The organism is Streptomyces spiralis (assembly GCF_014654675.1).
GTDB lineage: Bacteria > Actinomycetota > Actinomycetes > Streptomycetales > Streptomycetaceae > Streptomyces > Streptomyces spiralis.
In genome coordinates this window covers 1-57,368 of the sequence record NZ_BNBC01000009.1, presented here as the reverse complement: position 1 = coordinate 57,368, position 57,368 = coordinate 1, and the positions used below count along the sequence as shown (strand labels likewise).

General features: G+C 71.8%; 47 protein-coding genes and 2 pseudogenes (1 of these 49 running past the window's edge). 29 read left to right on the top strand and 20 right to left on the bottom strand.

The window, feature by feature from the left end:
* Both IE318_RS12125 and hutI read left to right on the top strand, forming a co-directional pair.
* Nucleotides 1-582, top strand: partial view of a formimidoylglutamate deiminase gene (locus IE318_RS12125; protein ID WP_189899561.1) — the 3' end only. The gene continues 765 nt to the left of window position 1, outside the view; the window shows 582 of its 1,347 coding nt (coding positions 766-1,347); its start codon lies beyond the left edge, outside the window; the stop codon is at nt 580-582.
* A 26-nt stretch (nt 583-608) separates the two neighbouring features.
* A complete protein-coding gene (gene hutI, locus IE318_RS12120) occupies nt 609-1,790 on the top strand; it encodes an imidazolonepropionase (protein ID WP_189899557.1) in 1,182 nt (393 codons plus the stop codon).
* Here hutI and IE318_RS12115 read toward each other — a convergent pair.
* Nucleotides 1,781-3,484 (bottom strand): ricin-type beta-trefoil lectin domain protein, encoded by a 1,704-nt coding sequence (locus tag IE318_RS12115; protein WP_189899555.1) that lies wholly within the window; start codon nt 3,482-3,484, stop codon nt 1,781-1,783. The two genes, hutI and IE318_RS12115, sit on opposite strands and share 10 nt — an antisense overlap.
* A 193-nt stretch (nt 3,485-3,677) precedes the next feature.
* Entirely contained in the window at nt 3,678-4,616 is a 939-nt protein-coding gene (locus IE318_RS12110) for an RNA polymerase sigma factor SigF (protein WP_030164155.1), read from the bottom strand.
* A 239-nt stretch (nt 4,617-4,855) separates the two neighbouring features.
* Between IE318_RS12110 and IE318_RS12105 the strand changes: the two genes are divergently transcribed.
* Complete coding sequence (locus IE318_RS12105) at nt 4,856-5,233, top strand: STAS domain-containing protein (protein ID WP_030164158.1); 378 nt, start codon at nt 4,856-4,858, stop codon at nt 5,231-5,233.
* Between the two features lie 297 nt (nt 5,234-5,530).
* Complete coding sequence (locus IE318_RS12100) at nt 5,531-6,079, top strand: ATP-binding protein (protein ID WP_030164161.1); 549 nt, start codon at nt 5,531-5,533, stop codon at nt 6,077-6,079.
* A gap of 142 nt (nt 6,080-6,221) precedes the next feature.
* Here IE318_RS12100 and IE318_RS12095 read toward each other — a convergent pair whose 3' ends face one another.
* Nucleotides 6,222-7,718 (bottom strand): oligopeptide:H+ symporter, encoded by a 1,497-nt coding sequence (locus IE318_RS12095; protein WP_189899553.1) that lies wholly within the window; start codon nt 7,716-7,718, stop codon nt 6,222-6,224.
* A gap of 561 nt (nt 7,719-8,279) precedes the next feature.
* Here IE318_RS12095 and IE318_RS12090 point away from each other — a divergent pair.
* Together IE318_RS12090 and IE318_RS12085 are read left to right on the top strand one after the other, a co-directional pair.
* Entirely contained in the window at nt 8,280-8,957 is a 678-nt protein-coding gene (locus IE318_RS12090) for a response regulator transcription factor (protein ID WP_020940464.1), read from the top strand.
* A gap of 55 nt (nt 8,958-9,012) precedes the next feature.
* Complete coding sequence (locus IE318_RS12085) at nt 9,013-10,284, top strand: sensor histidine kinase (RefSeq protein WP_189899551.1); 1,272 nt, start codon at nt 9,013-9,015, stop codon at nt 10,282-10,284.
* Nucleotides 10,285-10,311: 27 nt separating this feature from the next.
* Here the strand turns inward: IE318_RS12085 and IE318_RS12080 are convergent, their stop codons facing one another.
* Entirely contained in the window at nt 10,312-10,866 is a 555-nt protein-coding gene (locus tag IE318_RS12080; RefSeq protein ID WP_189899763.1) for a GtrA family protein, read from the bottom strand.
* A 387-nt stretch (nt 10,867-11,253) separates the two neighbouring features.
* On the opposite strand from IE318_RS12080, the gene IE318_RS12075 reads away from it, so the two are divergent.
* From IE318_RS12075 to IE318_RS12065, 3 genes are read left to right on the top strand one after another with little or no spacing between them, the layout of a single operon-like run.
* Nucleotides 11,254-12,393, top strand: coding sequence for a 5-(carboxyamino)imidazole ribonucleotide synthase (locus IE318_RS12075; RefSeq protein WP_189899549.1), 1,140 nt, complete (start codon nt 11,254-11,256; stop codon nt 12,391-12,393).
* On the top strand, nt 12,390-12,917 hold the full coding sequence (gene purE / locus IE318_RS12070) for a 5-(carboxyamino)imidazole ribonucleotide mutase (RefSeq protein WP_078916899.1): 528 nt from the start codon (nt 12,390-12,392) through the stop codon (nt 12,915-12,917). The genes IE318_RS12075 and purE overlap by 4 nt, the downstream gene beginning before the upstream one ends.
* A gap of 5 nt (nt 12,918-12,922) precedes the next feature.
* Nucleotides 12,923-14,101 carry a dipeptidase gene (locus tag IE318_RS12065; RefSeq protein ID WP_189899546.1) on the top strand — a complete coding sequence of 393 codons (1,179 nt, stop codon included), beginning with the start codon at nt 12,923-12,925 and terminating at the stop codon, nt 14,099-14,101.
* Between the two features lie 144 nt (nt 14,102-14,245).
* Here IE318_RS12065 and IE318_RS12060 read toward each other — a convergent pair whose 3' ends face one another.
* Entirely contained in the window at nt 14,246-14,605 is a 360-nt protein-coding gene (locus IE318_RS12060) for a VOC family protein (protein ID WP_189899544.1), read from the bottom strand.
* A 115-nt stretch (nt 14,606-14,720) separates the two neighbouring features.
* Between IE318_RS12060 and IE318_RS12055 the strand changes: the two genes are divergently transcribed.
* On the top strand, nt 14,721-15,227 hold the full coding sequence (locus IE318_RS12055; RefSeq protein ID WP_189899542.1) for a CGNR zinc finger domain-containing protein: 507 nt from the start codon (nt 14,721-14,723) through the stop codon (nt 15,225-15,227).
* 178 nt (nt 15,228-15,405) lie between these two features.
* Here the strand turns inward: IE318_RS12055 and IE318_RS12050 are convergent, their stop codons facing one another.
* On the bottom strand, nt 15,406-16,749 hold the full coding sequence (locus IE318_RS12050; protein ID WP_189899540.1) for a UDP-glucose dehydrogenase family protein: 1,344 nt from the start codon (nt 16,747-16,749) through the stop codon (nt 15,406-15,408).
* 185 nt (nt 16,750-16,934) lie between these two features.
* Between IE318_RS12050 and IE318_RS12045 the strand changes: the two genes are divergently transcribed.
* Nucleotides 16,935-18,092 (top strand): acyl-CoA dehydrogenase, encoded by a 1,158-nt coding sequence (locus IE318_RS12045; protein WP_030164195.1) that lies wholly within the window; start codon nt 16,935-16,937, stop codon nt 18,090-18,092.
* A gap of 53 nt (nt 18,093-18,145) precedes the next feature.
* Here the strand turns inward: IE318_RS12045 and IE318_RS12040 are convergent.
* Nucleotides 18,146-18,311, bottom strand: a pseudogene (locus IE318_RS12040) (IS5/IS1182 family transposase); the annotation flags it as partial.
* A 39-nt stretch (nt 18,312-18,350) separates the two neighbouring features.
* Nucleotides 18,351-18,995: pseudogene (locus IE318_RS12035) on the bottom strand (SDR family NAD(P)-dependent oxidoreductase); the annotation flags it as partial.
* Nucleotides 18,996-19,157: 162 nt separating this feature from the next.
* Here IE318_RS12035 and IE318_RS12030 point away from each other — a divergent pair.
* Entirely contained in the window at nt 19,158-20,042 is an 885-nt protein-coding gene (locus tag IE318_RS12030) for a hypothetical protein (protein WP_189899538.1), read from the top strand.
* 155 nt (nt 20,043-20,197) lie between these two features.
* Nucleotides 20,198-20,560, top strand: coding sequence for a four-helix bundle copper-binding protein (locus IE318_RS12025; RefSeq protein WP_030164213.1), 363 nt, complete (start codon nt 20,198-20,200; stop codon nt 20,558-20,560).
* A gap of 102 nt (nt 20,561-20,662) precedes the next feature.
* Here IE318_RS12025 and IE318_RS12020 read toward each other — a convergent pair whose 3' ends face one another.
* Complete coding sequence (locus tag IE318_RS12020; RefSeq protein WP_189899535.1) at nt 20,663-21,988, bottom strand: LCP family protein; 1,326 nt, start codon at nt 21,986-21,988, stop codon at nt 20,663-20,665.
* 92 nt (nt 21,989-22,080) lie between these two features.
* On the opposite strand from IE318_RS12020, the gene IE318_RS12015 reads away from it, so the two are divergent.
* Nucleotides 22,081-22,665, top strand: coding sequence for an acyl-CoA thioesterase (locus tag IE318_RS12015; protein ID WP_189899533.1), 585 nt, complete (start codon nt 22,081-22,083; stop codon nt 22,663-22,665).
* A 13-nt stretch (nt 22,666-22,678) separates the two neighbouring features.
* Here the strand turns inward: IE318_RS12015 and IE318_RS12010 are convergent, their stop codons facing one another.
* Complete coding sequence (locus tag IE318_RS12010; RefSeq protein ID WP_189899531.1) at nt 22,679-24,190, bottom strand: LCP family protein; 1,512 nt, start codon at nt 24,188-24,190, stop codon at nt 22,679-22,681.
* 128 nt (nt 24,191-24,318) lie between these two features.
* Between IE318_RS12010 and IE318_RS12005 the strand changes: the two genes are divergently transcribed.
* Nucleotides 24,319-25,350, top strand: a complete 1,032-nt coding sequence (locus IE318_RS12005) for a glycosyltransferase family 2 protein (protein ID WP_189899529.1) — start codon at nt 24,319-24,321, stop codon at nt 25,348-25,350.
* A gap of 55 nt (nt 25,351-25,405) precedes the next feature.
* Here IE318_RS12005 and IE318_RS12000 read toward each other — a convergent pair whose 3' ends face one another.
* The 4 genes from IE318_RS12000 to IE318_RS11985 all read right to left on the bottom strand — a co-directional run bounded on the left by IE318_RS12000 (nt 25,406) and on the right by IE318_RS11985 (nt 31,559).
* A complete protein-coding gene (locus IE318_RS12000; protein WP_189899527.1) occupies nt 25,406-27,079 on the bottom strand; it encodes an LCP family protein in 1,674 nt (557 codons plus the stop codon).
* 90 nt (nt 27,080-27,169) lie between these two features.
* Nucleotides 27,170-28,960 (bottom strand): LCP family protein, encoded by a 1,791-nt coding sequence (locus IE318_RS11995; protein WP_189899524.1) that lies wholly within the window; start codon nt 28,958-28,960, stop codon nt 27,170-27,172.
* A 228-nt stretch (nt 28,961-29,188) separates the two neighbouring features.
* Nucleotides 29,189-30,460: an LCP family protein gene (locus tag IE318_RS11990; RefSeq protein ID WP_189899522.1), complete on the bottom strand. Its 1,272-nt coding sequence runs from the start codon at nt 30,458-30,460 to the stop codon at nt 29,189-29,191.
* 343 nt (nt 30,461-30,803) lie between these two features.
* Complete coding sequence (locus IE318_RS11985) at nt 30,804-31,559, bottom strand: TIGR03089 family protein (protein WP_189899520.1); 756 nt, start codon at nt 31,557-31,559, stop codon at nt 30,804-30,806.
* Nucleotides 31,560-31,690: 131 nt separating this feature from the next.
* Here IE318_RS11985 and IE318_RS11980 point away from each other — a divergent pair, with 131 nt between their 5' ends.
* The gene (locus IE318_RS11980; protein ID WP_189899761.1) at nt 31,691-33,202 is read left to right on the top strand and encodes a peptidoglycan recognition protein family protein; all 1,512 of its coding nucleotides are present in this window, start codon (nt 31,691-31,693) and stop codon (nt 33,200-33,202) included.
* A 106-nt stretch (nt 33,203-33,308) separates the two neighbouring features.
* The gene (manB, locus tag IE318_RS11975) at nt 33,309-34,391 is read left to right on the top strand and encodes a mannose-1-phosphate guanylyltransferase (RefSeq protein WP_030182467.1); all 1,083 of its coding nucleotides are present in this window, start codon (nt 33,309-33,311) and stop codon (nt 34,389-34,391) included.
* A 237-nt stretch (nt 34,392-34,628) separates the two neighbouring features.
* Here manB and IE318_RS11970 read toward each other — a convergent pair whose 3' ends face one another.
* The 4 genes from IE318_RS11970 to IE318_RS11955 all read right to left on the bottom strand — a co-directional run bounded on the left by IE318_RS11970 (nt 34,629) and on the right by IE318_RS11955 (nt 38,752).
* Nucleotides 34,629-35,657, bottom strand: a complete 1,029-nt coding sequence (locus IE318_RS11970; protein ID WP_189899518.1) for a DNA-3-methyladenine glycosylase family protein — start codon at nt 35,655-35,657, stop codon at nt 34,629-34,631.
* 125 nt (nt 35,658-35,782) lie between these two features.
* Nucleotides 35,783-37,090 carry a coenzyme F420-0:L-glutamate ligase gene (locus tag IE318_RS11965; RefSeq protein ID WP_189899517.1) on the bottom strand — a complete coding sequence of 436 codons (1,308 nt, stop codon included), beginning with the start codon at nt 37,088-37,090 and terminating at the stop codon, nt 35,783-35,785.
* Entirely contained in the window at nt 37,087-38,046 is a 960-nt protein-coding gene (gene cofD / locus IE318_RS11960; protein WP_189899514.1) for a 2-phospho-L-lactate transferase, read from the bottom strand. The genes IE318_RS11965 and cofD overlap by 4 nt, the downstream gene beginning before the upstream one ends.
* Before the next feature lie 187 nt (nt 38,047-38,233).
* Nucleotides 38,234-38,752, bottom strand: a complete 519-nt coding sequence (locus IE318_RS11955) for a cysteine dioxygenase (RefSeq protein WP_189899512.1) — start codon at nt 38,750-38,752, stop codon at nt 38,234-38,236.
* Nucleotides 38,753-39,435: 683 nt separating this feature from the next.
* Here IE318_RS11955 and IE318_RS11950 point away from each other — a divergent pair.
* From IE318_RS11950 to IE318_RS11940, 3 genes are all read left to right on the top strand, one after another.
* Nucleotides 39,436-39,699 (top strand): WhiB family transcriptional regulator, encoded by a 264-nt coding sequence (locus tag IE318_RS11950; RefSeq protein WP_003975777.1) that lies wholly within the window; start codon nt 39,436-39,438, stop codon nt 39,697-39,699.
* A gap of 229 nt (nt 39,700-39,928) precedes the next feature.
* Entirely contained in the window at nt 39,929-43,744 is a 3,816-nt protein-coding gene (locus IE318_RS11945) for a glycosyltransferase family 2 protein (protein ID WP_189899510.1), read from the top strand.
* Nucleotides 43,741-45,258, top strand: a complete 1,518-nt coding sequence (locus tag IE318_RS11940; RefSeq protein WP_189899507.1) for a DUF5719 family protein — start codon at nt 43,741-43,743, stop codon at nt 45,256-45,258. Before IE318_RS11945 ends, IE318_RS11940 begins: the two co-directional genes overlap by 4 nt.
* Before the next feature lie 73 nt (nt 45,259-45,331).
* Here IE318_RS11940 and IE318_RS11935 read toward each other — a convergent pair whose 3' ends face one another.
* A complete protein-coding gene (locus IE318_RS11935) occupies nt 45,332-45,781 on the bottom strand; it encodes a metallopeptidase family protein (RefSeq protein ID WP_078917500.1) in 450 nt (149 codons plus the stop codon).
* 386 nt (nt 45,782-46,167) lie between these two features.
* On the opposite strand from IE318_RS11935, the gene IE318_RS11930 reads away from it, so the two are divergent.
* The 8 genes from IE318_RS11930 (at nt 46,168) to IE318_RS11895 (ending at nt 54,695) form a co-directional block, all read left to right on the top strand.
* The gene (locus tag IE318_RS11930) at nt 46,168-46,593 is read left to right on the top strand and encodes a DUF3499 domain-containing protein (RefSeq protein ID WP_030182488.1); all 426 of its coding nucleotides are present in this window, start codon (nt 46,168-46,170) and stop codon (nt 46,591-46,593) included.
* 244 nt (nt 46,594-46,837) lie between these two features.
* Complete coding sequence (locus tag IE318_RS11925) at nt 46,838-48,202, top strand: phosphomannomutase/phosphoglucomutase (protein WP_189899505.1); 1,365 nt, start codon at nt 46,838-46,840, stop codon at nt 48,200-48,202.
* Nucleotides 48,203-48,334: 132 nt separating this feature from the next.
* Entirely contained in the window at nt 48,335-48,505 is a 171-nt protein-coding gene (locus IE318_RS11920) for a Trm112 family protein (protein ID WP_078917501.1), read from the top strand.
* A 186-nt stretch (nt 48,506-48,691) separates the two neighbouring features.
* Entirely contained in the window at nt 48,692-49,819 is a 1,128-nt protein-coding gene (locus IE318_RS11915; protein WP_189899503.1) for an SIS domain-containing protein, read from the top strand.
* A gap of 64 nt (nt 49,820-49,883) precedes the next feature.
* The gene (gene manA, locus IE318_RS11910; protein WP_189899501.1) at nt 49,884-51,035 is read left to right on the top strand and encodes a mannose-6-phosphate isomerase, class I; all 1,152 of its coding nucleotides are present in this window, start codon (nt 49,884-49,886) and stop codon (nt 51,033-51,035) included.
* Nucleotides 51,036-51,175: 140 nt separating this feature from the next.
* Entirely contained in the window at nt 51,176-52,159 is a 984-nt protein-coding gene (locus IE318_RS11905) for a cation diffusion facilitator family transporter (RefSeq protein WP_030182498.1), read from the top strand.
* Between the two features lie 326 nt (nt 52,160-52,485).
* Nucleotides 52,486-53,943 carry an adenosylhomocysteinase gene (ahcY, locus tag IE318_RS11900; protein ID WP_189899499.1) on the top strand — a complete coding sequence of 486 codons (1,458 nt, stop codon included), beginning with the start codon at nt 52,486-52,488 and terminating at the stop codon, nt 53,941-53,943.
* A 134-nt stretch (nt 53,944-54,077) separates the two neighbouring features.
* Entirely contained in the window at nt 54,078-54,695 is a 618-nt protein-coding gene (locus IE318_RS11895; RefSeq protein WP_189899496.1) for a hypothetical protein, read from the top strand.
* Between the two features lie 48 nt (nt 54,696-54,743).
* Here IE318_RS11895 and IE318_RS11890 read toward each other — a convergent pair whose 3' ends face one another.
* Nucleotides 54,744-55,706 carry an RDD family protein gene (locus IE318_RS11890; RefSeq protein WP_189899493.1) on the bottom strand — a complete coding sequence of 321 codons (963 nt, stop codon included), beginning with the start codon at nt 55,704-55,706 and terminating at the stop codon, nt 54,744-54,746.
* A 129-nt stretch (nt 55,707-55,835) separates the two neighbouring features.
* Here IE318_RS11890 and IE318_RS11885 point away from each other — a divergent pair, with 129 nt between their 5' ends.
* Nucleotides 55,836-56,843, top strand: coding sequence for a stage II sporulation protein M (locus IE318_RS11885; protein WP_030182505.1), 1,008 nt, complete (start codon nt 55,836-55,838; stop codon nt 56,841-56,843).
* Nucleotides 56,844-57,368 lie beyond the last annotated feature (525 nt).

Here is a 57,368-nt window from a genome sequence, read left to right as displayed (position 1 = left end):
CTGGCCGACCACGGCGTCCTCGGCCCGCGCACGACGGGCGTGCACAACACCCACCTCACCGAGGAGGACATCGCCCTGCTCGGCGGGTCCCGCACCGGCACCTGCATGTGCCCGACCACCGAACGGGACCTGGCCGACGGCATCGGCCCCGCCGTCGCCCTCCAGCGCGCCGGCTCCCCCCTCTCCCTCGGCTCCGACAGCCACGCCGTCATCGACCTGCTCGAAGAGGCCCGCGCGATGGAGCTGAACGAGCGGCTGCGCACCCGCACCCGCGGGCACTGGACCGCCGCGGCCCTGCTGCACGCCGCGTCCGAGGCCGGTCATGCCGCCCTGGGCTGGGAGGAGGCCGGCAACCTGCGGACGGGGGCGCTCGCCGACTTCACGACGATCGCCCTCGACACGGTCAGGACAGCGGGCCCGCAGCCGCGACTCGCCGCCGAGACGGCCGTATTCGCCGCCTCCGCGGCGGATGTGCGCCACACGGTCGTGGGCGGCCGTCATGTCGTGCGCGACGGTGTCCACGCCCTCGTACCCGATGTGCCGTCGGCGCTGGCAGGCGCCGTCCGAGCGCTGCGCGGCTGAATCCCCCCGTCATTCCTGAGGACACCATGAGCAGCACAGTCATCAGCAACATCGCCACGCTGGTCACCAACGACCCCTCCCTCGGTGACGGATCCCCACTCGGCCTGATCCGGGACGCGGCCGTCGTCATCGACGGCGACCGCGTCGCGTGGACCGGTGAATCAAGCAAAGCACCCGCCACTGACAATCGGGTCGACGCGGGCGGCCGGGCGGTGCTCCCCGGCTTCGTGGACTCCCACTCCCACTTGGTCTTCGCCGGTGACCGCACCGAGGAGTTCAACGCCCGCATGTCCGGCCGGGCCTACAGCGCGGGCGGCATCCGCACCACGGTCGCCGCCACCCGGGCCGCGTCGGACGCGGAACTGGAGGCCAACCTCACCCGTCACCTCGCCGAGGCACTGCGCCAGGGCACCACCACGTTCGAGACGAAGTCCGGCTACGGCCTGACCGTCGCCGACGAGGCCCGCGCCCTGCGCATCGCCGCCGCGCACACCGACGAGGTCACCTACCTCGGCGCCCACATCGTCTCCCCCGACTACGCCGAGGACCCGGCGGCGTACGTGGACCTGGTCACCGGCGAGATGCTGGACGCCTGCGCCCCGCACGCCCGCTGGATCGACGTCTTCTGCGAGAAGGGCGCCTTCGACGGCGACCAGGCCCGCGCGATCCTCACCGCGGGCAAGGCAAGGGGCCTGCACCCGCGCGTCCACGCCAACCAGCTCTCCTACGGCCCCGGCGTGCAGCTCGCCGTCGAGCTGGACGCGGCCAGCGCCGACCACTGCACCCACCTCACGGACGCGGACGTCGACGCCCTCGCCAACAGCCGTACCGTCGCCACCCTCCTGCCGGGCGCCGAGTTCTCCACCCGCGCCGAGTGGCCCGACGCCCGTCGCCTCCTCGACGCCGGCGCCACGGTCGCCCTGTCCACCGACTGCAACCCGGGCTCGTCCTTCACGTCCTCACTGCCGTTCTGCATCGCCCTCGCCGTACGGGACATGGGCATGACCCCGGACGAGGCGGTCTGGTCGGCCACCGCGGGCGGTGCCGCGGCCCTGCGCCGCACGGACATCGGACGCCTCGCGCCCGGCGCCCGCGCCGACCTGATGCTCCTGGACGCGCCCAGCCACGTCCACCTGGCCTACCGGCCGGGCGTACCGCTGGTGAGCGAGGTCTGGCGGCGCGGCGTGCGCGAGGTCGCTCACCGCTGACCCGCCCGCCACCGCTGCTCGGCCCCACCGCTCAGCGGGTCCAAAGACAGGTAGCCGCCGTTGTCGGTGAGGGCCGTCTCGATGGCGACGGCCGGGCGGATGACGCCGTCCGGGTCGACGGTGAACGTCAGGTTCCGGCCGTTTCTGCCGTCGACCGAGTCGCACGACCAGATGCCGACGCCCTTGTCCACGGAGCCCCGGCTGTCCAGGCAGAAGTCGGGGTCCGCGGCCGACTGCACGACACCGCGCCCGGGGTCCACCCGCCAGCGCTGGGTGTCCGCGGAGCCGCAGGGGGCGGTGACGACGTCCGTGCCGTTGTCGAAGTCCCCGGCCACGTCCAGACAGCGGCCCGAGGCGTCGTTCACCACCTGCGCGAACACCGCGCCCGGCGGATAGGTGGGGGACGGCCTGGGTGCCGGCTTCGGCGGCGGGGGATCGATGTGGGCGGTCCGTGTGGGGCGGGGGGACGGAGTGGGCGACGGCGGCCGTGAGGTCGCGGACGGAGAGGGCGTCGCGGGGCCGGTCGACACCGTCGCCGTCACCGTGACCTGGGCAGGCACCGAGGGAGTGGTCACCGCGCCCGCCGACCGCCGGTGCGGCTCCGTGTCTCCCGAGGAGAGGGCGAAGAGCAGCAGCGGGGTGAGCGCGACGCCGAGCGCCACCGAGGCCAGGACGTAGCGGCGGGACGGCGGCCAGGCGGTGGTCGGCGTGCCGTCGTCCGTGGCTGCCCCGGCCTCCCGGCCCGGTTCGGTGGGCCGCCGCGTGACGTAGGCCGTGCCGCCCCAGGGCAGCAGGCCCTCGGCGAGCGCGGTGCGCGGGTCGTCGCGCAGCGCGGACTGCTCCTCGAACGCGGCCGTGCAGTGCGCGCAGTGCGCCATATGGATGTGCAGATCGGCGCTGGAACGGGGGTTCTCCGGCCGTACGGACTCCTCGATCAGCCGCCGGAAGTCGCCGCAGTGCGGGTCGTCGGAGGCGGCGAGGCGGCTTCTCAGACAGGCCCGGGCCATGGCCTGGAGCGCCTGCGGGACGCCGTAGCGCACATCCTCGCGGGTGAGGCCGAGGAACCTGGCCGTCCGTTCATCGCTCTCCTGCTCCACGGTCCCGTACCAGAGCAGTCCCTGGGCCCGCAGCGGCAGCGACTGGAAGGCCGCGAGCAGCGGCGGTTCGGGGCCGTCGGCGCCGGCCGTGCTCAGGATCAGCAGCAGCCCCGCGTCCAGGCCGCCCGCGCGTTCGTCGCGCGCCCATGCGGCGGCCAGACGGGCGGTCAGCAGCAGGAGTTGCAGCCGCACGGGGACGCCCCGGTCCACACCGCGAGCACTCTCGCGCGCGGCATGGGTGAACGCCTGCGCGGCCAGCTGCCGCGCCGCCGCGTCACTGGTCGTGCACCGGCGGGCGTAGGCGAGCACGGCGGAGTGATGACGGCTCCGCAGCTCCCGCAGCGCCGGGTAGACCGTCGGCGTCTCGGCGCGCAGCAACCCGACCAGCCGCGCATCGGCCGCCCCCGCGTAGCCGCCGCCGGCCTCCCCGACCCAGCCGTCCTCGCCGGGCAAGTCCTCGTACGGGTCCGTGACTTCGGCCGACGTCCCTGCGCGTCGGCCCGTCGCGGGGCCGGCGGCCTCGCCGGACGCGCCCGTGTACGGGCCACCCGCGTCCCCGGTCTCGACGTCGTTGTCGGTACCGTCGGCCCGAGCCATCGCCTGCCTCCTCGCAGCCCGGCCGGGATCCCGGAGTCCTGACGTACCGGCCGGTTTGGAGGGCGACCCTAGTGGTGGAGGCGGGGCGGGGAAAGAGGTTTCCGCGGGTAACCGGGAGCCGCCGGTGCGGTGCCCGACGGGTCCCGCCCGGCGCCGTTCGCGGCACCGGGCGGAGAACCTCATGTCAGGCCGGTCACTCCTCGACCGTCAGCCCCTTGCGCAGCCGTACCAGCGTGCGCGACAGCAGCCGTGAGACGTGCATCTGCGAGATGCCGAGCTCGTCGCCGATCTCCGACTGGGTCATGCCCGCCACGAACCGCAGGGACAGGATCTTCCGGTCCCGGCAGGGCAGTTCGGCGATCAGCGGCTTCAACGACTCGACGTACTCGATGCCTTCGAGCCCGTGGTCCTCGTAGCCGATGCGGTCCGCGAGCGCGCCCTCGGAGTCGTCGTCCTCGGGCTGGGCGTCCAGCGACGAGGCGGTGTACGCGTTGGACGCCGCCATGCCCTCGACCACCTCGTCCCGGGACAGGCCGAGGTGTTCGGCCAGTTCCGTCACCGTCGGGGCGCGGTCCAGGCGCTGGGCCAGTTCGTCACCGGCCTTGGCCAGGTCCAGCCGCAGTTCCTGGAGCCGGCGCGGCACACGCACCGACCACGAGGTGTCGCGGAAGAAGCGCTTGATCTCGCCGATGATGGTAGGCATCGCGAAGGTCGGGAACTCGACACCCCGGGAGAGCTCGAAGCGGTCGATCGCCTTGATCAGGCCGATGGTGCCGACCTGGATGATGTCCTCCATCGGCTCGCTGCGGGAGCGGAAGCGGGAGGCGGCGAACTTGACCAGCGCGAGGTTGAGTTCGACGAGGGTGTTGCGGACGTACGAGTACTCGTGGGTGCCTTCCTCGAGGGATTCCAGCCGCTCGAAGAGGGTCTTGGAAAGCGCCCGGGCGTCGTCCGGGGCCACCTCGTCGTACGGGGGGATGTCCGGAAGCCCGTCCAGCGCGGTGGCCGGTTCGACCGGCTCGGCGCGTACGTCGTCCTGAAGCTCGATGGGATCCAGATGGTCCGGAGGGGGTGTCGACGTCGCCGTCCGGGTATGCGAGGCGTCGAGCCGGGGTGACATGATGTCCTCCATCGTTCTCGGCATATGGCTGCCGAAGCCAGTTCGTGCACTGCGGTGTGCGGCGCCTCCAAAGCCGGCCGTGTCGGGTGCGTGTCTCTAATAGCCCTACCCGCTTCACCACGGCCACCGCAAGTGCCTTGTGTGGCTATATGTCCGTTTCTGTGTAGTTGTTCGGGTGTCGGAGGGGTGAGGGAAGGCGTAGTGTTCGATGGCGTCAGTCAGCAGCCAAGACACCGGGAGAGAGAGACGGCATGGACCGCGGGACGGTCGGCAGCGCACAGTCGGGCCGGCTTCTGGTGGAGGTGCGGCAAGAGGGTTCCAGCGCCGTCGTGACACCGGCTGGTGAGCTGGACCATCACACGGCCGACCTGCTGCGCGAGCCGCTCGAGGAGTGCCTCGACAAGGGGCGCTCGCGCCTGGTGGTGGACTGTTCGCGCCTGGAGTTCTGCGACTCCACCGGGCTGAACGTGCTGCTGGGGGCGCGACTGAAGGCGGAGGCGGCCGGGGGAGGTGTGCACCTCGCCGGGATGCTGCCGGTGGTGGCGCGTGTGTTTGAGATCACAGGAGCGGACGCGGTCTTCAGCGTGCACGACACGCTCGAGGATGCTCTGGCCGACGAGACCGGCTGAGCCGGTCGCGGGCCGCCCGTCGGCCGCCGGCGCGTCGCTTCCGTGTGCTGTTCTGCGGAAACCTTCAGCCGGCCGACCGACGGGCCGATGGGCCCACCGGCCTGCGCCCGGAGGCACGCCGAGGGATACGTCGAGGGGCACGCCCCACGCGCCGGAAAACGGTGGTGTCCCATGGGATCGGTCGGGCAGGAGACATCCTGGAGCATCGGCAGGCGACGTACCGACGTGTATGTGTGCAGTGACTTTGTGTAGTGACGTGTGAAACGTGAACTGGTGAATCGGTGAGGTGAAGCGCTGATGAGCACCACCCGGCCTTACTCGCCGGGCGACCACGGCCCGGAGCCCAGCGGCGCTTCCGGGGCGTCCGAGGGGGGCGCGCCTGCGGACGGGACGTCCGCAGGGGGCGCGACGACCGTGCCCGCGGTCCCGTCGGGGGGTCGTCAGGTCCGCAGGCTGAGCTTCGACGGCGAGAGCGGCGTCGTGCCGCTCGCCCGCGACTTCGCCCGCCAGGCGCTGTACGCGTGGGGCTGGCTGCCCGCCGCGAGCGCCGACCAGCGGGCCGCCGCCGAGGATGTGCTCCTCGTCGTCTCCGAACTGGTCACCAACGCCTGTCTGCACGCCGAGGGCCCGGACCAGATGGAGATCGCCTGCGACAACAAGGTGATCCACATCGAGGTCTCCGACCGCGGCACCGGCCAGCCGGCCCCGCGCACCCCGCACCGCGCCGGCCGCCCCGGCGGTCACGGCATGTTCATCGTCCAGCGTCTGTGCCTCGACTGGGGCGTCGTACGCGTCCCCGGCGTCGCCGGCAAGAGGGTGTGGGCGGAGCTGGGGGCTCCCGCGTAGGTGGCTGTCTCAGGAGCCCGCCGCGTGGCGGCTCCCGCGAACGCCGGAGGGCCCTCGCATCCGTACGGGATGCGAGGGCCCTTCCAGTGCAACGGACGACCGGCGAAGCGACGAGCCGGAGACGCGCGTACGTCTGCGGACGTCAGCGCACGTCGCCCATGAGTTCCTTGACCTTCTTGCGGTACATCCACACCGCCACACCGGCCACGGCGGCGAGGGCCGCCTCCAGGGTCACGATGCCCGTCTTGTTCAGGTCGACGCCGGCGATGGAGAGCAGACCGGTCGTGGCGTCACCGGCGGTGACGGCCAGGAACCAGACACCCATCATCTGGGAGGCGTACTTCACGGGCGCCATCTTCGTGGTGACCGACAGGCCGACCGGGGAGAGCGTCAGCTCACCGACGGTCTGCACGAAGTAGATCGCCACCAGCCACAGCGCGGCCGCCTTGTGACCGCCGTCGGCGATCGCCAGCGGGGCCAGGAAGAGGAAGAAGGACGCGCCGATGAGCAGCAGGCCCATCGCGAACTTCACCGCGGTGCTGGGCTCCTTGCCGCGCCGGGCGAGCGCGACCCACAGCCAGGCGAAGACCGGCGCGAACGCCATGATCATGACCGGGTTGACCGACTGGTACCAGGAGACCGGGAAGCCCCAGCCGAGGACGCTGTTCTTGGCCGACTCCTCGGCGAACAGCGACACCGTGGAACCGCCCTGGTCGTAGATCATCCAGAACACGGCCGCGGCGACGAAGAACCAGATGTACGCGGTCATCTTCGACTGCTCGGTGCGGTCCAGGTCCTTGTCCCGCTTGATCCGGGCGATGACCAGGATCGGGATGAGCAGACCGGCGACGGTGATCGGGACCAGCAGCCAGTTCAGGGTGTAGACGCCGGAGAAGCCGACGATCGCGTAGAAGACGACCGCGACGGCCGCCCACAGGGCCGACTTGCGCAGCACGGCCGACTTCTCCTGCGCGGACAGCGGCGTCGGTACGACGTCGGAGCGCGCGTCCAGGTGGCGGGAGCCGAGCAGGAACTGGGCCAGGCCCAGCGCCATGCCGAGCGCGGCGAGCGCGAAGCCGATGTGCCAGTTGACGTTCTCACCGATCGTGCCGATGACCAGCGGCGCGGCGAAGGCACCCAGGTTGATGCCGATGTAGAAGATCGTGAAGCCGCCGTCCCGGCGCGGGTCGTCGGTGCCCTTGTACAGGTGGCCGACCATCGTGGAGATGTTGGCCTTCAGCAGGCCGGAGCCGATGGCGACGAGACCGAGACCGGCGAAGAAGCTGCCGGCCCACGGCAGGGCCAGCGTCAGGTGGCCCAGCATGATGACCGCGCCGGCGACGGCGACGGTCTTGCGGGGGCCGAGCACCCGGTCGGCGAACCAGCCGCCCGGCAGGGCGAGCAGGTACACGAGGGAGAGGTAGACCGAGTAGATCGCGGTCGCGGTGGCCGCACTCAGGTGCAGGCCGCCCGGAGCCACCAGGTACAGCGGGAGCAGAGCCCTCATGCCGTAGTAGGAGAAGCGCTCCCACATCTCGGTCATGAAGAGGGTGGCCAGGCCGCGGGGGTGGCCGAAGAAGGTCTTCTCGGAACCGGGGGTGCCCGGGCGGACCGAGTCCTTCGTCAGGCTGGACGCCATGGTCGTTCCTTGCTGGTCGGGACGCGCGGCGACGAGCCGCCGCGCGCCCGGTGGGGGGCGGCCGGCACCGGCAGGACGGTCGTCCACCCCACGCCCAGGGGGAGTCCGCCCCGGGTCTCGGAGCGACGGACGGCGGCCACCGGGATCCACGCCTCACGACGCGTCAAGCGTGCGATGAGGCCCGGCCCTAGGTCATTCCTTTCAAGGCCGGTCGGAGCCGGCCCGCACACAAAAGGGACCCTCAGCGTCGAATGAGCGCCAAAGGTCCGCTGCGTGCTACAGGCGTTCAGCTCACCATACGGCAGGACACCGCCCGGTATGGAAGGACTTGAGACGCGGATCACAGGCCCAAGGGGAACCGCGCCCACTCTTTCGAAGGTGTAAACGAGGGGCCTGTTCAAGGATCGCATCCCCCGGTCAATGGTCCGGACCGGGGGACGCGCGGGTCCGCGCCCACGCTAGGGGGCTCCGTGACCCCAGGGGCGAAAGGTAAGAGCGCCCGATGTCGATCACACCGCAGCACCAACCCAGCAGGCGGCACCGTCGGACTACCATCACCCCATGACCCGTGTACTGCTCGCCGAGGACGACGCGTCCATCTCGGAGCCGCTGGCCCGCGCACTGCGCCGGGAAGGTTACGAGGTCGAGGTGCGTGAGGACGGACCCACCGCACTCGACGCCGGAATGCAGGGCGGCGTCGACCTGGTCGTGCTGGACCTCGGTCTGCCCGGTATGGACGGCCTGGAGGTCGCCCGCCGGCTGCGCGCCGACGGTCACACCGTGCCCATCTTGATCCTCACGGCGCGCGCCGACGAGGTCGACACGGTCGTCGGCCTGGACGCGGGCGCCGACGACTACGTCACCAAGCCCTTCCGCCTCGCCGAACTGCTCGCCCGGGTCCGGGCCCTGCTCCGGCGCGGTGCCGCCGAGCCGCAGCAGCCGCCGGCCACGCACGGCGTGCGCATCGACGTCGAGTCCCACCGCGCCTGGATGGGCGACGAGGAGCTCCAGCTCACCGCCAAGGAGTTCGACCTGCTGAGGGTGCTCGTGCGGGACGCGGGCCGGGTCGTCACCCGCGACCAGCTGATGCGGGAGGTCTGGGACACCACCTGGTGGTCGTCGACCAAGACCCTCGACATGCACATCTCGTGGCTGCGCAAGAAGCTCGGCGACGACGCGGCGAACCCCCGGTACATCGCGACCGTGCGCGGCGTGGGCTTCCGCTTCGAGAAGAGCTGAGCGGCCGCCCCAGGGCTGCTCACGGATGCTTACGGGTAAGTACGGGTAAGAGGTCATGCGCCGTCGACTGATCCAGTCCACGCTCGCCGTGGTGCTCGTGGTGATCGCCGTCTTCGGCGTCTCCCTGGTGATCGTGGAGACCCGCACGATCAGCAACAGCGCCCAGGAGCGGGTCGACTCCGAGGCGCTCCGGCTGGCCAGCATCGTCGACAGCCGGCTGCTCGGCGACGAGACGGTCGACGCGCGGATCCTGCACGACCAGGTGGCGCCCGGCCAGTACGCGGTGATCGGCATTCCCGGCCGTCCGGCCATCGAGGTCGGCACCAAGCCGGACGGCGACGTGATCCACTCCACCGCCAAGGGCGAGCAGGGCGAGACCGTCCGGATGGAGGAGCCCCGCTCCTCCGTCACCCGCGAGGTCGGCCGTACGCTGCTGATCATCGGCCTGGTGGCGCTGCTGGCGGTGGTGGCGGCGGTGCTGCTCGCGATCCGTCAGGCCAACCGGCTCGCCTCCCCGCTGACCGACCTCGCCGAGACCGCGGAACGCCTCGGCTCGGGCGACCCGCGTCCCCGGCACAAGCGCTACGGCGTCCCGGAGCTGGACCGGGTGGCCGATGTGCTGGACTCCTCCGCCGAGCGGATCGCCCGGATGCTGACCGCCGAGCGGCGCCTGGCCGCCGACGCCTCCCACCAGCTGCGTACGCCGCTGACCGCGCTGTCGATGCGCCTGGAGGAGATCACCCTCACCGACGAGCTGGACACGGTGAAGGAGGAGGCGAACGTCGCGCTCACCCAGGTGGAGCGGCTGACGGACGTGGTGGAGCGCCTGCTGACCAACTCCCGCGACCCGCGCATCGGCTCCGCGGTCTCCTTCGACCTCGACGAGGTCCTCCAGCAGCAGATCGCCGAGTGGCGGCCCGCCTACCGCAGCGCCGGCCGCGCGATCGTCAGCTCCGGCAAGCGGCACCTGCAGGCCGTGGGCACACCGGGCGCGGTCGCCCAGGTGCTGGCCGCGCTGATCGAGAACTCGCTCATGCACGGCGGCGGCACGGTGGCGCTGCGCACCCGCGTGACCGGCAACCAGGCGGTCGTGGAGGTCACCGACGAGGGTCCGGGCGTCCCCGCCGACCTGGGCGCGCGGATCTTCGAGCGCACGATCAGCGGCCGCAACTCCACCGGCATCGGGCTGGCCGTCGCCCGCGACCTGGCCGAGGCCGACGGAGGCCGCCTGGAACTCCTCCAGGCCAAGCCGCCGGTCTTCGGACTGTTCCTGTCCCGCACACCCCCGCTGAAGAAACCGGCGGAGGCGGAGCCGACGGTGCGGTAGGCCGACGGTGCCGGAGGGGTCGGTCGGTCAGCGGGAGACCCTGGTCGGGCGTGGCCTCTTCGCCTGTGCCTCCGCGTGGAGGAACGACTCCGCGTCGGCCACGGCCTCCCGGGCGGGCAGGGCGCGGAAGACCCAGGTGCGGTAGGACCAGAAGCGGAACAGGGTCGCGATGCCGATGCCGAGGAACTTGAAGACGTTGCTCTGCAGCGGGCTGTCCCAGCCGAACCCGTAGGTCGCCAGGTACAGCACGCCGTTCTCGATCACCAGTCCGACCACGCTGAACAGCAGGAACAAGGTCAGTTCCTTGGTGCGGCCGCTCTTGTCGCGGTCCCGGTAGGTGAAGTACCGGAAGCCGACGTAGTTGAAGACGATCGAGACGACGGTCGCGATGACGCTCGCCCGCACCACCTGCAGATCGGTGACGTGCCGTACCAGGTTGAACACGAGCAGATTGACAAGGAGCCCCGCTCCGCCCACCGCACCGAACTTGACGGCCTCCCGCCAGAGCCGGCCGACGCGCCCCAGCAGCGCGTCCCGGGGCGTCGGGGGCGCCGTTCGGTGCCCCGAGGAACCACGTCCCATGGTCGTGCAGGCCCCCGTCCGGGTCGATTGCGTCAACCACGCCATGCTAACCAGCGGCTGGTGGCCGCGCCTGGGGACGGGCCATGAGCCGGGAAACGGGACGGAAAGAGCCCCGGAAGAGACAGGAAAGAGTGCGCGAAACGGTCGGTAAGAGACCACCGAAGCCCACCCGAAACGACCGACGGCACGAACGAGCGACGTACGGCACTCAGCGGGAGACCGGCGGGCACGCGGCGAGAGGCGGGCAGGGGACTGTCGGCTGGAGGCGGTGGGACTGGCGGCGGGAGACGGCCGGCTGACGGCCCGGGACGGTGAGCCGGCCGCCCGAGGTGGGTGGGGGCGTGGTGGCAAATTCGGTCATGGTGGCGCGGCCGATACTCTGGGGGCGTGACGTTCCCGGTAGTCGGCATGGTCGGCGGTGGCCAGCTCGCTCGTATGACACACGAGGCGGGCATCCCGCTGGGCATCAGGTTCAAGCTTCTCAGTGACACTCCTCAGGACTCCGCGGCGCAGGTCGTGAACGAAGTCGTCATCGGCGACTATCGCGACCTGGACACGCTGCGCGAGTTCGCGCGCGGATGCGACGTGATCACCTTCGATCACGAGCACGTGCCCACCGAGCACCTCAGGGCCCTGGAGGCGGACGGCATACCCGTGCGCCCCGGCCCCGACGCGCTGGTGCACGCCCAGGACAAGGGGGTGATGCGCGCCAGACTCGACGCGATCGGAGTGCCCTGCCCACGGCACCGCATCGTGACCGACCCGCAGGACGTCGTCCGCTTCGCGGCCGAGGGGGACGGCTTCCCGGTCGTCCTGAAGACCGTCCGCGGCGGCTACGACGGCAAGGGCGTGTGGGTCGTGGAGTCCGCCGAGGAGGCCGCCGACCCGTTCCGGGCGGGCGTCCCGGTCCTCGCCGAGGAGAAGGTCGACTACGTCCGCGAGCTGGCCGCCAACGTCGTCCGCTCCCCGCACGGCCAGGCCGTCGCCTACCCGGTGGTCGAGTCCCGGCAGGTGAACGGCGTCTGCGACACGGTCATCGCCCCGGCCCCCGGCCTGGACGAGACCCTCGCGCTCCAGGCCGAGGAGATGGCCCTGCGGATCGCCAAGGAACTCGGCGTCGTCGGCCACCTCGCCGTCGAGCTGTTCCAGACCCGCGACGGCCGCATCCTCGTCAACGAGCTGGCGATGCGCCCGCACAACTCGGGCCACTGGACCCAGGACGGGGCGATCACGTCCCAGTTCGCCAACCACGTCCGCGCCGTCCTCGACCTGCCGCTGGGCGACCCGCGCCCGCGCGCCGAGTGGACGGTCATGGTCAACGTCCTCGGCGGCGACTACCCCGACATGTACTCCGCGTACCTGCACTGCATGGCCCGCGACCCCCAGCTCAAGATCCACATGTACGGCAAGGACGTGAAGCCCGGCCGCAAGGTCGGACACGTCAACACCTACGGCGACGACCTGGACGACGTGCTGGAGCGCGCCCGTCACGCAGCCGGATACCTGAGAGGCACGATCACCGAATGAGCCCCGTTGTTGGCATCGTCATGGGGTCGGACTCCGACTGGCCCGTCATGGAGGCCGCCGCCAAGGCGCTCGACGAGTTCGAGATCTCCTACGAGGTGGACGTCGTCTCCGCGCACCGCATGCCCCGCGAGATGATCACCTATGGCGAGCACGCGGCGGAGCGCGGACTGAAGGTGATCATCGCGGGCGCGGGCGGCGCCGCCCACCTGCCCGGCATGCTGGCCTCCGTCACCCCGCTGCCGGTGATCGGCGTGCCCGTCCCGCTGAAGTACCTGGACGGCATGGACTCGCTGCTGTCGATCGTGCAGATGCCGGCCGGCGTGCCGGTCGCGACGGTCTCGGTCGGCGGCGCCCGCAACGCGGGCCTGCTCGCCGCCCGGATCCTCGCCGCCCACGACGAGGAGCTCCTCGGCCGGATGCGGGAGTTCCAGCAGGACCTCAACGACCAGGCCACCGAGAAGGGCAAGCGGCTGCGCGCCAAGGTCGAGGGCGCCGGCGGCTTCGGCTTCGGCACGGGGAAGTGACGCCGATGGCCTCCCTCGAGGAAGCCCGGGACCTGCTGCGCGAGTTCCCGGTCGTCGACGGTCACAACGACCTGCCCTGGGCGCTGCGCGAGCAGGTCCGCTACGACCTCGGCGCCCGCGACATCGCCGCCGCCCAGAACGCCCACCTGCACACCGACATCCCGCGGCTGCGCGAGGGCGGCGTCGGCGCGCAGTACTGGTCGGTGTACGTCCGCGCGGACCTGCCCGACCCGGTCCCGGCGACCCTGGAGCAGATCGACTGCGTACGGCAGCTGCTCGCCCGCTATCCGGCGGACCTGGCCCCCGCGCTGACCGCCGCGGACATGGAGGCGGCGCGCGCGGACGGCCGTATCGCCTCGCTGATGGGCGCGGAGGGCGGCCACTCCATCGCGAACTCGCTCGGCACCCTGCGCGGTCTGTACGCGCTCGGCGTGCGCTACATGACGCTCACCCACAACGACAACGTGGCGTGGGCGGACTCGGCGACGGACGAGCCGGGCGTGGGCGGACTGTCGGCGTTCGGCCGCGAGGTGGTCCGGGAGATGAACCGCCTGGGCATGCTCGTGGACCTCTCCCACGTGGCCGCGACGACCATGCGGGACGCGCTGGACACCTCGGACGCCCCGGTGATCTTCTCCCACTCCTCCTCCCGGGCCGTGTGCGACCATCCCCGCAACATCCCCGACGACGTCCTCGAACGCCTGCCCGTCAACGGCGGCATGGCCATGGTGACGTTCGTACCGAAGTTCGTCCTCCAGGCAGCCGTCGACTGGACGGCCGCGGCCGACGAGAACATGCGGGCGCACGGCTTCCACCACCTGGACACCACGGAGGAGGCCATGAAGGTCCACCGGGCCTTCGAGGAGTCGAACCCCCGCCCCATCGCCACGGCCGCCACGGTCGCCGACCACCTGGACCACATGCGCGAGGTCGCCGGCATCGACCACCTCGGCATCGGCGGCGACTACGACGGCACGGCCTTCACCCCCGACGGTCTGGGCGACGTCTCCGGCTACCCCAACCTGATCGCCGAGCTGCTGGACCGCGGCTGGTCCCGTTCCGACCTGGCCAAGCTGACCTGGCAGAACGCGGTACGCGTGCTCGGCGCCGCAGAGGACGTCTCCCGCGACCTGCGCGCCACACGGGGACCGTCCAACGCGACGATCGAGGAACTGGACGGCTGAGCCGGGTACCGGAAAACGGATACCTCGACGGTCCCGTTTTCCGGTACCAGCGGTGCAGCCCTCGGCACGACCAGGGAAGACCGGAAGAACTCGGTGCCTTGACGGGCGGTGCCCGCTACCGATACAGCGACTGACGAGCGCTGCTCAGCAGGCGCACAGGCAGAACGGGTGGCCGGCGGGGTCGGCGTAGACCCGGAAGGTGCGGGTGCGGTCCGTCGCGTCCAGCGGCTCCGCGCCGAGCGCGAGGACGCCCTTCTCCGCCGCGTCCAGGTCCTCCACCACAAGGTCCAGGTGGAACTGCTGCGAGCGGTCGGACCGCGGCCACTTCGGCGGCACGTGCCCGGGCGCCGCCTGGAACGCCAGCGACGGACCGCCCGGCACCTTCAGGTCCACCCAGTCGCCCTCGCCCTCCACCGTCCCGCCGAGCACCTCGGCGTAGAAACCGGCGAGCGCGCGCGGCTCGGGACAGTCCAGGACGACGACACCCAGCTTGGCGAGAGCCATGACTTCCTCCCGAGGAGTACTGGTTACCCGTAGAACCGGATAACCGGTAACGGTTACCGCATGCTCCCCCATGGCCGGTAACGGCGCAACAGCTTTTCGAGGTACCGTCGCAGCCATGAGTGAGAGATCGGCCGCGCCCGCGGGCCTGGCGCTGGTCGAGTCCCTGGTGAACACACTGGACCTGGAGTCGGGCGGCGACTCGCTCGACTCACCGGACGTCCGGGAGCGCTTCGGGATCGCCGAGGCCGAACTGCCGGCCGCACGCGAGCTGCGCGAGTCCCTGCGGGCCACGCTGCTCGCCCACGCCGGGCACCCGCCGCACCGTGAGGTGACCCCCCTGGGCGAGCTGCTGGCGCGCGCCCCGCTGTTGGTCGCGATCGACGCCCAGGACGGCTCCGCGGCCCTCGCCCCCGCCGGCGCCACCACCCTGACCTCCCGTGTCGCGGCCGCTGTGGCCGAGGCGCTGGTCGCCGGCACCTGGACCCGGCTGAAGGCCTGCGAGGCGGTCACCTGCCACTGGGCGTACTACGACCGCAGCCCGGCCGGCCGCGGGCGCTGGTGCTCGATGCAGGTGTGCGGGGCACGCGCGAAGATGCGCCGGTATCGCGCCAAGGCGCCGTGACCCTCGCTCCGCTGGTACGGGTGGCGCCCAGGCGGATGGTGCAGAATGCGGGAAGACGCCGGTTCGGCCGACTGAGCCTCGGCCGAACCGGCGTCGCCTCCTATGGGCCGGTTGTTTGAGCCGGTCGTTCGACGAGCCGGTCGTTCGACGAGGCCGGTCGTTCGGCTGCGCGTACGGCTCAGGCCGTCGGGCGACCCATCGCCCGGTACGTCCATCCGGCCCGCCGCCACAGTTCCGGGTCCAGCGCGTTGCGGCCGTCGAGGACCAGACGGGAGGAGACGGCCTCGCCCAGCTCGGCCGGGTCCAGCTCGCGGAACTCGCGCCACTCGGTCAGGTGCAGCACCACGTCGGCGCCCCGGACCGCCTCCAGCGCGGACTCGGCGTACCCCAGCGTCGGGAAGACGCGCCGGGCGTTCTCCATCCCCTTGGGGTCGTAGACGGTGACCTGGCCACCCTGGAGATGGATCTGCCCGGCCACGTTGAGGGCGGGCGAGTCGCGTACGTCGTCCGAGTCGGGCTTGAAGGTGGCACCGAGCACCGCGACCCGCTTGCCGAGGAACGGTCCGCCGCCCAGCGCCTGCCGGGCCAGCTCCACCATCTGCCCGCGCTGGCGCATGTTGATCGAGTCGATCTCGCGCAGGAAGGTCAGCGCCTGGTCGGCACCCAGCTCACCGGCGCGCGCCATGAAGGCGCGGATGTCCTTGGGCAGGCAGCCGCCGCCGAAGCCGATCCCCGCGCGCAGGAACTTCTTCCCGATCCGGTCGTCGTACCCGATCGCCTCCGCCAGCTTGGCGACGTCGCCGCCGGCGGCCTCGCACACCTCCGCCATCGCGTTGATGAAGGAGATCTTGGTGGCCAGGAAGGAGTTCGCGGAGGTCTTCACCAGCTCGGCGGTGGGGAAGTCGGTGACGACGAAGGGCGAGCCCTCGCCGATCGGCGTGGCGTACACCTCGCGCAGCAGCTTCTCCGCCCGCTCGCTGCGCACCCCGACCACGATCCGGTCCGGGTGCAGCGTGTCCTGGACGGCGAAGCCCTCGCGCAGGAACTCCGGGTTCCAGGCCAGCTCGGCGTCCTCGCCCGCGGGCGCCAGCTCGGCGATCGTCCGGGCCAGCCGGTCCGCCGATCCGACCGGCACCGTCGACTTGCCGACGACCAGCGCGGACCCGGTCAGATGCGGGGCGAGCGAGGCGACCGCGGAGTCGACGTAGGACATGTCGCAGGCGTACTCGCCGTGCTTCTGCGGGGTGTTCACACAGACGAAGTGGACGTCGCCGAAAGCGCCCACCTCCGCCCAGTCCCGGGTGAAGCGCAGCCGCCCGCTGGAGCCCTCGATACCGGCCACGTGCTTGCGCAGCAGCTCCTCCAGACCGGGCTCGTACATCGGGACCTCGCCCCGCTGCAGCATCTCGATCTTCTCGGGGACGACGTCCAGGCCCAGCACCTCGAACCCCAGCTCGGCCATGGCCGCGGCGTGCGTCGCGCCGAGATAGCCGGTGCCGATCACGGTGATCTTGAGGCTCATGGATGCTCCAGGAGGGACGAGGGTGATGCGCTGCCCGAGCATATCGGGGGTATGCGCAAGCCCATCGACGGGCAATGTCCCTGCTGTCGCCAAGCTCACGTATCACTTGCGCGGGCAGGCACCTAAAATTCGGGTTACTTAACGGTAGTTAGCGTCACACTGGTCGCTTTGGAGCGTGAGAGACCTTGGCCGGATCGGCTGATTTCGACCTGTACCGCCCGTCCGAGGAGCACGACATGCTCCGCGACGCCATCCGCTCGCTGGCCGAGGCGAAGATCGCGCCGTACGCCGCCGCGGTGGACGAGGAGGCCCGCTTCCCGCAGGAGGCCCTGGAGGCACTGGTCGCCAACGACCTGCACGCCGTGCACGTTCCCGAGGAGTACGGCGGCGCGGGCGCGGACGCCCTCGCGACGGTCATCGTGATCGAGGAGGTGGCCCGTGTCTGCGCGTCCTCCTCGCTGATCCCCGCGGTGAACAAGCTGGGCTCCCTGCCGGTGCTGCTGTCCGGCTCCGAGGACCTGAAGAAGCGGTACATGGCCCCGCTCGCCAAGGGCAACGGGATGTTCTCGTACTGCCTCTCCGAGCCGGACGCGGGCTCCGACGCGGCCGGCATGAAGACCAAGGCGGTCCGCGACGGCGACCACTACGTGCTCAACGGCGTCAAGCGCTGGATCACCAACGCGGGCGTCTCCGAGTACTACACGGTGATGGCGGTCACCGACCCCGAGAAGCGCTCCAAGGGCATCAGCGCCTTCGTCGTCGAGAAGTCCGACCCGGGCGTCTCCTTCGGCGCCCCGGAGAAGAAGCTCGGCATCAAGGGCTCCCCGACCCGCGAGGTCTACCTCGACAACGTGCGCATCCCCGCCGACCGCATGATCGGCGAGGAGGGCACCGGCTTCGCCACGGCGATGAAGACCCTGGACCACACCCGCATCACCATCGCCGCCCAGGCCCTGGGCATCGCCCAGGGGGCTCTCGACTACGCCAAGGGCTACGTCAAGGAGCGCAAGCAGTTCGGCAAGCCGATCGCCGACTTCCAGGGCATCCAGTTCATGCTCGCCGACATGGCCATGAAGATCTCGGCCGCCCGCGCGCTGACCTACCAGGCCGCCGCCGCCTCCGAGCGCGGCGACGCCGACCTCACCTACCAGGGCGCCGCCGCCAAGTGCTTCGCCTCGGACGTCGCCATGGAGGTCACCACCGACGCCGTCCAGCTCCTCGGCGGCTACGGCTACACCCGCGACTACCCGGTGGAGCGCATGATGCGCGACGCCAAGATCACCCAGATCTACGAGGGCACGAACCAGGTTCAGCGGATCGTGATGGCAAGGAACCTTCCCTAGCAGGATTTGCAGGTCGGCAGGGGTTTCGAAGGTCCGGAGGGACGCCCTTGGCAGGTCTTCAGGGCGGCCCTGGCCTGCTCGACGAGCGCGCGGATCTTCGCGTGCGAGCGGTTGACGGCCTGCTGACCGGCGGACGGCGTCCCCCTCCGGGGCGTCGATGATGCCGTGGGTTCGCGCGGCCCTGATGTCGTGGACTGCTCCGGGCAGCGCCCGCCCCGCCCGACGGCGTGGGGCGCTTGCGGCGCCGTGGGCGGGGGATCAGCCCGGTCGGCCGTCGTCCGGTGCCGCCGCGGCGAGGTCGGCTCGTCCGCCGGCGCCCAGCCTGCCCGTGGCGCGCAGCGGCCGCCCGGCGTCCCAGCGGGGCAGATCGCGGCGGGCCAGCCGTAGCACCACGGGCGGCAGGGCCCAGCGCAGGGGCTGGAGGAGACGCAGCCACGCCGGGATGTAGACAGCGGTGCTGCGGCGCTCCACAGCGCGAGCCAGCCGGGCGGCGACCACGTCGGCCGGACGGATGTTCCGCACGCCGGGCGGCATGTGGGCGCGCAGTTCGTGCAGGGCCGCGAAGCCCTCGGCTTCGCGGATCATGTCGGTGTCCGCCCAGGCGGGATAGGCGACGCCCACCGCGACCCCCTCGTGCGCCACCTCGGCTTGCAGGGCGTGCGCGAAGGCTTCCACGCCCGCCTTGGAGGCGCAGTAGGCGCTCATCATCGGGGTGGCTCCGAGTGACGCGAGCGACGCGATCTGCAGGAAGTAACCCGCCGTCACTGTCAGATCGGGCAGGAACGCCCGTGCCGTTTGGGCGCTGCCTGTCAGGTTGACGTCGACGACACGGCGCCATGAGGCGGGATCCGATGTCGCGAAAGGGCCACCCTCGGCGATTCCCGCGTTCGCCACGACCGCCGACAGCGCCTGTCGGCTCGGCCCTGCGGAACAACATCTGCGCTCGCACCGGCAAGTTCCCGGCCCCGTGCAGGCGTTGAAGAGGGGAATGGCAGGATCGGCGGGCATCGAGGGATCCGGGCGTCCCGTCGGCAGGTGAGACGTCCTGCCGACGGGAGAGGTGACGTGGCCGCAGATGTGACGGAGGCCCGCTCCGACGGGCGGCCCCACGCGGAACAGCGGCGGCGCGGGCCTCTGGTCCGCGGGCTGCTGTTCGTGCTGACCGCGCTGGTGGCCGGGGCAGGCGGCGTGGGGGGCACGCTGGCGTACCAGAGGGTGACCGCCGAGGACACGGCGGCGGTCGACGCGCAGGCCGACCGGCTCGCCGAGGATCTGCGGGCGGACCTGAACGTGGGTTTCTACTCGCCGGGACAGACCTACGGAGGACAGTTCACCGAGGGAACCCTCGTCGCCCAGACCGAGGCGCACGGAGGAGTGCTGCTGAGCTCGGGCACGACCCCGGGCGGGCCGGGCGGCAGGACGCACACGATGACGGTGATGCTGGGGCTGGTGCCGCCGGAGACCGGAACCGTCGACGCGCACGCCTATCCGGTCCGCTGCTACCGCTACACCTTCGCCGTCGGCACGTACAGCGTCAAAAAGGCCGCCGTGGACTGCCCGGCGGTACGGTCCGACGGCCGGCCGGGCAGCCTCGTGGCGCAGATGGGCGCGCTGCTCGCGCAGCAGTCCACCGGCGCCTCCCGGCGGATGACGACCGCGGGATACCCGCACACCGCCCGGGGCGCCGTGGACTTCCTGAGGGACAAGCGGCTGGTCGCCGCGCAGGACACCGTGAGCGAGGTCTCCGGCGGCCCCGCCGGGGGGGGCGTGGACGTGTTCGCGCTGCGCGTCGACGGCACTTGCCACTATCTGCGGATGGACTCCTCGTCCACCGCGTCCCGCCTGGTGCCGCTGTGGCTCGCCCCGGCCGACGAGCAGGGGACCTGCGACATGTCCCAGGCCCGGGCGGCCTCCGCACTGTACGGGATCGACCCGGCGAAGGCGGGGTGAGCGGCGGGCGCGGGCACCGGGCGGCTCCTCACCCGAGCGGGCGTAGCGGATTCCGTGCTTCCGTCGGATGGCGGAGAGCGGCCGAGGAGCGTACGACGGAAGGGCACGGGGCCCGCCCCGAGGCCCCGGCTCCCTTCGCCCCCCCAGGAGGAGCCATGACCCAGCCCGGAACCATGACTGCCATGAGCAAGCAGATGCAGGACTGCGTCGAGGCGTGCATGACCTGCCACACCGTCTGCGAGGAGGCCATGAGCTCCTGCATGCAGATGGGCGGCCAGGCGCAGATGCAGATCATGCGCGCGCTCATGGACTGCTCCGAGACCACGCGCATGTGCGCGGACATGATGATGCGCCGCTCGCCGATGGCGGCCGAGATGTGCGCGATGTGCGCCAAGGCCTGTGACATGTGCGCCGAGGCGTGTATGTCGATGCCCGAGGACAAGATGATGCAGCGCTGCGCGGAGGCGTGTCGCCGCTGCGCGGAGATGTGTCGCGCGATGACAGGCGCCCGGATGTGATCCGGCCGACGCGACGGCGAGGGCCCCGCGGCCGTGTACCGCGGGGCCCTCGCCCCCTGACAGGTCGTCCGGCGGCCGTCCGGCTGCCCGGCGGCCGTCCGGTCAGTTGCCGGAGACGGTCACCGTCTCGTCGTTCTTCAACTCGTCGACCAGGGTCTTGACCTTCGCCTTGTCCCAGACGAGGTTGCCGCCCGTGGAGCCGGATATCGGCATGTTCATGGACTTGCCGTCACCGCCGCTGACGCCCTTCATCGCCCAGAACATGGAGGCCAGGTCCCACAGGCTCATGTCCTTGTCGACGACCAGGGAATCCAGGCCCGCGCCCACCGTCGGATAGAACTTGAACGGGTTGAGAACCGTCGACGGGGTGGCCACCTGGTGGGCCAGCGCGGACAGGAACTTCTGCTGGTTCTTGGTGCGCTGCAGGTCGGAGGCGGCGAAGGCATGCCGGGTGCGGACGAAGGCCAGGGCCTGCTCGCCGTTCAGCTTCTGCTTGCCCGCCTTGAAGTCGGCGCCGGACCACTTGTCCTTGAACGGCTGGTCGATGGTCATCTCGACGCCGCCGACCGCGTCCACGATGTTGGCGAAGCCGGCGAAGCCGATCTCCACGTAGTGGTCGATGTGCAGGCCGGTGTTGTACTCGATGGTGCGCACCAGCAGGGTCGGCCCGTCGAAGGCGTACGCCGCGTTCAGCTTGTTCGCGCCCATCGCGGGCCTGATCTTGCCGGACTCCGAGCCGCGGAACTGCGGGATCGTGACGTTGGAGTCGCGCGGCAGGGAGATCAGCGTGTCGCCGTTGTCCCCGACGTGCAGGATCATCATCGAGTCGGTGCGCTTGCCCTCGGCGGAGCCGGTGTGGAGCTTCTTCTTGTCCTCGGCGGACATGCCCGCGCGGCTGTCGGAACCGACGATCAGGTAGTTCGTGCCCTTGCCGGCCTCCGGCCGGTCGATGACCTTGGACAGGTCCACGTCCCGGTGGAGCTTGGAGTCGGCCCAGAAGTAGGTGGCCACCGAGGTGACCACCAGCGCGGTGACCAGGGTTATCGCGGTCCACTTGATGCGACGGCCCCAGTTCGGCGCGGGACGGGGACCGCGGGTGCGGCCCTCGCCCGGGCCGCCGGGGCCGTCGCCGCCCGGCCGGCCGTAGACCTGTCCGGTGTTGTAGCCGCTGTCGTAGCCGTAACCGTCGTCGCTGTCGGTGTAACCGTCCGCGTAGCCGCCGTCGACGTACGACGGCTGCTGTGGGACTCCGTGCGGGGGCGCCGCGGGCCGCTGCCCGCCGTAGGCGCCCTGCCCGGGCGGTACCGCCGGGCCGCCGCGCCGCACCTGGCGCATCACGCGCGCGCCCTCCGGCTGCGCTCCGGCGCTGCCGCGTCCGTACCGGGGTCCACGCTCGTCGCCGGACCACCCCTCGGGCCAATCATTCATGGGCCCCAGTGTGCAGGTCTCGCCCGTATGGCGTACAAGGGCCGTCGGAAAATCAGGTCACGGCTGTTGCGAAGCCGACACAAATCCCCCCTATGTCGCCTCGGCATAAGGTGGGGGCCATGACAGACCAGGCCTTCGTCGCGGAAACCGGCACCGCGGAAATCCCGGGCAAGCCGACCTCGGCGTCCCGCACCACCCTCAGCCACATCATGACCCACAACGACACCAACCTCCTGGGTACGGTGCACGGTGGTGTGATCATGAAGTTGGTCGACGACGCGGCGGGCGCGGTGGCCGGCCGGCACAGCGGCGGTCCCGCCGTCACCGCCTCCATGGACGAGATGGTGTTCCTGGAGCCCGTCCGGGTCGGCGACCTCGTCCATGTGAAGGCCCAGGTCAACTGGACCGGCCGGACCTCCATGGAGGTGGGCGTCCGCGTCCTGGCCGAACGCTGGAACGAGTCCACCCCGCCCACCCAGGTCGGCTCCGCCTACCTGGTCTTCGCCGCCGTGGACGCCGACGGCAAGCCCCGCGTCGTGCCGCCGGTCCAGCCCGAGACCGAGCGGGACAAGCGCCGCTACCAGGAGGCCCAGATACGCCGCACCCACCGCCTGGCCCGCCGCCGGGCGATCAAGGAGCTGCGGGAGCAGCGGGCGGCGGAGGGCCACGAGGACTGAGCTCCCGCCGGCCTCACCCGCACTGCACCTCGTCGCCCCTGACCACGCGGGCCGCGCCCTGCACCGGGTCCTCCACGCGCACCTTGCGCACCTGGCGGAAGTCGCCGCCCGCGATCACCCTGAGGGTCGGGCCCTGCCCCGGCACGGCCCGCAGCTCGGCTCCCGGCAGCGCGGCGGCGAGCGACCGCGCCGAGCGGTCCCACCGGGGGTCGTAGAGCACCACGGTCCGCTTCACACCGCGCTCCTTGGAGTCCACGGGGGCCTTGGTGGTGAGGAAGCCGGCCCCGGCCAGCGCCGTGTCCACGCGCCTGCCGAGCCCGACCGTGGTGGTGCCGTTCTCCACCTGGACCCGGATGCTCTGGGGGGCGACCTCCACGGCCACGGTGCGGTCCCGCCGCGGCGACGGCTTGCGCACCGCGAGCGGGCGGTCCTCGCGCAGCGTCCGGAACAGCTGCTCCGCCTTGGCCTTGTCCCACTTCACGGTCGAGCCGAGCCCGCTCACGGGAAAGGCCGTCTGCTCGACCGGGACGGTGGTGAACTCGGAGGAGGAGGGGGAGAAGCTCCGCATCGCCCGCCCGAGGTCGAGCAGCTCCTCGGTGTGGAAACCCTGGTCGGCGCGTACCGAGCTGAGCACGGCCCGGGTCACGTCCCGGAACTTCATCGGGTTCAGCAGCACCCGGGAGGAGGTCGCGCGCTCGATCAGCGCGGCCAGGAAGCGCTGCTGGCGCTGCATCCGGCCGAAGTCGCTGGCCCCGTCGACGTGGCGGGAGCGGACGTACTGCAGGGCCTGGCCGCCGGTGAGGGTGTGGGTGCCGGCGGGCAGGTCCAGGCCGGTGTAGGAGTCCTTCAGCGGTTCGGCGGTGCAGACCTGGACGCCGCCGAGGACGTCGACGGTGCGCATGAAGGTGGTGAAGTCCACCTCCAGGTAGTGGTCGATCTTCAGCCGGGTCATGTCCTCGACCACACGCACGGTCAGGTTCGGTCCGCCCTCGGCATAGGCCGCGTTCAGCTTGACCGGGTGCGGCCCGTGCCGCTTGCCGGTGTTGCGGTCGACATGGGCGGGCAGCTCGGCGTAGGAGTCGCGGGGCAGGCTGACGACGCTGGCGCGTTCCCGGTCCGCCGACAGGTGCACGATCATCATCGTGTCGGTGCAGTGGCAGGGCTGCCCGCCCAGCCGGTACCTGCGCCGCTCCTGGGCGCTGATCTTGTCCCGGCCGTCGGTGCCGACGAGCAGGACGTTCATCCCGTGGCCCTTGGGCGGACGGTTCTTCATGTCCTTGAAGGGGTCGACCCGGACGATGCCGACGTCCAGGCTGGAGACCACCGCGTGTCCGATCCCGGCCGAGGCGAGCACCACCACCGACAGCGTGGTCGCCGCCCGCATGGCCCAGCGTGGTCTGCGGCGCGGCACCGGGGCGTACGGCACGCCGTCCGGCCGCTGCGGTACGGCGGCCTGCCGGGACCCTCGCCGGGACCGCGCGGCGGGCCGGGACTGCGGGGACGACCGGGGCGGCGTGGTGGACATGCAGGGACACCTCCGCATATGGCGTGGGTGGGCACCGTGAGCACCGTAGGGCCATACGATCTGCGCACCGGGGCAGTGCACCCTGCGGCGCGCACCGGTGTCCCCCGTACGCGGTAACGTGAGCACCGATGAACGCCAAGTCCGACGTGCGGCTCCCCGCCGTGTCTGTGATCATGCCCGTCCTCAACGAGGAGCGGCATCTGCGCGGGGCCGTCGAAGCGATCCTCGCGCAGGAGTACGACGGCGAGATGGAGGTCGTGATCGCCCTGGGTCCGTCCACGGACCGCACGGACGAGATCGCCGCCGAGCTCGTACGGAACGACCCGCGCGTGCACACGGTCCCGAATCCCACCGGCCGCACCCCCGCCGCGCTGAACGCCGCGATCAAGGCCTCCCGCCATCCGATCGTGGTCCGCGTCGACGGCCACGGCATGCTCTCGCCGAACTACATCGCCACCGCCGTACGCCTCCTGGAGGAGACCGGCGCGCAGAACGTCGGCGGCATCATGCACGCCGAGGGCGAGAACGCCTGGGAGCATGCGGTCGCGGCCGCGATGACCTCGAAGATCGGCGTGGGCAACGCGGCCTTCCACACCGGCGGCGAGGCGGGCCCGGCCGAGACGGTCTACCTGGGTGTCTTCCGCCGCGCGGCGCTGGAGCAACAGGGCGGCTACAACGAGGAGTTCATCCGCGCCCAGGACTGGGAGCTGAACTTCCGCATCCGTGAGGCGGGCGGCCTGATCTGGTTCTCGCCCGAGCTGCGGGTCTCCTACCGGCCGCGCCCGAACGTGAGGGCGCTCGCCAAGCAGTACAAGGACTACGGCCGCTGGCGGCACGTCGTCGCCCGCTACCACGAGGGCTCCATCAACCTGCGCTATCTCGCCCCGCCGACCGCCGTGTGCGCGATCGCGGCCGGGATCGTGGTGGGCGCGGCCCTGACCCCGTGGGGCCTCGTGATCCCGGGCGGCTATCTCGCGGCGATCGCCGCCGGTTCGCTCCCGGCCGGCAAGGGCCTGTCGCTGGGCGCCCGGCTGCGCATACCCGTGGCCCTGGCCACCATGCACATGTCGTGGGGCTGGGGCTTTCTGACCAGCCCGAAGTCGCTGGCGAGGAAGGTCATCGCCTCGCGCCGGCCGGCGGTCGTCACCACCGCCGACTGAGCGCCGTTCGAGCTTGTCGAGGCCCCTCTCGTGTCCGGGAGGGGCCTCCGTACGACTACCAGCGGTAGGGCGCGTACACGTCCATGCACTGCCCGGTGTCGGCGCCGTTGATGGCGTCGGAGTTCTTCGGGATGTCCCCGGCCTTCGGCGCCTCCTGCTTCGGGTAGCTGGTGCCCGTGCGCCAGTCCGAGCCCACGACGACGGTCACACCGGTGACGTCCGTCGACTTCTCCACCGAGGACATCGGGATGCCCAGCGCCGCCGCGACCCGCTCGGCGTCGCCCTTCAGCTCGGCGCTCGGGTAGCGGACGACCGTCTCGTCCGCGGACGGCGTCACCGACGCGTCCGTCGCGGCCCTGGTGAAGCCTTTCTGCACGAGCTCCCGGCTGATGTCGGTCGCCCGGTGGGAGACCGGGGCGAGGGTGGACGTGCGGGTGCCGTTCTGCACCGTGACGCCGATCTGGCCGTCCGGGTGCGCGGGGTCCGCGGTGGCCTGTTCCTGGTCGGCGCCCTCCGTGCCGCCGTCGCCGGCCCCGTCCTTCTTCCCGTCGGCGTCCTTGCCGTTGGAGTCGAAGGACACGTCGTCGCGGATCATCTTCCACATCTTGTCGGCGTTGGCGCCGTCCGGGACGAGATGGTCCTTGTTCTGCGGGTCCTCGAGGTTGGGCATCGTCGTCATGGTGATGCGGTTGGTCGGGACCGTCTTGAGCTGCATCGCCAGGTCGTACAGCTTCTTGACGGTGCCGATCTCCTCGGAGACCTGAAGGGACTTCGTGGCCGCCTCGGCCAGGTCCATCAGGCGGCCGGTGTCGGTGAAGATGCTCTGGCTCTTCAGCGTGCGGATCATCGAATTCAGGTACATGTGCTGGGCCCTCGCCCGCAGCGGGTCACTGCCCCAGGCGTGCCGGGTGCGCAGCCACTGCAGGGCCTGCTTGCCCTTGACCTTGGTCGTGCCGGCCTTCAGCTTGAGCCCCGAGCCGCCGGGCACGCCCGGCAGCGGGCGGTCCCACACGTTCTGATTGGTGCAGACGTCGACGCCGCCGATGGCGTCCGCCATCTTCACCACGCCCGCGAAGTCGATGGTCATCCAGTGGTCGATGTAGACACCGGTGAGGTTCTGCCAGGTGGCGAGGGTGCAGCCGGCGCCGCCGCGGGCCAGTGACTCGTTGATGATGGCGTTGGTCGGCGGGTAGACGTGACCGGTCTTCGGGTCCTTGCACTTGGGGATGTCGACGCGGGTGTCGCGCGGAATGCTCACCACGGCCGCGCTCTTGCGGTCCGCGGCCAGGTGGATGAGCATCTGCACATCGCCCAGCGGCGGGTTGCCCCGGTTCTCCCTGCTGCCGCCGAGCGCGACGTTCGCGTCGGAGTTACGGCTGTCGGAGCCGATCAGCAGGATGTTCACGGGCGTCTGGCCGGCCGCGTTCGGCTTCGCCTTCTGCGCCTTGGAGTCGCCGCTGCTGCGCTCGCCCTTGCGGATGTTGCTGTTCAGATGCTCGTAGTAGAGGTATCCGGCGCCGGCCGTGCCGAGTATCACCACCGCGAGCACCGTCGCCGACCAGCGCAGCACGCGCCGCTTGGGACGTCTGCCCGCGGTGCGGCGTCCGCCGCGCCCGCCATGTCCTCCACCGCCGTGACGGCCGTGGCCGCCCGACGTGTTCCCACCCCGCGACGCGAGGGGCGCTTCCTCGACCGCAGGCCCCTCCCCGCGCAGACCACTCTGGGTCAACTCCCCATCCTCCCCACCCTGGCTTCACCGAACAGGCCTGTCGTGCGCCCTGTTAGACGCTCGACAGGCCCGAAGGGTGGCCCAGTGCGCTCAACTCGCGCACTGAACCTTGTCGGCCGTGGACTTCCCGTCCACGTCCGGCGCCTTCGTCGGAGCGGTGAGGGACACTCCCGCGCCCTTGAAGTCCTTGCCCAGGGTCAGCGTCATCGCCGGCAGCCCCTGGGAGTTGGTCACGCTCTTGCCCGGCTTCAGCGCGGAACCGGGCAGCCCCATCAGCGCGGCGAGCTTACGGGCCTGGTCGGCCTGGTCGGGCGCGTACTCGAGCGTGGTCTTGCCGATGGCCGCGGGCGCGTTGCCGGCGTTCTCCGACTTGGTGACGCCCTGCTGGTTCTGCAGCCAGGTCAGCGTCTGCGACGCGGAACCGGGAGGGGCGCCTCCGTTCAGGATCCGCACCCGCACCTCGGAGGCGGCCGACTGGGAGCCCTTGAGCCGGTCGGCCTCCGCGTCCTTCGCCTGCTGCTGCTTCTTCTTCACCTCGGTGAAGGAGACGTCGCTGCCGATGGTGTCGAAGACCTGGGGGGCCTTGTTCGGGTCGACGATGACCGTCTTGTGGACCTTGCCGTCCGCCGGGTTGTCGAGGACCGGAACCGTCAGGAAGGTGATGTTCTTCGGCGGCACCTTCTTCAGCTCCAGGGCGATGTCCTTGAGCGTGTTGACCTTCTTGATGCCCTGGTCGACGGTGAGTGCCTTGGTGGCGGCGTCGGCCAGGTCGTAGAGCTTGGCCGGGTTGGTGAGGGTGTCGCTGGAGGACATCTTGCGCATCAGCGAGCCGAGGAACTGCTGCTGCACCTTGATCCGGTCCAGGTCGCCCTGGTTACCGAAGCTGTGCCGGGTGCGGACGAACGCCAGCGCCTGCTCGCCCTCGACCTTGTGCGAGCCGGCGGGCAGCTTCAGATGCGAGTCCGGGTCGTCGACGGCGTGCTTGAGGCACACCTCGACGCCGCCCACGGCGGACGTCAGGGTCTTCACCGCGTTGAAGTCGGCCATCATGAAGTGGTCGGGAGCGATGCCGGTGACCGCCTTGACCGTGCGCATCGTGCAGCCCGCGTCGCGGCCGTCCTGGCCGAGGCTCGTGTTGAAGCGGACATCGTCCGTGCCGGGGATGACCTTCGTGCTGCCGTCGGGCTGGATGGTCGGGCAGTCCGGGACGTTCACGATCAGGTCGCGGGGGATGCTCAACGCGGTCGCGTTCGTACGGTCCTTGGAGACGTGCAGCAGGATGTTCGTGTCCGCGTGGCCCACGCTGCCCTTGTCGCCGTAGCCCTCGTTGCCCTTGCCGGTCCGCTTGTCGGTGCCGATGATCAGGATGTTGAAGGCCTCGTCCTTGCTGAAGCCGTTCTTGGCCGCGTCGCCCACGTCGGTGGTGGAGATGTTGCCCTCGAGGTGCTTGAGGATCAGATAGCCGGCCGTGCCCGCGCCCACCAGAACGAACGCCATGGTGCCGCCGGTCCACATCAGGACCTTCTTGGTCCTCGACTTCTTCTTCTCCGGCCGGCGCCCCCGCCGCCCGGGCACCGGCTCCTGCGGCGGCGGTGCGCCACGACGGCGGCGCGGCCCGGGCACGGTGCGGTCGGGCGCCGCCTCGCGGGACTGCTGCCGTCCGGGCGCGGGCTGTCCTCCCGGCGCACCCGCGCGCCGTCCCGCCGCCGCGTTGCCGCCGGCCCCGCCCGCACCGCGCGAGGACGGTCTGCGCGGGCCGGGGACGGACGACTGCGGAGCGGAAGGAGTCAGTCGCAGTTCGTATTCGCCGGTGTTCGGGTTGAGCACCCACTGGTCTGCGGGATCGATGTTGTCCGCCCGCCCACGGCCTTGCGCGTCCACGATTGTCCGAATCCTCCGTCGGGGCCACGCGGCGCCTACCCCCTCAAAGGCGCTCAGGTCTGCTTCACACAGTGCACGACCCCAGGGAGACCTCGCGGCCGGTAGCACCGGATCGCTCACACTATCCGGCTGGTTGGCGATTCAGCGACGGCGGTGACAAATTCCACTTCCCTACAACTGGGCAATCCGCCCATTTCCGTGAACAAAAGTTCGCCTTTGGTCGTGGCTTTACCCGCAGATGTCCTCAGCGGCGGTGTTGCCGGGGAACGAGGGGGTGGGCGACGGTGGGTCCACGAATGCGGCAGTGTGTGCGCGGCGCTTCGGTGCGCCCCCGGAAACGTACTGAACGTAGTCGTGCGACTGCACAGCCGAACCGCCGCCGGGAAGGGAATCCGGCGCGCCGGCGGGGGAATCCGGTCGGCCGGTCGGGGATTCCGGTCGGCCGGTCGAGGAACGGAAATCCGCCGCGGCCGAATTGGCGCCGTTTGCTCCGGAATGCCGCGAAACATCCTTGGCCACCGCCACCGGCTGGTCCGCCCGCAGCCGGGCGAACAGTTTTTCGGCCTCCGGTTCCACGAGTTGGTCGCGATCGGCGTTGTAGACGTACGACTCCCTCGGAACCGTCAGGAACCGCACCTGTTCCGTGGGGATCTCGCGCAGCCCGCGCACGAGTTGGTAGAGGCCGCGCAGGCTCGCCAGCGCCGGGTCGGTGGTCAGGGAGGAGGTGGCCGCGTCCAGGACGGGATACAGCTTCACCGGGTTCAGCAGGACGTCGTCGCCGCGCACCTTGCTGACGAGGGCGCCGAGGAACCGCTGCTGGCGCTCCATGCGGTCGGTGTCGCTGCCGTCGCCCAGGGACTTGCGGGCGCGGACGTAGCCGAGCGCCTGCTCGCCGTCGAGCGTCACCCGGCCCGCCGGCAGCCGCAGTCCGGCGTCCTTGTCGTTCACGGGCTTCTTCAGGCACAGCTCGACGCCGTCGACCGCGTCGACCATCGCCTTGAATCCGCTGAAGTCGACGACGGCGTGGTGGTCGATCCGGATGTCCGTCAGCTTCTCGACGGTACGGATGGTGCAGGCCGGGCCGCCCGTCTCGTAGGCGTAGTTGAGCATCGCGAACGTCGGCTCGGTGCGGCTGCCGTCCGGGCGGTGGCAGCCGGGCACGTCCACCATCAGGTCGCGGGGCAGGGACACGGCGGTGGCGCTGCGCCGGTCCGCGGCCAGGTGCAGCAGGATCATGGTGTCGGAGCGCTCGGTCCCCGAGTCCCGCCCGTAGCGGGTGTTGCCGTCGCCCGCGCGCGTGTCCGACCCGATCAGCAGGATGTTCTGCGCGCCCTTGACCAGGGCGGTGGGCCGCTCCTTCTCGTAGCGCCGGAGTTCGGCGGCGGCTGCCTCGTCGGGGGTGATGTTGTCGCTGAGCTTGACGTAGACCGCCCACCCGATCCCGGCGGCCGCGGTGACCAGGACGGCCGCGCCGAGCGCGGTGCCCCGCAGCCAGCGCATACGCCGCCGGCGCGCGAGCCCGGCCCCGGTGGCCGATCCCCCCAGGCCCGGCCCGACGCACGGCCCGCCCGGTTCACCGTCACGGCCCTCGGCACGGCGGCTCCCGCCTGCCCCACGGCTCACGTCTGGAACCACCCCTCTCCTGCGTCCGGTCCTACGACCATGACCCGGGGCGAGCCCGGGGGAGGGGTACTGATGGGCCGAACGGGGGAACCGATCCGGCCCTGCGACGGTGGGGTCCCGCGGCCTGTGACTCCGAGTGGTCCCGACCGTGCGGCCTTGCGCCGCTGTTGTCAGGACCGGGGAGGGGGCGTGCGGTGCCGCCTTCCCCGGGCGCCGTCCGTCATCGTGCCGTCGCCGTGACCCTTTCGGTCTCGATGCGCTTGGCCAGGGACTCCTCGCCCAACCGGTCCAGGTGGCGGCAGAGGACGACCGATCCTCCGGCGGCGAGCGGGGCGTACAGACCCGCGCTCAGCCCCTCCCAGGTGTCGTACGGCAGTCCGGACAGCAGCCGGGAACCCGGTCCCGTCAGATCCAGTCCCGGAGCGTCCGCGCGGGCCCGATCGACGACCTCCGCCGCCGTGTATTCGGCGCCGGCCACGATCAGGCCGGGCTCCTCCGGGTCCACGGGCGCGAACGGCGCGAACCGGTCGCCCTGCCCCGGCACCTCGACGGCGTAGTCGACGAACCCCTCCGGCGGCTGCGGGAACCGCCCGCCCAGCGGCCGCAGGGCCAGCGCGACCCGCTCGCCGGAGCAGGCCCGTGCGGCGTCGAGCGTGTCCGGTCCGCTGACCACGACATCGGCCGCCGCCGGATTGCCGCCGACGTCCGCGACCGCGCCCACCGACGCGCACGCCAGCAGCCACACCGCCGTCTGCCAGTGCGCCGGCAGCAGCAGGGCCACCCGGTCACCCGGCCCGGCGGCGAGGTCCCCCTGGAGGAGGTTCGCGGTCTTGGCCACCCAATTGGCGAAGGTGGCCACGGACAATTCGACACGTTCGCCCGTGGCGTCGTCGTAGAAGGTCACCAGGGGGCGCCCGGGATCCGCGGCGAGCGCGGAACCCAGCAGGTCGGCAGGGGTGCGTTCGGTGGCGTTCACCCGCGCTAGCGTACGCGCCGTCGCGCCCGCGCAGCGCGCCCCGGCGGCTGAGGGGGCGGCGGGCGGCCACCGGTTCGGCGGAACATCATCCGACGCACCGTCAGTTCGCTAATGGACATGTATGTATGACTATGTCCAAGATCAGGGGCATGCGTCGACGATACGGATTTCTTGCGTCCTCGATCGGTGTCACCAGCGCGGCGGCGCTCGCTCTGACGCCCGCCCTCCCCGCCGCCGCGGCCACGACGACGGTGAGCAGCGCGTCGGCGGCGCTGGTGGCGGCCCCGCCGGCGCCGGCCGCGAAACGCGCGGGCACGGAAGCGGCGGACGTCCCCGGCAGCACCCAGTCCCTGCCCCTCGTCCCGCTCACCGAGGGCCGTGCCCGCGGCCGAACCCTCACCACTGCCCGGACCCTCGCCACCACCCCCGCCGACGGCGCCGCCCTCGAACAGGGCCTGCGCCGCGCCGACGTACGGCACTTCTCGCTCCTCGGCGTCGTCTGGGACAACCCCGACACCGAACTGCACGGCAGCGTCCAGGTCCGCACCCGTTCCGTCGTCACCGGAACCTGGTCCGGCTGGCAGACCGTCGAGACCCACAACGCCGACCACGGAGCCGACCCCGGCACCGCCGAACGCGCCACCCGGCACGTGCGCGGCGCCACCGCGCCGCTGTGGGTGGGCGACTGCGACGGTGTCGACGTACGCGTCCGCGCGGACACCGGTGACCGCGACCAGGGCGCCGCCACGGACCCGCTGCTGCAGTTGCCGCTGCCCTCGGGTCTGCGCCTGGAACTCGTCGACCCCGGCGACGATCCCGGCGACGGCTCCGGGGACGAGCCGACGCCCGCGAACCCCGAGCCCGACCAGCCACGGACCGGCGAGCTGAGCGAGGCGGCGGCAGCCGCCTCCGCCGCCAACGCCGACCTCGCCCCGATCGGCGCCACCGAGATCCCCGCGCTCGACCGCGAGGACACCGAACGCGAGCTGTTCGCCCTGCGCGGCGCCGAACTGACGGAACGTCAGCGAGCCGAACCCCACATCGGACCGCGCCCGAAGATCGTCACCCGCCGGGGCTGGGGCGCGGACGAGTCCCTGCGCGCCAGGGGGTTCGTCTACACGAAGAAGGACAAGGTGGCGTTCGTCCACCACACCGCCACGGGCAACAACTACACCTGCTCCGAGGCCCCCTCGGTCATCCGCAGTATCTACCGCTACCACGTCCTGAGCATGGGCTGGCGCGACATCGGCTACAACTTCCTCGTCGACAAGTGCGGCACCATCTACGAGGGCCGGGCCGGAGGCGTGGCGAAACCGGTGCTGGGCGCCCACACCATGGGCTTCAACGGCAACAGCGTGGGCATCGCCGTCATCGGCACCTACAGCAGGTCCAAGCCCTCCTCGGCCGCCGTCGATGCCGTCGCCCGGCTCGCCGCGTGGAAGCTCGGTCTGTACGGGATGAATCCGCGCGGAAAGACATATCTGAAGTCCGCCGGTGGCAACCTCTACCAAAAAGGAAAGAACGTACGCCTGAACGTGATCTCCGGTCACCGGGACGGCTTCGCCACCGACTGCCCCGGAGCAAAGCTCTACGGAAAGCTCGGCACCGCCCGTAAGGCCGCGGCGCGCTACCAGGGCCGCTGAGGCCGGACCGCACCGCACGGTCCTCGAAGGCGGCCGGGAACGGTCTGCATACACTGGCCGGCCGAAGGACAGATCGGCCGGTCCCGGCAGGAAGCAGAGACGACAGGTGACAGAAGCGATCCTCCTGGTCGGCGGCAAGGGCACCCGGCTGCGCCCGCTCACGGTGCACACCCCGAAGCCCATGGTGCGGGCGGCGGGGGTGCCGTTCCTGACCCACCAGCTGGCGCGGGCGAGAGCGGCGGGCGTCGAGCACATCGTGCTCGCCACGTCCTATCTGGCCGAGGTCTTCGAACCGTACTTCGGCGACGGCTCCTCCCTCGGACTCCACCTGGAGTACGTCACGGAGGAGGAGCCCCTGGGCACGGGCGGCGCCATCCGCAACGTCGCCTCGCGGCTGCACTCCGCCCCGGACGAGCCGGTCCTGATCTTCAACGGCGACATCCTGACCGGGCTGGACATCCCGGCGCTGGTGCGCACCCACGAGGAGACAGGTGCGGACGTCTCCCTGCACCTGACGAAGGTGACGGATCCGCGCGCCTACGGCCTGGTCCCGACCGACGGGACGGGCCGCGTGCTGGCCTTCCTGGAGAAGCCGCAGACCCCGGAGGAGATCGTCACCGACCAGATCAACGCGGGGGCGTACGTCTTCCGCCGCTCGGTCATCGACACGATCCCGCAGGGCCGCCCGGTGTCGGTGGAGCGCGAGACCTTCCCGGACCTGCTGTCCGCCGGCGCCCATCTCCAGGGCATGGTGGACTCCACCTACTGGCTCGACCTCGGCACCCCGGCCGCCTTCGTCCGCGGCTCGGCGGACCTGGTGCTGGGCCGCGCCCCCTCCCCGGCCGTCCCCGGCCGCTGCGGCGACCGCCTGGTCCTGCCCACGGCCGTCGTCGCCCCCGACGCCAAGCTGACGGACGGCACGGTGGTCGGCGAGGGCGCGCAGGTGGCCGAGGGCGCGCGGGTCTCCGGCAGTACGATCCTGCCCGGCGCCGTCATCGAACCCGGCGCCGTCATCACCGACTCCCTCATCGGCGCCCGCGCCCGCATCGGCACCCGCTCCGTCCTCACCGGCACGGTCATCGGCGACGGCGCGATCATCGGCCCCGACAACGAACTCCGCGACGGCGTACGCATCTGGTGCGACGCCCAAATCCCGGCAGGCGCGGTGAGATTCTCCTCGGACCAGTAGCGCGCAGCCTCGACGGCACAACTGCGGGCAGTCGCGTACCTCCGTAGCTGCGGGCGCGCGTGCCCCGTGGCTACGGGCAGTCGTCCCTCCCTCAGTGCTCAACGCCTGGGAGGCACCCCCAGGGCGGCACGGGTGGGCGCAGCGGCACCCCGCACGCGCGGGCAAGCGCACCCACCCCACGCCGGGCACCGGTCGACGCAGGGTGCCCTGCCCCACCTCACACCGCCGCGCCGTGCCTCAAAAGCGCCCGATATCACCCACCGGCATCCGCGGCCCCCGCCGAGGCGGCACCCGCCCACTCAGCAGAATCAACCGAGCCGCCCGATGCCGCTGCCCCTGCTCCGCATACGGCTCCAGCAACCGCAGCATCTCCGCATCATCCGCATACCGGTCCCCCGCCAGCGCGAACCCCACGATCCCCGGCAGATGCAGATCCCCCACCGTCACCTCATCCGCCGCCCCATGACTGCGCTGCACGGTCTCCGCCGACGTCCACGGCCCGATCCCTGACACCAGCTCCAGCCGTTCCCGCGCCGCCGCCGGAGGCATCCGCACCGCCTCCTCCAGCCGCGCCGCGACCCGCACCGCACGCAGCACCGTGGACGCCCGCTTGTCGTCGACCCCGGCCCGGTGCCAGTCCCACGAGGGAATCAGCGCCCAGGTGCGCGGCGCCGGCATGACGTACATCCGTACCGGCACCGGGCCGGGCGCCGGCTCCCCGTACTTCCGCACCAGCGTCCGCCACGCCGCGTACGCCTCGACCGTCGTGACCTTCTGCTCCAGGACCGACGGGATCAACGACTCCAGCACCAGCCCGGTCCGGGTCAGCCGCAGCCCCGGCCGCCGGTGCCGGGTCAGCGCGAGCAGCCGGTGCCTCGGCTCGAACAAGGACGGGTCGTCGGCGGCCCCGAGCAGCTCGGGCAGCTGCTCCAGCAGCCACTCGGCCCCCGGCCCCCACGCCTGGCCGCACACCTCCCCGCCGCGCGCGAAGACCCGTAGCGACCCGGGCCCCTGCGGCGTACGACTGGCCCGCCACACGGACCCGTCGGGCGTCGCACGGAAGGTCGGATCGCCCGGCCCGCGCCGCAGCGGACCGAGCACCAGCCCGAGGTCCAGCGGCCCGTCCGGCACCCAGGTGCGCATCCGCCCCGGCGCGGCGGCCTGCCGGGGCACAGCACCGGCGGGCACCGCACCGCCCGAGGGCACGGCGACATGGCCACCGCGCACGGTCGTACGCGTGGGCCGCGGAGCGAAACGTCCTGCCACGAATGAGTCCCCAGAGGTCGCCGGAGTGGTCCTACGAGACTTACGAGACTAACGAGACCAAGCGGTCGTAGGCGGAAACCGCCGGAAGAAGGACCGGAAGAAGAACCGGAAGTAGGAGACGTGCATCACCGCACCTCGATGAACGCACCCGCCTCCCGCTCCGGCCGCGGTCGCGGCTGCTCCGCCGGATGCCCGACCGCCACCGCGCCCATCGGGTCCCAGGTCTCCGGAAGCCCCAGCGCCTCGCGCACCACGTCGCGGCAGAACATCGTCGACGACACCCACGCGGAGCCCAGCCGCTCCCCGGCCAGCGCGACCAGGAAGTTCTGCACGCCCGCACCCGCGGCGACCACGAACATCTCGCGCTCGGCCCCGTCCCGCCGCGCGTCGCCGTAGGTGTGCGAGCCGTCCATGACGAGGCAGGGCACGACCAGGTACGGCGCGTTCCGCAGCACCTCCCCGCGGCGCACCCGCTTGGCGATCGACTCCTCCGTCTTGCCGTCCCGTCTCAGGTCGGCGATCCACGCGTCCCGCATGGCGTCGAGCAGCCGGGTCCGGGACTCGGCGGACTCCAGCAGCACGAACCGCCACGGCGTCGTGTGGTGCGGCGCCGGCGCGGTCACCGCGGCGGCCACCGCCCGCCGCACGGCACCCGGGTCGACGGGCTCGTCCGTGAAGGCTCGCACCGTGCGCCGCTGGGTCACCGCCTGCCGTACCGCCTCGGAGGTGCCGAGCCGGAACATGTCGTCGCGCGCGTCGCGCACCATGGCCCTCGCTCCCTCGCCGTGCTCCCCGGACACCACATGGGTCAGGCCGCGCACCACGGCGACGGGCAGCCCGGCCGCCTTGCCCTTCACCAGGTCACCGGCGGAGGCCAGTTCGTCCGCGGTGGCCACGACCGTCGCGCTGAGCGGATTGCCGTGCGCGTCCGTGGCGCCGCGCAGGTCGTCCAGCACGCGTACGCCCGCCGCGCCGATCGCGACGTCCGTGAGTCCCGCGCGCCACGGCCGCCCGAACGTGTCGGTGACGACGACCCCGACGTCGACGCCGAGCGCGTCGCGCAGCCCGTCCCGGATCGCGCGCGCGGAGGCGTCGGGGTCCTCGGGCAGCAACAGCACCGTTCCGGAAGGGGTGTTGGAGGCGTCGACGCCGGCCGCCGCCATGACCAGGCCCTGCCGGTTCTCCACGATCCGCAGCGGTCCGCGGCGGGCCACGACCCGTACGGTCTCCGCGTCGATCGCGGCCTCCCGGTCGGCCGCGGTGACGACGCGGCCCTCCGCCTTGGACACGATCTTGGAGGTGACCAGCAGTACGTCACCGTCGGCCAGTCCCGGCTCGGCCGCCGCGATCAGCTTGCCGAGGTCGTCGCCCTCCTGGACCTCGGGGATCCCGGTGATCGCCCAGACCCGGTACCCGGGCGTCTGTCCGCTCAAGCTTCCCGCACCTCCTCCGCCAGCATCAGTGCCTCCCGCGCCATCTGCGCGGCGGCGTCGACGTCGGTCATCATCAGCGGCACCGCACGGCACCGGATCCCGGCCGCCTCGACGCGCTCCACCGAGGCCGCGTCCACCGAGTCGACGAGCCAGCCGTCGAGCAGGCCCGAGCCGTAGTGCTCGGCCACCGCCGCGGCCGTGGACTCCACGCCCACCGCGGCGAGCACCTTGTCGGCCATCCCGCGCACGGGCGCGTCCCCGACGATGGGGGACAGGCCCACCACCGGCACCCCGGCGTCGGCGATCGCCTCCCTGATGCCGGGTACGGCCAGGATGGTGCCGACGGAGACGACCGGGTTGGACGGCGGGAAGAGGATCACGTCCGCCTCGGCGATCGCCTCCAGCACGCCGGGCGCGGGCTTGGCCTGCTCCGCGCCCACCGGCACGACGGCCTCGGCGGGCACCGACGCGCGCAGCCGCACCCAGTACTCCTGGAAGTGGACCGCCTTGCGTTCGCCGTCGATCTCGACGGCGACATGCGTCTCCACGCGGTCGTCGCTCATCGGGATCAGTCTCACGCCCGGCTTCCAGCGGTCGCACAGCGCCTCGGTGACCGCGCTGAGCGGATAGCCCGCGCCCAGCATCTGCGTCCGCACGATGTGCGTGGCGAAGTCCCGGTCGCCCAGGCCGAACCACTCGGGCCCGACGCCGTACGCCGCCAGTTCCTCCTTGAGGTGGAAGGTCTCGTCGGACCGCCCCCACCCCTGCTCCTCGTTGATGCCGTCGCCCAGCGTGTACATCACCGTGTCGAGGTCCGGGCAGACCCTCAGCCCGAAGAGGTGGATGTCGTCGCCGGTGTTGCCGATGACCGTGACGTCCGCGTCCGGCACGGCCCGCTTCAGACCGCGCAGGAACCGGGCACCACCGATGCCGCCTGCCAGAACCACAATGCGCATTGAAACAGTGTGTCAGCCGCCAGGCTGACTCGTTGAGGGGTGGTGGCCGGGTGACGGGCGGGAAAGTCTGTCAGGCGGGTACGACATCGCGGTGCAGGTACGGCGACGCGGCACCGGTACGGCAGCACGGCGCCCCGCCCTTCGGCCGGACTCCTGCGCGCCGGCCGGGCCACTGCACGCCGGATGCCTACGCGCCGACGGCGCCCGCCGTCTGCTGCGCGGGCTCGGCCCCCGAGCACGACGCGGTGGGGTGCATGGGCATCTCGGTCAGCCCCGGGAAGTAGACGTGCAGGCTGACCGCCGGCCGTAGCGTGTCGTTGACGACCTCGTGCACGTACCCCGGTGCGAACACGCGCTGCGCGCCCGCGCCCAGTGCGCGCGTGCCCCGCCCGGTGTGCTCGGTCAGGGTGCCGTCCAGGACGGTGAGCACACCGGAGGAGCGGCCGTGGTCGTGTCGTCCGCTGCCCTGGCCGGGCACCCAGGACAGCAGCCACACCTCGTAGCCGGGACCGGTGCGCAGCCGGTGGTACCAGCGGGTGGTGGCGTCGTACCGGACGAGGTGCTCCCACTGGGTGCGGTCGGCCGCGATGGAACGGGCCAGGCCGGCGAACTCGGCCACGGTGGCCGGGTGCTCGCGCGGGGTCTGGAGCAGGTGCGGGACTTCGAGGATGTCGCCGGCGATCTGGAGGTCGCTGTCGCTGTTCATGGGGGTGTCGTGGTTCCTCGGTGGGGGCCGATCGGAGGGAACGGACGCCGGGCCGTACAGCCGTATGAGAAGGGGCCCGGACGGCGGCTGGAGCGCGCGTGCGCGCGGGGGCTCAACAGCCGGAACAGCGACAGCTACAGCGAGCGCGGGCAGCACCGTGGGACCCGGCGGTGCGGGTCGAGGTGGGTGCCGAGTTCGCGAGCATGCCCACAAGGACACCGGTTCACACCACCCCTGTCAACTCGACGCCCGGAATGTGGGACATGTTTCACCTCATCCGGTTCATCTCTCAGGTGAAAGGTTTGCTCAGCGGGAGGGCGGGACACATGGCGCACATGCCGGGCGCGCAAGCCCCGTTGTGATCCCGTGATCCGACTGTGATCAGGTTCGCGGCGGTGCGCGTGTCGGAACGAGATCGAAGGCCCGGGCGTCCTTCCTTCCGGGGGCTCGGTGAGGGCTCCGCGCGGGGCGACGGGTCTTCGGGGCCTCGGCTGTGTGTCAAGGTTTATGCCGATTTGAACACTTTCCGCATGGCCTTGGTTCCGCAGAGTGAATAAGGGACCCAATAGCAGATCTCGGCTTGACTCGCCCGGAGCAGCACACTTGTAATTTCACTCGTGTCGTTCAGCCGAGATCGGTAACGGCTACATCACGGGGACGCGAAAGACAGACGAGGGGCGCACATGACCGAGCTGGTGCAGCAACTGCTGGTCGACGACGCGGACGAGGAACTCGGCTGGCAGGAGCGCGCGCTGTGCGCCCAGACCGACCCCGAGTCCTTCTTCCCCGAGAAGGGCGGCTCCACCCGCGAGGCCAAGAAGGTCTGCCTCGCCTGCGAGGTCCGCTCCGAGTGCCTCGAGTACGCCCTCGCCAACGACGAGCGCTTCGGCATCTGGGGCGGCCTGTCCGAGCGTGAGCGGCGCCGGCTGAAGAAGGCCGCGGTCTGACGGAACGTCGGCCGCCGTCCGGTCGCTGCCCGGTCACCGTCCGACCGCGGACGTACGCGTACATACCCCACACAAACGTCACGAACGGCCCGTCGCAGGTGGGTTATCCACAGGCGGCGGGCCGCCGTCATGGCCAGCCAGTAGTGTGGTCGCTCGTCCGAGACGCCCCGCTGCCCACAGGGGGCACAGGCGTCCACCGCAGTCCACCGAACCGGGGCCGTGTATCTCGATGTCCGTGCACAGCCATACGGCAGCCCACTACGACGTCGCCGCCGCAGCGCCGTCGGACCCCGCGCACGCGACGCAGTTCGCACCGCAGTCCGACCCGAACCGCCCGCCGGAGTTCCCACGGCACGTCGTCACCGCCGTCCTCGTCTCCCACGACGGCGCCCGCTGGCTGCCCGACGCGCTCGCCGGCCTGCTCGGCCAGGAACGCCCCGTGCAGTACGCCGTGGCCGCCGACACCGGCAGCGCGGACACCTCGGCCCAGGTGCTCACCGACGCCCTCGGCGCCGACCGCGTGCTGCACCTCGCCCGGCGCACCGGCTTCGGCCAGGCCGTCGACGAGGCCACCCGCACCGCCCCGCTCCTCACCCCGGACGAACTGCCGTACCTCAAGCGCCCCAGCGGCTGGGACCCCGTCACGCGCACCTGGCGCGACGACGCCTACGACCTGCCCGAACTCCCCCACGGCGAACCGGTGCAGTGGCTCTGGCTGCTGCACGACGACTGCGCCCCCGAACCCGACGCCCTGGCCGAGCTGTTGCGCGTCGTCGACAACGAGTACGAACTGGGCCGCGACGACGTGGCGGTGGTCGGCCCCAAGCTGCGTGGCTGGTACGACCGCCGCCAGCTGCTCGAAGTGGGCGTCACCATCGCCAACTCGGGCCGCCGTTGGACCGGACTGGACCGCCGCGAACAGGACCAGGGCCAGCACGACCACGTCCGGACCGTGCTGTCGGTCTCCAGCGCCGGAATGCTGATCCGGCGTGACATCTTCGAACAGCTCGGCGGGTTCGACCGACGCCTGCCCCTGATGCGCGACGACGTCGACCTGTGCTGGCGCGCCCACGCCGCCGGCCACCGCGTCCTCGTAGCCCCCGACGCCGTCGTACGGCACGCCGAGGCGGCTTCCCGCGAGCGCCGCACCGTCGACTGCGTCGGCCGCACCTCCGCCTCCCCGCACAAGGTCGACAAGGCGGGCGCCGTCTACACCCTCCTCGTCAACGCCCGTACCGCCGTGCTGCCCTGGGTGCTGCTGCGCCTCGTCCTCGGCACCCTGCTGCGCACCCTCGCCTACCTCGTCGGCAAGGTCCCCGGACAGGCCGTCGACGAGATCCGCGGCCTGATGAGCACGCTGCTGCGGCCCGAGCGGATCGTCGCCGGCCGGCGCAGGCGCGGCAGGCCGCAGATCGACAAGGGTGAGCTGAGAGCCCTGTTCCCGCCGCCCGGAGCGACGATCCGCGCCACCGTCGAACAGGTCGCGAGCAACCTCGTCGGCCGCTCCGACCCCGAGGTCTCCTCGGCCGGCCGGCACGGCGGCGCGATCGAGTCCGGGCCCGGCGGCGACGACGCGGACTTCCTGGAGGTCGAGCAGTTCGCCCGGCTCAAGAGGATCGCCCGCAAACCCGGCCCCGTGCTCTTCCTGGTGCTGCTGCTCGTCACCCTCGCCGCCTGCCGGAACCTGCTCGGCGGGGGCGCGCTCGCGGGCGGCGCCCTGCTGCCCGCCCCGGCCGACTCCTCGGAGCTGTGGTCGCGCTACCTGGACTCCTGGCACCCGGTCGGCACCGGCGGCACCCCGTCCGCGCCGCCGTACCTGGCGCTGGTGGCGATGCTGGCCTCCGTGCTGCTCGGCTCGACCGGCCTGGCGGTCACGGTCCTGCTGATCGGCTCGGTGCCGCTGGCCGGGTTCACCGCGTACTTCGCCTCCCGCCCGCTCGTCCCCTCGCGGCTGCTGCGCGCCTGGGCCTCCGTCGCCTACGCCTTCCTGCCCGCCACCACCGGCGCGCTGGCCGGCGGCCGGATCGGCACCGCCGTACTGGCCGTGCTGCTGCCGCTCATCGCCCGCGCGGGCATCGCGGCGAGCGGCCTGGCCCGCACCTCCGGCGCCCGTGGCAGCTGGCGCGCCACCTGGGCGTACGCGCTGCTGCTGACCGTCGCCACCGCCTTCGCACCCATCGTCTGGCCCCTCGCCCTCGTCCTCGGCGTCGGCGTGCTGGCCGTGCGCCGCGGCGACATCGTCGCCCACGCACTGCGTTTCCTGGCCCAGTTGGGCACCCCGCTGCTCGTCCTCGCGCCCTGGTCGCTGTCGCTGCTGCCGTTCGGCTTCTTCAAGGAGGCCGGACTGGAGTACGGCTCCTCGGCCGCCTCCGCCCTCGACCTGCTGGGCGCCTCCCCGGGCGGTCCGGGCACGGTGCACGGGCTGATGCTGATCGGCATCGTCCTGGCCGCGCTGGCCGCCCTGCTGCGCTCGGAGCGCCAGTTCGCCATCTGGACCGCCTGGGCGGTCGCCCTGGTGGCGCTCGTCTTCGCGGTCCTGTCCAACGACTCCGCCTGGGCCGGCCCCGCCACCCTGGTCGAGGGCATCGCCCTGCTGGCCGCCGCCGTGCTCGGCGCCGACGGGGCACGCGCGCGCGTGGCCGAGCAGAGCTTCGGCTGGCGCCAGCCGGTCGCCGCACTCGTCGCCTTCGCCTCGGCCGCGGGTCCGCTCCTCGTCGTCGCCGGCTGGATGATCCGCGGCGCCGACGGCCCGCTGGAGCGGCGCGACGTGGCGCAGGTGCCCGCGTTCGTCGCCGAGGAGAGCAGCACCCGCGACCAGGCCCGCACCCTGGTGATCGACAGCGACTCCGCCGCCCACGTCGGCTACATGCTCGTGCGCGGCTCCGGGGTCCGGATGGGCGACGCCGAACTGGCCGCGGCGGACGGCGGCAACAGCAGGCTCGACAAGGTCGTCGCCAACCTGGTCGCCGGTTCCGGCGCCGACCAGGCCGACCAGCTCGGCGGCTTCGCCGTGCGCTACGTCCTCGTCCACAAGGGCGCGCCCCGCGAGGTCAGCCGCGTCCTGGACTCCACCCCGGGTCTGAGCCGGCTGAGCCAGCAGGACGGCAGTGCCCTGTGGCGCGTGGACCAGGAGGTCTCGCGCGCCGCCATCGTGCCCGCCTCCGGCCCGGACTCCGGCTCGGGCCAGGACTCGGGGGCGGCCGCCGGGACCGGCGCGGCGCAGCCCGTCGCCGCCGGACCCGTCGAGATCCACACCACGGTCCCGGCCGGTTCCGCGGGCCGCGTCCTGCGGTTGGCCGACGCCGCCGACCCGGGCTGGACGGCCACCCTGGACGGCAAGCCGCTCACCCGCACCACCCTGGACGGCTGGGCCCAGGGCTTCCAGCTCCCCGCCTCCGGCGGAAAGCTCGACGTCACCTTCGACGACCCGATCGGCCACACCGCCTGGCTGTGGGCCCAGGGCCTGCTCGCCGTCGTCCTCGTCGTCCTGGCCCTGCCCGGCCGGCGCCGCGACATCGACGACGACCTGCCCGAGGAGCAGCCCGTTCCCGCCCAGGCGATCAGCGGCGAGGGCCGACGGGCCCGCCGGCTGCGCGCCCAGGCGGAGGCCGAGGAGGCCGCCCAGGAACAGCCACCGGGCCAGGCCACCCTGCCTCCTCCTCCGGAGGAGGCTCCCGCCGCCGTACCGCACCAGCAGCCCTACGGCGACTGGGACACCACCGCCTACGCCGGCGCCGGTGCCCCCGGAGCGGGAGCCGCGACCGAGTACGGCGCCCACGGCGGCGACCAGTACCAGACCGCCCCCGCCCAGTCCCAGCAGTACCCGGCGGGCGCCTACGACGACCCCTACCAGGGCGGCCAGGCCGACCCCTACCAGGGCGGCCAGTACGACCCGTACGCCTACGGCGGGCAGACGCCGACGGCCTCCTACGACCCGACGGCCTACCACCAGGGCTACGAGGAGCCGTACGACCCGGCACAGCAGCACGCGCAGGACCACGCGCACGGCATCGGCAGTGAGCGCCCCGACGGGAGCCAGCAGTGAACCGCACGACCCTGTCCCTGATCGCCGGCGTGGCCGCGCTCGCCGCCGTCACCGGATTCGCCGCGCTGGACACACCGGACGCGGCGGGCGCCGGCAGCGCCAAGGCGGCCGCCCGGCTGCCCGTCGAGCGCACCACCCTGGTCTGCCCGTCCCCGAGCAGCTCCGACATCGCCGACACCTCGTACACGTCCTTCACCCCCGTGACCCAGGGCACGGACGGCGACGGCAAGGCCCAACTCCGCTCCGCCGACGAGGAGTCGGCCACGACGGGCGACAAGGGCAAGAACGACGGCAAGAAGGACGACAAGAAGAAGGCCGCCAAGCCGGTCCTGGAACCGAAGGAGCCCGGCAAGCCGGTCACCGGCGACACCTCGGGCGGGGACGCGCCCGCACTGATCGGCACCGCCGAGGGCAGGTTCGCACCCGGCTGGACCATGCAGCAGACCACCGAGGTCGCCGCGGGCACCGGCCGCGGCCTGCTGGGCGTGGACTGCACCGCCCCGGACACCGAGTTCTGGTTCCCCGGCGCCAGCACCGCGGCCGACCGCTCCGACTACGTCCACCTGACCAACCCGGACGACTCCGCCGCGGTCGTCGACATCGAGCTCTACGGCAAGGACGGCGCCGTGAAGTCAGCGGTGGCGGAGGGCATCACCGTCGCACCGCACTCCAGCGAGCCCGTCCTGCTGTCCACGCTCGCCGACGCGCCGCAGGAGGACCTCACGGTGCACGTGAGCGTGCGCAGCGGCCGGGTCGGCGCGGCGGTGCAGGCCCTGGACGACAAGCTCGGCGGGGACTGGCTGGCGGCGGCCGCGGACCCGGCGGACAGCCTCGTCCTGCCCGGCATCCCCAAGGACGCCACCTCCGTCCGGCTGATCGCCTTCACCCCCGCCGACGCCGACACCGACCTGAAGGTGAGACTGGCCTCGCCGTCCGGGCTGATCACGCCCGCGGGCCACGACACCGTGCACGTCAAGGGCGGGATGACGACCGCCGTCGACCTGGGCGACCTCACCCGCGGGGAGGCCGGCTCGCTGATGCTGACCCAGAGCTCCCCGTCCGTGCCGGTGGTCGCCGCACTGCGGGTGACACGCGGCAAGGGCGGCAAGCAGGAGACGGCGTTCATCCCCGCGACCGGTCCCGTCGCCGCGCGCGCCACGTCCGCCGACAACAGCGAGAAGGGCTCGACGCTCTCCCTGACGGCCCCCACGGCCACCGCCCAGGTCAAGGTCACGGCATCGGCGGGCAGCGAGGGCGGTACGGCGGTGACGAAGACGTACACGATCAAGGCGGGCACGACCCAGGACATCGCCCCACCCGTCCCGTCCGGACTGAAGGGCACCTACGCCCTGACGGTGGAGCACCTCTCCGGCGGCCCGGTGTACGGGGCGCGCACCCTGACCGCCACGGAGGAAGGCATTCCAGGGTTCACGGTCCAGACCCTGCCCGACGACCGGGGGACGGTGTCGGTGCCGCATGCGGACGAGGACGTGTCGGTGCTGCAGGGATCCTGAGTCCCGGTCCCGGGCGGAGGGGCGTGAGCCCTGAGCGGAAGCCTCTGAGCACAGACCCGACCAGGCCCGCGCCTCAGTCCTCCCCGTACCGGGGATCCACCGTCTCCGGTGTCAGGCCGAGCAGCTCGGCCACCTGCTCGACCACGATCTCGTGCACCAGGGCGGCCCGCTCGTCACGCCCCTTGCTGCGGATCTCCACCGGCCGCCGGTAGACGACCACCCGCGCCCGGCGGCCGTCCTGCGCGGGCATCGTGCCCCCGAGCGGCACCGGCTCGTCGCTCCAGGGCTGCCCGGGGCCGTCCAGCCGCGGCACCTCCAGTACGAGGAAGTCGATGTCGGCCAGCTGCGGCCAGCGCCGCTCCAGACGCTCCACGGAGTCCTGCACCAGGTCCGCGAACGCCTCGGCACGGCTCGCGGCGAGCGGCACCTGGGGCGGTGCGATCGGGCCGCGCATGCCCCGGCCGTGGCGATCACGTCGTCGGGGCCCGGGGCCGGCGGAGCGGGGCGGTACACGGTTGTCCATCACTGCTGAAGCGTAGTCCCCGCCGCCTGATCATGCCCGGCCCGGCGCGGCATCCGGACCCATCCCGGAGACCGTGCGGTCCGCGCGATCGCGCGTCACGATCAGGGGTCACGATGACCGGGCACGACGACTGGTCACACGGATCACGACGACTGGTCATACCGGTTACGACTACTGGTCACTTGATACCGATTCCGGCCAAGCCTGGCTCGATTCCGTATCTCTCCGAGACCGCCGATCTCAAGGCGATTGACGGTGTTTGTACCCAGTCGTGACCGGAACAAGGGGCGCCGAAGATCGCTTTCTCGGCCGTCTGTGCAGGTCAGCGAGGCGAGTCGGAAGGGGCGTGTGGGGCGTTTCACAGGACGACACGGTGGGGTGACCTGGTGGAGAGTCGTCGCGGCCCGCTCAAGAGTGCGGTACCGTCCAACGTCGTGAGCCCTGTACGTCGCTGTTCGCGCACCGCTTGCGGCCGTCCCGCCGTAGCGACGCTGACGTACGTCTACGCCGACTCGACCGCGGTCCTCGGCCCGCTCGCCACCTACGCCGAACCCCACTGCTACGACCTGTGCGCCGAGCACTCCGAGCGCCTCACCGCCCCTCGAGGCTGGGAGGTCGTACGACTGCTCGACGGTTCGGCGCCCGCCCGCCCCAGCGGCGACGACCTGGAAGCGCTTGCCAACGCGGTGCGCGAGGCGGCCCGCCCCCAGGAGCGGGCGGCGCAGGCCGGTGGCGGCGGAGCGCGCGGGGCGGACCCGATGGAGGTCGCGCGCCGCGGTCACCTGAGGGTGCTCCGGTCACCGGACAACTGACAAAACCGTTCACCACCGCGTGAGCCGAGGCGCGCCCCCAAGGCGGGCCGGAGGCACCAGGCGGCCGAGGGCCCGGCCCAACGGCTCGCCGGTCCTTCCGAGTTGTCCCACCGTTCCTTGCGAGCCGCCCCGGCAGTACGCCCGCGTTCGTCCGGCAGTACGCCCGCGCCGCCCCTCACGCGTCGGCTCCACCGCCCGGGACGGGTAGTTTGTGGTGACCGATTGGACTCCAGAAGGGTTGGCCGTGGCTGCTGATCTGTCGCAGATCGTGAAGGCGTACGACGTGCGCGGTGTGGTCCCGGACCAGTGGGACGAGTCGCTCGCCGAGCTCTTCGGGGCGGCCTTCGCCCGGGTGACCGGCGCGAACGCCATCGTGACCGGGCACGACATGAGGCCCTCCTCGCCCGGCCTGGCCCGTGCCTTCGCGCGCGGTGCCGCACGGCTCGGCGTCGACGTCACCGAGATCGGGCTGTGCTCGACGGACCAGCTCTACTACGCCTCGGGCGCGCTCGACCTGCCGGGCGCCATGTTCACCGCCTCCCACAACCCGGCGCAGTACAACGGCATCAAGATGTGCCGCGCGGGCGCGGCGCCCGTCGGCCAGGACTCGGGCCTGACCGAGATCCGCGAACTGGTCGAACGGTGGAGCGAGTCGGGCGCCCCGGAACCGGCCGCCCAGGTGGGAACGATCACACAGCGGGACACGTTGGAGGACTACGCGGCCCATCTGCGCTCCCTCGTCGACGTCTCCGCCATCCGCCCCCTGAAGGTCGTCGTCGACGCGGGCAACGGCATGGGCGGTCACACCGTCCCCACGGTCCTGACCGGCCTGCCCGTCGACCTCGTCCCGATGTACTTCGAACTCGACGGCACCTTCCCCAACCACGAGGCGAACCCGCTGGACCCGGCGAACCTCGTCGACCTCCAGAAGCGGGTCCGCGAGGAGGGCGCCGACCTCGGCCTGGCCTTCGACGGCGACGCCGACCGCTGCTTCGTGGTCGACGAGCACGGCGAGCCGGTCTCCCCGTCCGCCATCACCGCGCTGGTCGCCGCCCGCGAACTGGCCCGGCACGGCGGCCAGGGCGTGATCATCCACAACCTCATCACCTCCTGGTCGGTCCCGGAGGTGGTCGGGGAGAACGGCGGCACCCCGGTGCGCACCCGCGTGGGCCACTCCTTCATCAAGGCCGAGATGGCGCGGACGGGCGCGATCTTCGGCGGCGAGCACTCCGCGCACTACTACTTCAAGGACTTCTGGAACGCCGACACGGGCATGCTGGCCGCCCTGCACGTCCTGGCGGCCCTGGGCGGCCAGGACGGCCCCCTGTCGGCGCTGGTGGCCCAGTACGACCGCTACACCGGCTCCGGCGAGATCAACTCCACGGTCGCCGACCAGGCGGCCTGCCTCACCGCGCTCAAGGCCGCCTACGCAGAGCGCGAGGACGTGACCCTGGACGAACTCGACGGGCTGACCGTCACCGCCGCCGACTGGTGGTTCAACGTCCGTCCCTCCAACACCGAACCGCTGCTCCGCCTGAACGCCGAGGCCAAGGACGCGGCCACGATGGCCGAGGTCCGCGACGAGGCCCTGAGGATCATCCGCGGCTGACAGGCGACCGCCGGGGCCGTCCGCCGCCGTACGGCCCCGGCCGACTCCGTCACCGCGCCCCCACCGGCGGTAGTCTGACCAGGCACGTCCGTACAACCGCACACGCCCCCCTACGCCCCGGAGGGAACACCCATGCCGCTCGAAGCCGGCCTCCTGGAGATCCTCGCCTGCCCGGCCTGCCACGCCCCCCTCAAGGAGCAGGACACGGAGCTGATCTGCACCGGCCAGGGCTGCGGCCTGGCCTACCCCGTCCGCGACGGCATCCCCGTCCTGCTCGTCGACGAGGCGCGCCGCCCCGAGTGACGGACGACCCGACGAGCCGCCCCGCGTGACCGACGACATGACCGACTCATCGACGACCGGGCGGCCCGGCGTCCCACCGTCCTGACGTCCCACCATCCCGACGACTCGACGTACCGACGTCCTGACGTCCGACGACTCGACGTCCTGGCGCCCCGGCGCTCGGAGCCCGATCGGAGGCTGCCGCCCATGCTCGACGAATCGCTGCTCGACGACCCGGAGGCACTCGCCCGGGCCGACCATCGCGGCCTGCTCCGCGGTGCCGCCGAGGCCGGCGCCCGGATCCGCACCGCCGCCCGGCACGCCGCCGAGGCCGGCGTGGGCGACCTCAAACCCGACGGCCGCCCCCGCGCCGTGCTGATCGCCGGCCCGGGCGCCGCCGCCACCCACGCCGCCGACCTGCTCGGCACCCTCGCCGGCGGCGGCAGCCCCGTCACCCGGCTGGCCCCCACCGGCGTCGCCTCCGCCTCCGGCGCGCTGCGCTGGGAACTGCCCGGCTGGACCGGCTCCGTCGACCTGCTGCTGATCGCCACCCCCGACGGCACCGAACCCAGCCTGGCCCTGCTCGCCGACCAGGCCTACCGCCGAGGCTGCACGGTCGTCGCCGTCGCCCCGGCCGGCACCCCCCTCGCCGAGGCCGTGGAGGGCGCCCACGGCCTGTTCGTCCCCATGGCGACGGCCCCCTACGACCACGGCGAACCCCTCGCCGGATCCGCCCCCGGAGTCTTCTGGGCGCTGGTCACCCCGCTGCTCGCGCTCCTGGACCGGGTCGGCCTGGTCACCGCCGCGCCCGACGCCCTGCACGCCGCCGCCGACCGGCTCGACCACATCGCCGAGCGCTGCGGGCCCGCCATCGCCGCCTACAGCAACCCGGCCAAGACCCTCGCCGCCGAACTCACCGACGCGCTGCCCCTGATCTGGACCGAGGGCCTCGCCGCCGGTCCCGCCGGCCGCAGGTTCGCCGCCGGGCTCGCCGAACTGTCCGGCATCCCCGCCCTCGTCGCCGAACTGCCCGAAGCGCTCGCCGCGCACAACGCCCTGCTCGCAGGCCCGCTCGCCGCAAGCGCCGACCCCGGCGACTTCTTCCGCGACCGCGTCGAGGAACTGCCCGCGCTGCACGCGCGCGTGGTCCTGCTCCGGGACCGCCCGCTCAGCGAGCTCACCGCCGCGCCCGCCGCCCGGGACCTGGCCCTCAGCCACGAGACGCCGATCAGCGAGCTCGAGTCGGAGCCCGGCGGCGAGATCGAGACCCTCGCGGAACTGATCGCCGTCACGGATTTCGCCGCCGTTTACCTGTCGCTCGCCTCCAGGGCCTGACCTGGGCTCGGGGCTCCCGCGGACGGGCGCCCCGAGCCCCGACAACAACCGCAGAGAGAAACGCATGGATCGCCTCGACAACGCCATCCGCCCCTACGCCTGGGGTTCCACCACCGCCATACCGCACCTGCTCGGCGTCGAACCGAGCGGTGAGCCGCAGGCGGAGATGTGGATGGGCGCCCACCCGGGCGCACCCTCGCGCACCACGCGCGGCACCCTGGTCGAGGTCATCGAGTCGGACCCCAAGCGCGAACTGGGTGCCGAGGCCGTCGCGAAGTTCGGCCCGCACCTGCCCTTCCTGCTCAAGATCCTCGCCGCCGGTGCCCCCCTCTCCCTCCAGGTCCACCCCGACCTCCGGCAGGCCCAGGAGGGCTACGCCGACGAGCAGCGCCGCGGGATCCCCGTCGACGCCCCGCACCGCAACTACAAGGACGCCAACCACAAGCCCGAACTGATCTGCGCACTCACCGAGTTCGACGGCCTGTGCGGCTTCCGCACCCCGGCCGAGGCCGCCGACCTGCTCGCCGCCCTCGACGTGGACTCCCTCAAGCCGTACGTCGACCTGCTGCACGCCCACCCCGAAGAGGCCGCCCTGCGCGAGGTCCTCACCGCGATCCTCACCGCCGACCGCGAGGAGATGACCCACACCGTCGCCGAGGCCGCGGCCGCCTGCGCCCGCCTCGGCGGCGACCACGCCCCCTACGCCGGCATCGCCCACCACTACCCCGGCGACCCGGGAGTGCTGGCCGCGATACTCCTCAACCACGTCCGCCTGCAGCCCGGCGAGGCCCTCTTCCTCGGCGCCGGCATCCCGCACGCCTACCTCAGCGGCCTGGGCGTGGAGATCATGGCCAACTCCGACAACGTCCTGCGCTGCGGCCTGACCCCCAAGCACGTCGACGTCCCCGAACTCCTGCGCGTCGTCCGCTTCGAGGCGGGCGACCCCGGCGTGCTGCGCCCCGAGGCCGCCCCGGACGGCGAGGAGGTCTACGAGACCCCCATCGACGAGTTCCGCCTCTCCCGCTACGTCCTGCCCGAGGGCACCACAGCCCACGACCTCACCCTGCGCACCCCGCAGATCCTGCTCTGCACCGCCGGCTCCGTGCACGTCGGCGAGCACGAGCTGACCGCCGGGCAGTCCGTGTTCGTCCCGGCGGCAGAGAAGACCGAGGTGTCCGGCGCCGGCACCGTCTTCCGGGCCACGGTCGTCGTATGACCCCGCGTGCGGCCCCGCTTGAGGTGACCTGACGTACCGCGGCCGGACCGGGCTGCAACAATGGCCCACCGGCAAAGGACAGGCAAAGGCCGGCACGAGGGCGAAGAGCCGGTACGAGGGCGAAGGGACAACGCGAACACATGAGCGCGTCAGGCGGAACCAGGGCGATCGTGGCGGCACTCGGCGCCAATCTCGCGATCGCGGTATCGAAGTTCGTGGCCTTCGCCTTCAGCGGCTCGTCGTCGATGCTCGCCGAGGGCGTGCACTCGCTCGCCGACTCAGGCAACCAGTTCCTGCTGCTGGTCGGCGGCAAGAAGGCACAGCGGGCCGCGACCCCGCAGCACCCGTTCGGCTACGGCCGCGAGCGCTACATCTACGCCTTCCTCGTCTCCATCGTGCTGTTCTCCGTCGGCGGCATGTTCGCCATCTACGAGGGCTACGAGAAGATCAGCCACCCGCACGAAGTGGAGCACTGGTACTGGCCGGTGGGCGTGCTCCTCTTCGCGATCATCGCCGAGGGCTTCTCCTTCCGCACGGCCATCAAGGAGTCCAACGCGCTGCGGGGCGGGCTGTCCTGGGCGCAGTTCGTCCGCCGCGCCAAGGCACCCGAGCTGCCGGTCGTCCTCCTGGAGGACTTCGGCGCCCTGATCGGTCTCGTCCTCGCCCTCCTCGGCGTCGGACTCGCCCTGCTCACCGGCAACGGCGTCTGGGACGGCATCGGCACCGTCTGCATCGGTGTCCTGCTCGTCCTGATCGCCCTCGTCCTCGCGGCCGAGACCAAGTCGCTGCTGCTCGGTGAGGCCGCCGGCGCCGACGTGGTCCAGCAGATCGAGACCGCCATGGTCGACGGTGACACCGTCACCCGCGTCATCCACATGCGCACGCTCCACCTCGGCCCCGAGGAACTGCTCGTCGCCGCCAAGATCGCCGTCCGGCACGACAACACGGCCACCGAGATCGCCACTGCCATCGACGCCGCCGAGGCCCGTATCCGCGCGGCCGTCCCCATCGCCCGCGTCATCTACCTCGAACCCGACATCTACAGCGAGACCGAAGCGGCCAGGGGCGCGGACCCGGAGGCCACCCCGGGCGGACCGACCCCGCACCCCGCCCCCGGCCACTGAGCGCACGACCGCGAACCGTCACTGGGCCCGCCGATCCTCCGCATCGGCGGGCCCCGTCCGTCTTCCCGGCGTCCCGCGAACGGCTGGATCTGTCCGGAGGCGGACTGGGGTCGCCCGGCTCCGCGGTGTAGCTTGGGACCGAGCCAGACGTCGCTGCTGATGGCGGTCGGGCGGCCCCACGAGGGGCCGGCCGAGGGAGAGAGGGCCTCCGACGGACTGCGCTGCGCGCACGCGGGCATGCCTGTGTCCCCATCGGGCACCCCTGTGTCCGCCGCCGCGCAGATCAGCCGTATCCACCTCGACCCAACCCCGAGGAGCAGCTCGCAATGACGACTGTCGAGAACCGACAGGACTTCAAGGTCGCCGACCTGTCTCTGGCCGAGTTCGGCCGCAAGGAGATCTCTCTGGCCGAGCACGAGATGCCGGGCCTGATGGCGATCCGCAAGGAGTACGCCGAGAAGCAGCCGCTGGCCGGCGCCCGGATCACCGGCTCCCTGCACATGACCGTGCAGACCGCCGTCCTCATCGAGACCCTCGTCGCCCTGGGCGCGCGGGTGCGCTGGGCGTCCTGCAACATCTTCTCCACCCAGGACCACGCGGCCGCCGCCATCGCCGTCGGCCCGGACGGCACCCCGGAGAACCCCAAGGGCATCCCCGTCTTCGCCTGGAAGGGCGAGACGCTGGAGGAGTACTGGTGGTGCACGGAGCAGGCGCTGACCTGGCCGGACAGCCCCACCGGCGGCCCGAACATGATCCTGGACGACGGCGGCGACGCCACCCTCCTCGTCCACAAGGGCGTCGAGTACGAGAAGGACGGCAAGGTCCCCTCGGTCGACACCGCCGAGTCCGAGGAGCACCGGGTCATCCTGCAGCTGCTGACCCGCACGCTGGGTGAGAGCCCGCAGAAGTGGACCCAGCTGGCCTCCGAGATCCGCGGTGTGACGGAGGAGACCACGACCGGCGTCCACCGTCTGTACGAGATGCAGCGCGACGGCACCCTCCTCTTCCCGGCGATCAACGTCAACGACTCGGTGACGAAGTCGAAGTTCGACAACAAGTACGGCTGCCGGCACTCCCTGGTCGACGGCATCAACCGCGCCACCGACGTCCTGATCGGCGGCAAGACCGCCGTCGTCTGCGGCTACGGCGATGTGGGCAAGGGCTGCGCGGAGTCCCTGCGCGGACAGGGCGCCCGCGTGATCATCACCGAGATCGACCCGATCTGCGCGCTCCAGGCGGCGATGGACGGTTACCAGGTCACCACCCTGGACGAGGTCGTCGAGACCGCGGACATCTTCGTCACCACCACCGGCAACAAGGACATCATCCTCGCGTCGGACATGGCGAAGATGAAGCACCAGGCGATCGTCGGCAACATCGGCCACTTCGACAACGAGATCGACATGGCCGGTCTCGCCAAGGTCCCCGGCATCGTCAAGGACGAGGTCAAGCCGCAGGTCCACACCTGGACCTTCCCCGACGGCAAGAAGATCATCGTGCTGTCCGAGGGCCGCCTGCTCAACCTGGGCAACGCCACCGGCCACCCCTCGTTCGTGATGTCCAACTCCTTCGCGGACCAGACCCTGGCCCAGATCGAGCTGTTCACCAAGCCCGACGCCTACCCCACCGGCGTCTACGTCCTGCCCAAGCACCTGGACGAGAAGGTCGCCCGTCTCCACCTCGACGCCCTCGGCGTCAAGCTCACCAAGCTGCGCCCGGAGCAGGCCGCGTACATCGGTGTGGACGTCGACGGCCCGTTCAAGGCGGACCACTACCGCTACTGACCGACCACCGAGCCGCACCCGCGTCTCGGCCAGGTCCTCCGAGGCAGGCCCCCGCACCCCCGTGCCGGGGGCCTGCCCCTTTGCCGGACACACCGGCGACCGGCCGGACCGACCCGTCAAGCCCCAGGAACCCCATGCCCCGCGGTCGCTATTCGCTCCACGATCCGCACGATCACACCCCCCTCGGTGAAGAGCACTTCCAGTGCGCCCCCGGCCCCTCCGGCTGGCGCTACGTCTCCCAGGTCACCACCCCCTCGGGCGATCACCGCGGCTCCGTCGACCTCGCCCTCGACGAACTCGGCCGCCCCCTCCGCCTGGAACTCCACGCGGGCGGCTGGCAGGTGCGCGGCGCCGCCCTCGACGGCGTCACCTGGGTCCGCACCGACCCCACCGGAACCCATGCCACCGAAGGCAATGTGCGCGCCCACGCCTTCACCGGCACGTCCCCCGCGTTCCTCATCGCCACCACCCGCCTCCTCCGCCTCACCCCCTCGGCCTCCGCGACCCGCGTACGCCTCGTCACCTTCACGGAACCGGTCCTCGCCCCCCGCACTGTGGACCAGTCCTGGGCCCTGGTGAAAAGAGAAGCACACGCCACTGACAACGCCCCTCTGACCGTGGACGAATACCAGGTCACAGCCCTGGACACGGGCGAGCGGCACACCGTCCACATCGCCGGCGACGTGGTCCTGGCGGCCCCCGGCATCGAGCTCGAGGACCTTCAGTCACCGCCCTCCGTCTTCACCGCCTGACCTCGGCCGGCTCCTCGGCCGGCGCCGACCGATGGCGAGCCGACCGCCCTACGCGGGAGGCACGAACCCGGTGGCAGGCCTCTCCCCATGGGCCGGCTCGGGCCGCGGCGCGGAAGGGGCCGACGCCTGCGGGGCGGGAAAGGCCGACGCCGATGGTGCGGGGTAGGCGGGCGCCTGCGGTGCGGGAGCGGACAACTGGGGCGTAGGAGCGGACACCTGTGGCGTGGGAAAGGCCTGAGCGTCCGGTCCGCCCGCCGCCGTGCCGTTCCCGAAGGCCCGCCGGGCCTCGCGGACCTGCCGCTCCTGCAGCACCGCCGCCAGATACATGGCCGGGGGAACCCCGGGAGGCACCGGAGCCCCCGTGCGGGCCGAGAGATCGACGGCGAGCCGCTCCGCCATGCCCGAGCCGACCTGCGGATCCAGCTGCCGCATGCGCGTCAGGTACTGCCGGATCGCGAGCCACAGCCCGTCGGGAACCGCCGACAGGTCGAGGGCCGAGAACCGCCCGGCCAGCCAGGGCGGCGGCGGAGGCACGAAGGACGCCTGCCCGGCCGGCACCCGTTCCCGCACCACCAGGGTGCCCGCGAAGACGTCACCCAGCCGACGCCCGCGGCCGGACACCAGGGAGGCTATACAGGCGACGACCCCGAACGTCATCAGAATCTCCACCACACCGATCGCCCCGCGCACCAGCGCGTGCCGGAACCGGATCGGTCCACCGTCGTCCCTGACGACACGCAGCCCGCAGGCCAGCTTCCCGAGCGACCGCCCGTGGCTGAGCGTCTCCACCGCGATCGGCCCGCCGACCAGCACCAGCAGGAAGGTGGCGATCGACAGCGCGATCTGCGCCGCCTCGTCCAGCGACGCCGTGGCGGCGAGCAGACCGATGCTCACCACCACATAGGCCGTCATAGCCACGGCGAGGTCGAGCAGGACGGCCAGTGCCCTGCTGGGCAGCCTCGCAGGACGCATTTCCAGCGCCACCGCCTCGCCCGTCACCAGCTCACTCACGCCCGCCGCCTTCCCTGGCCCGCCTTGGAGACGGCCAGTCTGCCAAGCTGTGGGCAATCGCGCCGCAGTACGACAAGCTGACGCATCCGACGGGCAGTCGAACAACCAGCCGAGGAGCAGGCAGACCCGATGGACCTGGACGTCTTCGTCTCCGCCCACCGAGCCGAGTGGGATCGTCTCGAAGCCCTGCTCCGCCGCCGGCGCCGCCTCACCGGCACGGAGGCCGACGAACTCGTCGCCCTCTACCAACGCGCCGCCACCCACCTCTCCCTGATCCGCTCCAGCGCCCCGGACCCGCAGCTCACCGGCCGGCTCAGCCAGCTCGTGGCACACGCGCGCAGCGCCGTGACGGGAACCCGCCGAGCGTCATGGCGCGACGTCAACCGTTTCCTTCTGGAGGGCTTCCCTGCGGCGGTGTACCGGGCACGCCACTGGTGGGTACCCACGGCCGTCGTCTCCACCGTCGTCGCGGCACTCCTCGGATGGTGGATCGGCACTCATCCGGAGGTGCAGTCCACGATCGCGGCCCCCAGTGAGCTACGGCAGCTCACCCGCCCCGGCGGCGAGTACGAGACGTACTACTCCAGCCACCCAGCGGCGGCCTTCGCCGCCCAGGTGTGGACGAACAACGCCCAGGCCGCCGCCATGTGCCTGGTCCTGGGCGTCTTCCTGGGACTGCCGGTCCTGTGGATCCTCTTCGAGAACATGCTCAACCTCGGCGTCGGCATAGGGCTGATGTCCTCGGCCGGACGGCTCGACACGTTCCTCGGCCTCGTCCTCCCGCACGGCCTGCTCGAACTGACCGCGGTCTTCGTCGCCGCCGGCACGGGCCTTCGCCTGGGCTGGACCCTCATCGACCCGGGCCCGCGCACCCGCCGCACGGCGCTCGCCGAGGAGGGCCGTGCGGCCGTGGGCATGGCGATCGGCCTGGCCCTGGTCCTCCTCGTCTCCGGCGCCATCGAAGGCTTCGTCACCCCCTCGGGCCTGCCCACCTGGGCTCGCATAGGCATCGGGATCGTCGCCGAGCTGTCCTTCCTGACCTACGTCTACGTCCTGGGCGGCCGTGCCGTACGTACCGGCGGAACGGGTGACGTCGTGGCAGACGAGCGAAGCGCCAGCGTGCCGACGGCCGCCTGATGTGCGTGAACGTCCGTTGAACTGCTAGTCTCCTCTTCGCCCCACCGGAGCCGTTGACACGGAGCGGGTGGGGAGGTAGATTCAAACAGTTGCCCGGAGGTGGACCCAGTCCACAGGGCCGCAGTGAACATCTGCCAGCTTCTTGGAAACGTCGATTTCAGAGAAGCCCTCCCGATGAATCGGAAGCGAAGGCCGGTCAGACCGGCGCGAAAGTTCTGATAAAGTCGGGATCGCTGGAAAGGGAAACGCGAAAGCGGGAACCTGGAAAGCGCCGAGGAAATCGGATCGGAAAGATCTGATAGAGTCGGAGACACCGAAGGGAAGCGCCCGGAGGAAAGCCCGAGAGGGTGAGTACGAAGGAAGCGTCCGTTCCTTGAGAACTCAACAGCGTGCCAAAAGTCAACGCCAGATATGTTGATACCCCGTCTCCGGCCAGTCATGGCTGGGGCGAGGTTCCTTTGAAATAACACAGCGAGGACGCTGTGAACCGAGGGGATTATTCCTCTCCTTGGTTCCGCTCTCGTG

What these genes read in the sequence shown, in the direction of transcription:
- IE318_RS12025 (WP_030164213.1), top strand. Translation starts at nt 20,198, where the DNA reads ATGACCCAGCCCGGAACCATGACTGCCATGAGCAAGCAGATGCAGGAC.
- IE318_RS11915 (WP_189899503.1), top strand. Translation starts at nt 48,692, where the DNA reads ATGCTCGACGAATCGCTGCTCGACGACCCGGAGGCACTCGCCCGGGCC.
- IE318_RS11920 (WP_078917501.1), top strand. Translation starts at nt 48,335, where the DNA reads ATGCCGCTCGAAGCCGGCCTCCTGGAGATCCTCGCCTGCCCGGCCTGC.
- cofD (WP_189899514.1), bottom strand. Translation starts at nt 38,046, where the DNA reads ATGCGCATTGTGGTTCTGGCAGGCGGCATCGGTGGTGCCCGGTTCCTG.
- IE318_RS11885 (WP_030182505.1), top strand. Translation starts at nt 55,836, where the DNA reads ATGGACCTGGACGTCTTCGTCTCCGCCCACCGAGCCGAGTGGGATCGT.
- IE318_RS11895 (WP_189899496.1), top strand. Translation starts at nt 54,078, where the DNA reads ATGCCCCGCGGTCGCTATTCGCTCCACGATCCGCACGATCACACCCCC.
- IE318_RS12115 (WP_189899555.1), bottom strand. Translation starts at nt 3,484, where the DNA reads ATGGCTCGGGCCGACGGTACCGACAACGACGTCGAGACCGGGGACGCG.
- IE318_RS12065 (WP_189899546.1), top strand. Translation starts at nt 12,923, where the DNA reads ATGGCCTCCCTCGAGGAAGCCCGGGACCTGCTGCGCGAGTTCCCGGTC.
- IE318_RS12055 (WP_189899542.1), top strand. Translation starts at nt 14,721, where the DNA reads ATGAGTGAGAGATCGGCCGCGCCCGCGGGCCTGGCGCTGGTCGAGTCC.
- IE318_RS12015 (WP_189899533.1), top strand. Translation starts at nt 22,081, where the DNA reads ATGTCGCCTCGGCATAAGGTGGGGGCCATGACAGACCAGGCCTTCGTC.
- IE318_RS11980 (WP_189899761.1), top strand. Translation starts at nt 31,691, where the DNA reads ATGTCCAAGATCAGGGGCATGCGTCGACGATACGGATTTCTTGCGTCC.
- hutI (WP_189899557.1), top strand. Translation starts at nt 609, where the DNA reads ATGAGCAGCACAGTCATCAGCAACATCGCCACGCTGGTCACCAACGAC.
- IE318_RS12110 (WP_030164155.1), bottom strand. Translation starts at nt 4,616, where the DNA reads ATGGAGGACATCATGTCACCCCGGCTCGACGCCTCGCATACCCGGACG.
- IE318_RS11905 (WP_030182498.1), top strand. Translation starts at nt 51,176, where the DNA reads ATGAGCGCGTCAGGCGGAACCAGGGCGATCGTGGCGGCACTCGGCGCC.
- IE318_RS12020 (WP_189899535.1), bottom strand. Translation starts at nt 21,988, where the DNA reads ATGAATGATTGGCCCGAGGGGTGGTCCGGCGACGAGCGTGGACCCCGG.
- IE318_RS12105 (WP_030164158.1), top strand. Translation starts at nt 4,856, where the DNA reads ATGGACCGCGGGACGGTCGGCAGCGCACAGTCGGGCCGGCTTCTGGTG.
- IE318_RS11945 (WP_189899510.1), top strand. Translation starts at nt 39,929, where the DNA reads ATGTCCGTGCACAGCCATACGGCAGCCCACTACGACGTCGCCGCCGCA.
- IE318_RS12095 (WP_189899553.1), bottom strand. Translation starts at nt 7,718, where the DNA reads ATGGCGTCCAGCCTGACGAAGGACTCGGTCCGCCCGGGCACCCCCGGT.
- ahcY (WP_189899499.1), top strand. Translation starts at nt 52,486, where the DNA reads ATGACGACTGTCGAGAACCGACAGGACTTCAAGGTCGCCGACCTGTCT.
- IE318_RS11990 (WP_189899522.1), bottom strand. Translation starts at nt 30,460, where the DNA reads ATGCGCTGGCTGCGGGGCACCGCGCTCGGCGCGGCCGTCCTGGTCACC.
- IE318_RS12085 (WP_189899551.1), top strand. Translation starts at nt 9,013, where the DNA reads ATGCGCCGTCGACTGATCCAGTCCACGCTCGCCGTGGTGCTCGTGGTG.
- IE318_RS11955 (WP_189899512.1), bottom strand. Translation starts at nt 38,752, where the DNA reads ATGAACAGCGACAGCGACCTCCAGATCGCCGGCGACATCCTCGAAGTC.
- IE318_RS12005 (WP_189899529.1), top strand. Translation starts at nt 24,319, where the DNA reads ATGAACGCCAAGTCCGACGTGCGGCTCCCCGCCGTGTCTGTGATCATG.
- IE318_RS11950 (WP_003975777.1), top strand. Translation starts at nt 39,436, where the DNA reads ATGACCGAGCTGGTGCAGCAACTGCTGGTCGACGACGCGGACGAGGAA.
- IE318_RS12050 (WP_189899540.1), bottom strand. Translation starts at nt 16,749, where the DNA reads ATGAGCCTCAAGATCACCGTGATCGGCACCGGCTATCTCGGCGCGACG.
- IE318_RS12060 (WP_189899544.1), bottom strand. Translation starts at nt 14,605, where the DNA reads ATGGCTCTCGCCAAGCTGGGTGTCGTCGTCCTGGACTGTCCCGAGCCG.
- purE (WP_078916899.1), top strand. Translation starts at nt 12,390, where the DNA reads ATGAGCCCCGTTGTTGGCATCGTCATGGGGTCGGACTCCGACTGGCCC.
- IE318_RS11935 (WP_078917500.1), bottom strand. Translation starts at nt 45,781, where the DNA reads ATGGACAACCGTGTACCGCCCCGCTCCGCCGGCCCCGGGCCCCGACGA.
- IE318_RS12010 (WP_189899531.1), bottom strand. Translation starts at nt 24,190, where the DNA reads ATGTCCACCACGCCGCCCCGGTCGTCCCCGCAGTCCCGGCCCGCCGCG.
- manA (WP_189899501.1), top strand. Translation starts at nt 49,884, where the DNA reads ATGGATCGCCTCGACAACGCCATCCGCCCCTACGCCTGGGGTTCCACC.
- IE318_RS12080 (WP_189899763.1), bottom strand. Translation starts at nt 10,866, where the DNA reads ATGGGACGTGGTTCCTCGGGGCACCGAACGGCGCCCCCGACGCCCCGG.
- IE318_RS12090 (WP_020940464.1), top strand. Translation starts at nt 8,280, where the DNA reads ATGACCCGTGTACTGCTCGCCGAGGACGACGCGTCCATCTCGGAGCCG.
- IE318_RS12100 (WP_030164161.1), top strand. Translation starts at nt 5,531, where the DNA reads ATGAGCACCACCCGGCCTTACTCGCCGGGCGACCACGGCCCGGAGCCC.